The 57,671-nt window shown below is 71.2% G+C and carries 45 protein-coding genes (2 of these 45 cut by a window edge); 23 read left to right on the top strand and 22 right to left on the bottom strand.

What is annotated here, in order from left to right; genetic code table 11:
* From AVL59_RS08000 to AVL59_RS08015, 3 genes are all read left to right on the top strand, one after another.
* A protein-coding gene (locus tag AVL59_RS08000; RefSeq protein WP_237281456.1) for a pentapeptide repeat-containing protein crosses the window boundary here: on the top strand, positions 1 to 539 show its 3' portion. 349 nt of this gene lie to the left of the window's left edge; only the last 539 of its 888 coding nucleotides appear in the window; the start codon falls outside the window, past its left edge; it ends in the stop codon at positions 537 to 539.
* A gap of 191 nt (positions 540 to 730) precedes the next feature.
* A complete protein-coding gene (locus tag AVL59_RS08010) occupies positions 731 to 2,824 on the top strand; it encodes a hypothetical protein (protein ID WP_067300875.1) in 2,094 nt (697 codons plus the stop codon).
* A gap of 44 nt (positions 2,825 to 2,868) precedes the next feature.
* The gene (locus AVL59_RS08015; protein ID WP_237281457.1) at positions 2,869 to 3,702 is read left to right on the top strand and encodes an immunity 49 family protein; all 834 of its coding nucleotides are present in this window, start codon (positions 2,869 to 2,871) and stop codon (positions 3,700 to 3,702) included.
* 236 nt (positions 3,703 to 3,938) lie between these two features.
* On the opposite strand, the gene AVL59_RS08020 is transcribed toward AVL59_RS08015, so the two are convergent.
* Genes AVL59_RS08020 through AVL59_RS08030 form a run of 3 tightly spaced genes read right to left on the bottom strand, consistent with a single transcriptional unit; the run spans position 3,939 to position 5,078 of the window.
* Positions 3,939 to 4,190 (bottom strand): hypothetical protein, encoded by a 252-nt coding sequence (locus AVL59_RS08020; RefSeq protein WP_067300877.1) that lies wholly within the window; start codon positions 4,188 to 4,190, stop codon positions 3,939 to 3,941.
* Positions 4,183 to 4,536: a hypothetical protein gene (locus AVL59_RS08025; RefSeq protein ID WP_067300880.1), complete on the bottom strand. Its 354-nt coding sequence runs from the start codon at positions 4,534 to 4,536 to the stop codon at positions 4,183 to 4,185. Before AVL59_RS08025 ends, AVL59_RS08020 begins: the two co-directional genes overlap by 8 nt.
* A gap of 47 nt (positions 4,537 to 4,583) precedes the next feature.
* Entirely contained in the window at positions 4,584 to 5,078 is a 495-nt protein-coding gene (locus AVL59_RS08030; RefSeq protein ID WP_067300883.1) for an ATP-binding protein, read from the bottom strand.
* A 140-nt stretch (positions 5,079 to 5,218) separates the two neighbouring features.
* Between AVL59_RS08030 and AVL59_RS08035 the strand changes: the two genes are divergently transcribed.
* The 7 genes from AVL59_RS08035 to AVL59_RS08065 are packed head-to-tail and all read left to right on the top strand — an operon-like array spanning position 5,219 to position 14,823.
* Positions 5,219 to 6,097 (top strand): helix-turn-helix domain-containing protein, encoded by an 879-nt coding sequence (locus tag AVL59_RS08035; RefSeq protein WP_067300886.1) that lies wholly within the window; start codon positions 5,219 to 5,221, stop codon positions 6,095 to 6,097.
* 3 nt (positions 6,098 to 6,100) lie between these two features.
* The gene (locus tag AVL59_RS08040; protein ID WP_067300888.1) at positions 6,101 to 6,274 is read left to right on the top strand and encodes a DUF397 domain-containing protein; all 174 of its coding nucleotides are present in this window, start codon (positions 6,101 to 6,103) and stop codon (positions 6,272 to 6,274) included.
* A gap of 50 nt (positions 6,275 to 6,324) precedes the next feature.
* A complete protein-coding gene (locus tag AVL59_RS08045; RefSeq protein WP_067300891.1) occupies positions 6,325 to 6,618 on the top strand; it encodes a hypothetical protein in 294 nt (97 codons plus the stop codon).
* A gap of 46 nt (positions 6,619 to 6,664) precedes the next feature.
* Complete coding sequence (locus tag AVL59_RS08050; RefSeq protein ID WP_237281857.1) at positions 6,665 to 7,981, top strand: EsaB/YukD family protein; 1,317 nt, start codon at positions 6,665 to 6,667, stop codon at positions 7,979 to 7,981.
* 31 nt (positions 7,982 to 8,012) lie between these two features.
* Positions 8,013 to 9,422 (top strand): MinD/ParA family ATP-binding protein, encoded by a 1,410-nt coding sequence (locus AVL59_RS53965; RefSeq protein ID WP_237281458.1) that lies wholly within the window; start codon positions 8,013 to 8,015, stop codon positions 9,420 to 9,422.
* A complete protein-coding gene (eccCa, locus tag AVL59_RS08060; RefSeq protein ID WP_067300897.1) occupies positions 9,419 to 13,426 on the top strand; it encodes a type VII secretion protein EccCa in 4,008 nt (1,335 codons plus the stop codon). Before AVL59_RS53965 ends, eccCa begins: the two co-directional genes overlap by 4 nt.
* Positions 13,423 to 14,823, top strand: coding sequence for a DUF6177 family protein (locus tag AVL59_RS08065; RefSeq protein ID WP_067300900.1), 1,401 nt, complete (start codon positions 13,423 to 13,425; stop codon positions 14,821 to 14,823). Before eccCa ends, AVL59_RS08065 begins: the two co-directional genes overlap by 4 nt.
* Here the strand turns inward: AVL59_RS08065 and AVL59_RS08070 are convergent.
* Both AVL59_RS08070 and AVL59_RS08075 read right to left on the bottom strand, forming a co-directional pair.
* Entirely contained in the window at positions 14,801 to 15,709 is a 909-nt protein-coding gene (locus AVL59_RS08070) for an aldo/keto reductase (RefSeq protein ID WP_067300903.1), read from the bottom strand. The genes AVL59_RS08065 and AVL59_RS08070 overlap by 23 nt on opposite strands.
* A gap of 1 nt (position 15,710) precedes the next feature.
* A complete protein-coding gene (locus AVL59_RS08075) occupies positions 15,711 to 16,622 on the bottom strand; it encodes an NAD-dependent epimerase/dehydratase family protein (protein ID WP_067317018.1) in 912 nt (303 codons plus the stop codon).
* 45 nt (positions 16,623 to 16,667) lie between these two features.
* Between AVL59_RS08075 and AVL59_RS08080 the strand changes: the two genes are divergently transcribed.
* The 4 genes from AVL59_RS08080 (at position 16,668) to AVL59_RS08095 (ending at position 20,385) form a co-directional block, all read left to right on the top strand.
* A complete protein-coding gene (locus AVL59_RS08080) occupies positions 16,668 to 17,189 on the top strand; it encodes an Lrp/AsnC family transcriptional regulator (RefSeq protein ID WP_208870330.1) in 522 nt (173 codons plus the stop codon).
* 29 nt (positions 17,190 to 17,218) lie between these two features.
* Positions 17,219 to 17,644: a MerR family transcriptional regulator gene (locus AVL59_RS08085; protein WP_067317020.1), complete on the top strand. Its 426-nt coding sequence runs from the start codon at positions 17,219 to 17,221 to the stop codon at positions 17,642 to 17,644.
* Positions 17,641 to 17,973 (top strand): thioredoxin, encoded by a 333-nt coding sequence (gene trxA / locus AVL59_RS08090; protein ID WP_067300909.1) that lies wholly within the window; start codon positions 17,641 to 17,643, stop codon positions 17,971 to 17,973. Before AVL59_RS08085 ends, trxA begins: the two co-directional genes overlap by 4 nt.
* A gap of 168 nt (positions 17,974 to 18,141) precedes the next feature.
* Positions 18,142 to 20,385, top strand: a complete 2,244-nt coding sequence (locus AVL59_RS08095) for a HelD family protein (protein ID WP_208870331.1) — start codon at positions 18,142 to 18,144, stop codon at positions 20,383 to 20,385.
* A 13-nt stretch (positions 20,386 to 20,398) separates the two neighbouring features.
* On the opposite strand, the gene glgB is transcribed toward AVL59_RS08095, so the two are convergent.
* From glgB to AVL59_RS08115, 4 genes are all read right to left on the bottom strand, one after another.
* The gene (gene glgB / locus AVL59_RS08100; protein WP_079146574.1) at positions 20,399 to 22,765 is read right to left on the bottom strand and encodes a 1,4-alpha-glucan branching enzyme; all 2,367 of its coding nucleotides are present in this window, start codon (positions 22,763 to 22,765) and stop codon (positions 20,399 to 20,401) included.
* Positions 22,762 to 24,165, bottom strand: coding sequence for a maltokinase N-terminal cap-like domain-containing protein (locus tag AVL59_RS08105; protein ID WP_208870332.1), 1,404 nt, complete (start codon positions 24,163 to 24,165; stop codon positions 22,762 to 22,764). The genes glgB and AVL59_RS08105 overlap by 4 nt, the downstream gene beginning before the upstream one ends.
* A 96-nt stretch (positions 24,166 to 24,261) precedes the next feature.
* Positions 24,262 to 25,980, bottom strand: a complete 1,719-nt coding sequence (treS, locus tag AVL59_RS08110; protein ID WP_067300915.1) for a maltose alpha-D-glucosyltransferase — start codon at positions 25,978 to 25,980, stop codon at positions 24,262 to 24,264.
* Positions 25,977 to 28,103: an alpha-1,4-glucan--maltose-1-phosphate maltosyltransferase gene (locus AVL59_RS08115; protein ID WP_067300917.1), complete on the bottom strand. Its 2,127-nt coding sequence runs from the start codon at positions 28,101 to 28,103 to the stop codon at positions 25,977 to 25,979. The genes treS and AVL59_RS08115 overlap by 4 nt, the downstream gene beginning before the upstream one ends.
* Positions 28,104 to 28,460: 357 nt before the next feature.
* On the opposite strand from AVL59_RS08115, the gene glgP reads away from it, so the two are divergent.
* Positions 28,461 to 31,079 carry an alpha-glucan family phosphorylase gene (gene glgP, locus AVL59_RS08120; protein ID WP_067300920.1) on the top strand — a complete coding sequence of 873 codons (2,619 nt, stop codon included), beginning with the start codon at positions 28,461 to 28,463 and terminating at the stop codon, positions 31,077 to 31,079.
* 29 nt (positions 31,080 to 31,108) lie between these two features.
* Here the strand turns inward: glgP and AVL59_RS08125 are convergent, their stop codons facing one another.
* From AVL59_RS08125 to AVL59_RS08150, 6 genes are all read right to left on the bottom strand, one after another.
* Positions 31,109 to 31,510 carry a hypothetical protein gene (locus tag AVL59_RS08125; RefSeq protein ID WP_067300922.1) on the bottom strand — a complete coding sequence of 134 codons (402 nt, stop codon included), beginning with the start codon at positions 31,508 to 31,510 and terminating at the stop codon, positions 31,109 to 31,111.
* A complete protein-coding gene (locus AVL59_RS08130; protein ID WP_067300924.1) occupies positions 31,507 to 32,028 on the bottom strand; it encodes a DUF1990 domain-containing protein in 522 nt (173 codons plus the stop codon). The genes AVL59_RS08125 and AVL59_RS08130 overlap by 4 nt, the downstream gene beginning before the upstream one ends.
* 65 nt (positions 32,029 to 32,093) lie before the next feature.
* Positions 32,094 to 33,752 carry a M4 family metallopeptidase gene (locus AVL59_RS08135; protein WP_067300926.1) on the bottom strand — a complete coding sequence of 553 codons (1,659 nt, stop codon included), beginning with the start codon at positions 33,750 to 33,752 and terminating at the stop codon, positions 32,094 to 32,096.
* A gap of 252 nt (positions 33,753 to 34,004) precedes the next feature.
* Positions 34,005 to 36,059 (bottom strand): M4 family metallopeptidase, encoded by a 2,055-nt coding sequence (locus AVL59_RS08140; RefSeq protein WP_067300929.1) that lies wholly within the window; start codon positions 36,057 to 36,059, stop codon positions 34,005 to 34,007.
* 316 nt (positions 36,060 to 36,375) lie between these two features.
* Positions 36,376 to 38,139, bottom strand: coding sequence for an ABC transporter ATP-binding protein (locus AVL59_RS08145; protein WP_067300930.1), 1,764 nt, complete (start codon positions 38,137 to 38,139; stop codon positions 36,376 to 36,378).
* Positions 38,136 to 39,875: an ABC transporter transmembrane domain-containing protein gene (locus tag AVL59_RS08150; RefSeq protein ID WP_067300933.1), complete on the bottom strand. Its 1,740-nt coding sequence runs from the start codon at positions 39,873 to 39,875 to the stop codon at positions 38,136 to 38,138. Before AVL59_RS08150 ends, AVL59_RS08145 begins: the two co-directional genes overlap by 4 nt.
* A gap of 209 nt (positions 39,876 to 40,084) precedes the next feature.
* Between AVL59_RS08150 and AVL59_RS08155 the strand changes: the two genes are divergently transcribed.
* Complete coding sequence (locus tag AVL59_RS08155) at positions 40,085 to 41,878, top strand: ABC transporter ATP-binding protein (protein ID WP_067317026.1); 1,794 nt, start codon at positions 40,085 to 40,087, stop codon at positions 41,876 to 41,878.
* Positions 41,875 to 43,752 (top strand): ABC transporter ATP-binding protein, encoded by a 1,878-nt coding sequence (locus AVL59_RS08160; RefSeq protein WP_067300936.1) that lies wholly within the window; start codon positions 41,875 to 41,877, stop codon positions 43,750 to 43,752. Before AVL59_RS08155 ends, AVL59_RS08160 begins: the two co-directional genes overlap by 4 nt.
* Here AVL59_RS08160 and AVL59_RS08165 read toward each other — a convergent pair.
* The 6 genes from AVL59_RS08165 to glgX form a co-directional block, all read right to left on the bottom strand.
* On the bottom strand, positions 43,691 to 45,079 hold the full coding sequence (locus AVL59_RS08165) for an MFS transporter (protein ID WP_079146575.1): 1,389 nt from the start codon (positions 45,077 to 45,079) through the stop codon (positions 43,691 to 43,693). The two genes, AVL59_RS08160 and AVL59_RS08165, sit on opposite strands and share 62 nt — an antisense overlap.
* Before the next feature lie 9 nt (positions 45,080 to 45,088).
* Positions 45,089 to 46,333: a glycosyltransferase family 39 protein gene (locus AVL59_RS08170; protein WP_067300942.1), complete on the bottom strand. Its 1,245-nt coding sequence runs from the start codon at positions 46,331 to 46,333 to the stop codon at positions 45,089 to 45,091.
* Positions 46,330 to 47,145, bottom strand: coding sequence for a dolichyl-phosphate beta-glucosyltransferase (locus AVL59_RS08175; RefSeq protein ID WP_372450389.1), 816 nt, complete (start codon positions 47,143 to 47,145; stop codon positions 46,330 to 46,332). The genes AVL59_RS08170 and AVL59_RS08175 overlap by 4 nt, the downstream gene beginning before the upstream one ends.
* 76 nt (positions 47,146 to 47,221) lie before the next feature.
* Positions 47,222 to 47,767 (bottom strand): hypothetical protein, encoded by a 546-nt coding sequence (locus AVL59_RS08180; protein WP_067300945.1) that lies wholly within the window; start codon positions 47,765 to 47,767, stop codon positions 47,222 to 47,224.
* A 10-nt stretch (positions 47,768 to 47,777) separates the two neighbouring features.
* Entirely contained in the window at positions 47,778 to 48,284 is a 507-nt protein-coding gene (locus AVL59_RS08185; protein WP_067300948.1) for a SigE family RNA polymerase sigma factor, read from the bottom strand.
* Positions 48,285 to 48,409: 125 nt separating this feature from the next.
* Positions 48,410 to 50,656, bottom strand: coding sequence for a glycogen debranching protein GlgX (gene glgX / locus AVL59_RS08190; protein ID WP_208870333.1), 2,247 nt, complete (start codon positions 50,654 to 50,656; stop codon positions 48,410 to 48,412).
* A gap of 232 nt (positions 50,657 to 50,888) precedes the next feature.
* Between glgX and AVL59_RS08195 the strand changes: the two genes are divergently transcribed.
* From AVL59_RS08195 to AVL59_RS08220, 6 genes are all read left to right on the top strand, one after another.
* On the top strand, positions 50,889 to 52,112 hold the full coding sequence (locus AVL59_RS08195; RefSeq protein WP_079146576.1) for a L,D-transpeptidase: 1,224 nt from the start codon (positions 50,889 to 50,891) through the stop codon (positions 52,110 to 52,112).
* A 205-nt stretch (positions 52,113 to 52,317) separates the two neighbouring features.
* Positions 52,318 to 53,526: a L,D-transpeptidase gene (locus AVL59_RS08200; protein WP_099053022.1), complete on the top strand. Its 1,209-nt coding sequence runs from the start codon at positions 52,318 to 52,320 to the stop codon at positions 53,524 to 53,526.
* Positions 53,527 to 53,604: 78 nt separating this feature from the next.
* Positions 53,605 to 54,372: an enoyl-CoA hydratase/isomerase family protein gene (locus AVL59_RS08205; protein WP_067300953.1), complete on the top strand. Its 768-nt coding sequence runs from the start codon at positions 53,605 to 53,607 to the stop codon at positions 54,370 to 54,372.
* A 287-nt stretch (positions 54,373 to 54,659) separates the two neighbouring features.
* Complete coding sequence (locus tag AVL59_RS08210) at positions 54,660 to 55,163, top strand: ATP-binding protein (RefSeq protein WP_067300956.1); 504 nt, start codon at positions 54,660 to 54,662, stop codon at positions 55,161 to 55,163.
* Positions 55,164 to 55,338: 175 nt separating this feature from the next.
* A complete protein-coding gene (locus tag AVL59_RS08215; protein ID WP_067300959.1) occupies positions 55,339 to 56,154 on the top strand; it encodes a polysaccharide deacetylase family protein in 816 nt (271 codons plus the stop codon).
* A complete protein-coding gene (locus AVL59_RS08220; protein WP_067300961.1) occupies positions 56,154 to 57,341 on the top strand; it encodes a YncE family protein in 1,188 nt (395 codons plus the stop codon). The genes AVL59_RS08215 and AVL59_RS08220 overlap by 1 nt, the downstream gene beginning before the upstream one ends.
* Here the strand turns inward: AVL59_RS08220 and AVL59_RS08225 are convergent.
* A protein-coding gene (locus AVL59_RS08225) for a GNAT family N-acetyltransferase (protein WP_067300962.1) crosses the window boundary here: on the bottom strand, positions 57,308 to 57,671 show its 3' portion. It continues 296 nt past the right edge of the window; the window shows 364 of its 660 coding nt (coding positions 297-660); its start codon lies beyond the right edge, outside the window; the stop codon is at positions 57,308 to 57,310. The two genes, AVL59_RS08220 and AVL59_RS08225, sit on opposite strands and share 34 nt — an antisense overlap.

Below are 57,671 nucleotides of genomic sequence, written 5' to 3' on the forward strand. Positions count from 1 at the left end.
GTGCCAGTCTTTGGGCGGTCGATGCCCGGTCAGCTCGCTTCCGGGGGGCGAAGCTCGATGGCGCTTCCTTGATCGACGTAAGGCTTGGGGGCGCCGATCTCACCAACGCGTCGGTGCGAGAGACGTCCTTGAAGGCAGAGTTCGATCAGCGGACAGCTGTACAAGGGCTCAACGGCACGCTCTTCGGTCCTGCGGTGATCGACGAGTCAGGCGTACGGCGTGAGGTCAACGGACTGGAACTCGAGCGATGGCTGAACAGCCGCGGAGCGAACGTACGTGTTCTCGCCCCGCGTTCCAGTGACATCACCTACTACGCCAAGTTCAGCGAGGGCTACTCGCGCAGCAATCCTCAGGGCATCGTCAGACGTCGCATGGTGAACGGAGTGGCGCACGACGAGGCATTCACCAGGAACCTGCGCTGGGAACCAACCGAATACCTGCGGCTCTACGAGCTGGGACACAATGAGGTCGACCACGCGGAGATCAGTGAAGCTGAAGCAGTCGCATTCATTGAAATGGTCACGGGAGAGAACACGTAGTCGGCCCAGCGCACGCAAGTCATGACCGTTGGGGAGGCAGAGGGCGGGTAGCACGTAACCATGGCAGCGCGGGAGACGCTCACTGGCGCAAGGATCAGGACAAGGTCGACCACAACAACGATCTGTGGCACGACGTCAATCACACGGTCACCGCCTTCCAGGACGCCGAGCGGGCCGCCTACAACAAGATCATGGCGCTGATCGGCGGAACCAGACTGACCGTCGACGACGGCTCGCACGGCGAGAACATGTACGGCTTCCGCGCCGACGATCTCGACCACGCCAAGGAAACCCCCTGGGGCGCGCCGGCCGAGCGGGAGTACGAGGGCTGGGCCTGGCTGGCCCATCAGGGCAAGCAGGTGTGGGACGGCGTCTGGCACGACGGTGTGATCGGCACGGTCAATGGCCTGGGTACCCTGTTCGGCGCGGACGGCGGGCACGCGGCCGGCGAGGCCTGGAAGAGCCTCGCCAAGCTGAGCACGGCCTCCGGCCTCACCGGTGCCACGATGGGCGCCTGGTGGCTGGTCCCCGAGGACAAACTGCCCTCCTGGCTGCGTGATGCGCGCACGGTGCACAAGGAGGCGGCGAAAGGTTTCGTCGCCTACGACCAGTGGAAGACCAACCCGGCCCGTGCGGCGGGCGCGGCCGGCTTCAACGTCCTGACGGTGGTCGGCACCGAGGGCGCCGGCGCCGCGGTAAGGGGGGCTGGCGAGGCGGGTGCGGCGACCCGCGCTCTGTCGGTGATCGGCAAGGTCAGCCGGGCGGCCGATCCGATGACGTACGTCGGCGAGGCGGGGAAGTTCGCGTTCGTCAAGGTCGGGGATACGTTCACCAGGCTGAAGAATCTGCAGAGCGGGGCGTATCTGGATCTTCCGGAGAAGTATGGGTTGCCGGAATCTGCGCGCCGGATTCCTGAGGATGCCATTCCGGATGTCGACGCTCACGGGAACACTGTCTATCTGACGGCTGACGGCCACATCCTCAATGCGGATGGGAGTTTGCGGCAGCGCGTGGATGAAGCGGCGCACGAACTCTCTGCGAACGACCATGGTGAGTTGGATGCTGCTGCCCGCGACGATCACTCGCATGAGCTGGTCGGGGCCGGTGCACGGGCGGAACACGGCGCTGACGCCGGGGGGCAGGGGGCAGGGCAGGCAGGCAGGAGTGTCAACGGTGGGGCGCGTGCCCTTGGGAGCTCGACTGCTGGCGAACACACATCAGCAGGAGCGAGTGGTGCTTCACACGGTTCGGGACACGGGTCGGCAGTGGCCAGTGAAACCCCGAGTGGTGCCGCCCCCGAGCGTGGCCGACCGGACGACGGCCCTGCACAGTCGAGTGGTGCCGGTGATCACCACTCGGATCACACAAATGATGACGGCACCCACGGTGAGCGACGGCGGGAGTTGACTCCTGCCGAGCGTAAGGCCATCCAAGACGAGCATGTCCGAAAGGCGAACGAGGATCCCGAGTGGTTCAAAGACCACTACGACACCCTGGGACGCAGGAAGCCCAATATCGGGCTGGTGGACGGAGTGGATCTACCTCAGCTCGCCAAGGGCCCTCACGGGCGTTGGGTCGCCAAGCACGACATGCCGAGCGGCCCGTCGGAAGTCCGGTTCGGGGCAAAGCCGCTCGCGCGAGACACCGCCCCCGACGGGGTTCTGCCGACTCTCGATAAGAGAGCTGCCGACCGTCAGGCTTATCGGAACCTCCTGAATACGCAGAGAGCATTTGATGAGACGCCCTCTGCACCGAACCACAGGGCCCTTACCACTGCTCAAGCGACGTACGCAGAACAGCTTGGTGATGTGCCGGCCAATAGCAAGATCTCCGAGAGGCTTGGTGAGGACGCTTCTAAGCTCCATGCGATTCCGCACATATTCCAGGATCCGGAGGTCATCACACTCCCGAAGACGCCCAACGGGGCCAACATGTTCGACGGGGCATATCGGATCCCCGACGACGAAATCCTGATCGTCGAGGACAAGGCTCCAGGAAACGACCTTGACTGGCGGCAGGGACGTGCTGACCCTGAGGACCCTGCGAATCCGCACATTGGTGACGACGGCGGTGCAGCGGGCATGAGGGTGAAGCAAGGCACGCTTATGTACCTGCGGACCATCATGGCCGAGATGATGAAACGCGGTGGGCGTGATGCTGATCTCGCGCGGGAGTTCCGAGATGCGTTGAAAGTAGGGAAGTTGAGGTATGTCCTGGTACAGGCTGAGGAGCCTGACGGTTCCCTCTATGCTGGTGTCGTAGTGGAAGAAATGAAGATCTACTGAGAGAGTGGCACGTGGTCATCCGCATTCCCCGTCACGACTTCCCCGTGGACAACGCGGACGAAGCCATGGCGCCGATCGTCCGGAGTGCCGAAGAGACGCTCTCGGAACTCGAGACGTCAGAGTTCGACCGCTTCGACGCTCTGGATTACTCGCTGACGGTCGCTAAGTGGTCCTGCCTGGCCGATCCCATGGTAGAGGAACTCCCGACGTGGGAGGCGTGGGTCACTGCGATGCAGGTTGGTTCGGGCCTGTTCATCTCGGGAGTTGCCACGGAAGGGCCTGTCCCGTGTCGTATCGGACACAAGGGTGAGATCAAGAACCTACCTGCGACCGGCCCTCAGGAGTACCTGCACGCAGGCAATTGGCTCACCTCATACTACTTGGCGGCGATTTGCCGTGAAAACGATCGCCTCGACCAACTGGCCCGTGTGCCCGTCTCGTTCCTCCGTGCATCCGGGGTGGAGTTCGACGAGTACATCTACGCATGGGTGGAGACCCTGCAGAACGCCTGGTTCGGCCGTCAGGAGACCTGGGACACGCTGGTCACCGCCATCAACGGCACGGACCCGGCGGCCCCCCACATTGCCAGCGCTGAACTCATGCTGAAGATCCTCTACCCACCGTTGGAAGTCTTCCATCGCTACCAGCGACAAGATCCGGAACCGTTCAACGCCGCCTTGGATGAAGCCCTCACCTGGCATCGCGAATACTGGACTGGCAATGAGGCACGGGCCAAGAGCGGCGAGGGGCTGGTGGCTCTGGGGCCACTAGCTGTCGCCTGTATGGCCTTTGATGCGAATATTCCGGTCGAAATTGAGTCGGAGTACCTGCCCAAGTACCTCTTGGAACGCAGGTGGGTCGGCCAAATCCCCACCTGATGGGCTTGAGGTCCCGGAAACCGTGACAGGGTCGTCGCAGTAGCCTTCTCCGAAGGCGGCATCACCCGGTACGTCTTCACGGTCACTGGGTGCTGCCGCCTCCACGCGCGGCCAGTCCACGATCAGCACTTCTATCGCTAAACCCACCCTGCCAGAGTAGGGCCGGGAAACGGGCGTTGATCATGTGACGCTTATGTCGGGTCGGTGATCTGATGCCGTTCTCGCTTTTCCATACCTCAACCGAACCAGCTCACCTGCACCACCACGATCCGCTCGCCACGGACATCGGTCAGAAAGGTGAGCATGAGCAGCCCCCGGCTCTCGGTCCGCACGCCCGGCCCCGGTCCGGTGTAAGCGGCTCCCTCCAGGAAGACCATCGATTCGCGTACGGCGATTTCGTTGGCGAGCCGCTCGGTCTCGGCGCGTGCCGTAACCGGGAGCCCGTCCAGCAGGTCGTCCTGGAACAGCTCCCAGTGCCAGTCAGCCACCCGCGACCTCGCGGTGGGCCGCACGCACGATCTCCCCGGCCTCGCGGATGGCGCGCTCGCGCACGTCCGGGTCCGGGCTGCTGATGGCCTGTTCGGCGGCGTGCAGCCGACGCGCGGTTTCGGGGTACCGCTCGATCTCGACCACGACGGCCCACTGCCGGTAGAACATCCGGATGGGTACGACGCTGTCCTCGTCGCCGGCGCGGACGAACGCCTGCTGAAGGTCCTCGAAGAACTCGGGCAGGCGGGAGGGAGCCACCGTCGCCACAGCCTGCCGCAGGGCCGGCAGCGTCAGCTCGGGCCGGGGAATCAGCGGACCGTCCCCGTTTGTGTACGGCGTGGTCATCGGCCGCCCCTTCCGCTCGTCCAGTGCTCTTCCGGCACGGGCCCACGCTAGCGCCATTCCTGTCCCTCCCGCGTGTCCGCGAGCGGATGGCTATTGCAGAGGGTGAGGCCCAGGCTCCACCGCGCCCACACGGTCTTGCCGGCGCCCACGCGTGGCCCCACGCCCCAGCCGTCCGTCAGAACCCCGACCAGCAGTAACCCTCGTCCGAACTGGTCCTCGTCGGTCGCGCGACGCGGGCACGGCTGTCGTTCGCCGCGGGGGTCGCTGACCTCGACGCGGAGTGCGGTCGCCGTGGTGGCGAGCCGGACGACGATGAGCCGGTCGCGCAGGCTGCCGTGCAGCAGGGCGTTGGTCATCAACTCGGTGGTGACGAGGGCGGCATCTCCGGCGAGGTTCGGGTAACCCCACTCGCGGATCAGTCGGGCGGTGCGGTTGCGGGCGATGGCGACGCTGCGGGGGACGGGGGTGTAGTCGAGGCGGTCTTCGTGGAGGACGGGGCCGGGGTTGGCGTTGGGGGTAGTGGGGGGCTGGGGGTCGGGCATGGGGTGCTCCTCCGGATGGCTCCGTTGAGTGGGCGGCCGGGCACTGAACGTAGTGATGCATGCGTATTCGATGCAAGCGGATCGGATGCAATTGTCTCCATTGGGTGACGGGGTGGAGTTCTGCACGAGAGACTTGGCCCGTGACACGTACCTCGCCTCTGGGTAACCGGACGTCAACTGTGCTGGGCCGTAGGCTCGGCGGTGAGTTGCTGCGCCTGCGCGACGCCGCAGGCAAGACCCAACGTCAGGCAGCGGACGCGATCAACGCGTCCAACTCGAAGATCGTGAAGATGGAACAGGGCTGGGTGCCCATGCGGGACCCCGACATCCGTGCGCTCTGCGAGTGCTATGGCTTGTACGAGCAGAAGGCCGTGGCTCGCCTGCTGGAACTGGCCAGGCTGGACCGCGAGCGTCGTAAGGCCAGGGGATGGTGGAGCGACCGCCTCGATACCGGCGCAACGGCCGAGTTCATCGCGATGGAAGACGCGGCCAGTCGTATCCGCAACTGGCAGTCATCGCTGATCCCCGGGCTCTTCCACACCCCCGAGTACACGCGTGCCCTGGCTGTCGCCGACGGTGCTTGGGACGATCCCGACGAGATCGAGCACTGGGTTGAGATCAAGCAGCGCCGCCAGGAGCGGCTGTTCGGCGAGCGGCCGCCTCACTACCATGCGGTGATCTGGGAGGCGGCGCTCCGGCAGCAGATCGGAGGATCCGAGGTCATGCGAGCCCAACTGGAACGGCTCCTGGAGTCCGCCGAGTTGCCGAACGTACGCCTTCAAGTGCTCCCGTACCGAGCCGGCGCGCACCCTTGTATCACGGGGCCGTTCAGCATCCTCTCCTTCGCGGAGGGGGACGCGCTCGACGTGGTCCAGAGTGACGTCATCACGGGAATGATCTGGGTGGAGAACGAAACCGAGAGCGGTACCTACAGCGGCTTGTTCGACCGCACATCCCGGCTCAGTCTGGCTCCACGCGATTCCGCGACACTCATCGACAACCTGCGCAAGGAAATGTGAGTCATGCCCGAGTTCGAGTTCAGCAAGTCCAGCTACAGCCACGTTGAAAACGACTGCGTCGAAGTCGCCCGCAACATCCCCAACACTGTCGCCGTGCGAGACTCCAAGACCCCAAGAGGCCCCATACTCCGCCTCACCCCGAAGGTATGGGCACGGTTCACGGCGTCACTGGCCTGAACTTGGCCTCAGGCCCCATGCAATCCGAGGGATCACAAGGAGTTTGAGCCATGTCAGCCCACGACTACGACAGCCAGCTACTGGAGTCCGTCTCCGTCCGGCGGCGGCGCCTGCGCGACGCCGTGCTGTTCGGTGGGCTGCGGCAGCGGCGTACCGTCGACGAGCGGCTGGGCAAGGCGTTTGCGGGTGTAGTGATCGCTGCGGTGATGTGTGCCGGGTGCGTGGGGTGGTCGTTCGTTTCGCATCGGGTGGTCGGCGGGACGTCGAGTCCCTACGGGCCTTCGGCCACCGTGCCGGCCTCGCCCCCGGCCGAAACACCGACCAGCGCCTCCTCTGCCCGGTGATAGGTTCGAACACGTGATAGCTACGGGGGCATCGAGCCGTACTGGACTGGCGTTGAGCCGGGTCACACTGGTGGGGGAGCATCGGCGGGTCGACCTTGTGCTGCCGTCGCAGGAGCCGATCGGGCTGCTGCTTCCGGAAGTGATGCGGCTGCTGGGCGATCAGGTGAGTGCGCGTCCGCAAACGCGTCATCTGGTGGCCGGTGACGGCAGTGTCCTGGACCCGGACGATTCCCTGGAGTCGGCCGCCGTGGCGGATGGTGCCGTGCTGCGGCTCGTGCGCATCGAGGACGCGCCCTCCGCTCCCGTCGTACACGACGTGACCGACGAAGCCGCCGACGATCTCGATGTGCGGGCCTGGCGGTGGGGGCCCGCGGCGCGGCGCGTCGTCGCCGGGAACGCGACGGTCGGGTGGGCACTGGCCGCCTGCTTCCTCGCGCGGCAGGAGTTCGCCGCGCAGACCGTGGGCGCCGTGCTGGTCGTTGCCGCCCTCCTCGGCGCGGCCGCCGGTGCGGTGCTCGGCCGGGCCGGACTGCGTGGACTCGCCGGCACGCTCGTCGTCACCGGTGGCGTGCTGGGTGTGTTCGGGGCGTGGAGCCTCGGAGATGCCCATGGCTGGTCGGGTTCGGTGCGACTCGCCACCGTCGTCGGAGCACTCGCCGTCGCCCTGCTGCTGCTCGGATGGTGCTCGCCGCTGGGACGTGGTGGTGTCTTCGGGGCTGCCGCGCTCGTCGGGGGCGGGGCGTGCTGGGAGGCCGCGCTCGCCTTTCAGCCGGCGGGGCGGGCCGGTGCGCTGCTCGCCGTCGTTTCGGTGCTGGTCCTGGGGCTGCTGCCTCGGTTCGCGCTGATGGCGTCGGGGCTCGCGGGGCTCGACGACCGGCGCTCGGGCGGCTCGTCCGTGAGCCGCTATCAGGTGTCGACGGCGCTCGCCGCCACGCACCGCGGGCTCGCCCTCGCGACGGTCGTGACGGCGGTGTCCGCCGCCGTCGCCGCCGTGCTCGTACTGCGTACGGCGATGGTGTGGACGGTGCTGCTGGCCGTGGCCGTCGCGCTGGTGCTCGCGCTGCGGGCGCGGGCGTATCCCCTGGTCCCTGAGGTCGTCGCGTTGCTCGTGGGGGCCGGGGCGGTCGGGGTCCGGCTGGCCTGGGTGTGGATGGAGAGGTCCGGTGCGGCCGGGCCGCTCACCGCGCTTGTGGTGCTGGCGCTCGTTCCGCTGGCCGTCCTTGTGGTGCAGCCGCCCGAGCATGTGCGGGTGCGCTTGCGCCGGTTCGGCGACGTGGTCGAGTCGGTCGGGGTGATTGCGCTGTTCCCGCTGGTGATCGGCGTCTTCGGGGTGTACGGGCGGCTGCTCGGCACCTTCGCGTGACCGTGACCGTGAGGCGGCAGGGACGGTAGGGATGAATCGGGCTCAGGGCGGCTGGCAGGACGAGGTGCTGCGGGAACTGCGGGGTGGGGGCGGCGCGTCGGCGTCGTCCGCTGCGGAGCACGCGGATGCGGGTGACGTCGCGGAGCGCGCCGCTTCGGCGGAGCAGGAGGAGACGGCGCGTGCCAAGGCCCCGCTCCCGGTCCGGCACCCCGACGAACAGCGGCGCAACCCCGGGCAGCCGCAGCTCCCGGGCACGGCGACAGCAGCACCCCTCGGTGACGTACCGCTGCAGCAGCCCCGGCATCCGGCGCCGTTGCCGGAGAACGTGCCGCAGCCCCGGCTCCCCGATCCGGCCCCCACCGCTCCGGGAACACACGCGCCCGTTCCCGACCAGCGCATGAACGCCCAAGAGCAGGACGTCCCGCCCGACCGCCCCGCCGCGCCCTCCGCTGCCCGGCCGCCCAAGGGGAGTGGCACACCAGCGGTCCGCCCCCGCCCCGGCACCCCCGCCCTCCCCTTCCCCACCCCCGAGTCCGTCCCCACCGTCGACCCGAGGCTCGCCCTCGCGATGGGCAAGCCCGTGCACGGGGACTCCATGGCGCGGCGCACCGGAAAATCGATCCGGCGGCTCGCCTCCTCGGCGTCGCAGGAGGTCGCCGAGGAGACACGGATCGGGCGGGACCTGCAGCAGCCGGTCACCACCGGACGGGTCATCGCCGTCACATCCATCCGGGGCGGCGTCGGCAAGACGACGGTCGCCGCGCTGCTCGCCCGTACGTTCAACCACTACCGGCACGATCCGGTGCTCGCGCTGGAGGCGGACGCCGCGCTCGGCACGCTGCCGGTGCGGATGGGCGCGGAGTCGGTGCGGTGGTCGTGCGCCGAGCTGGCTCAGATCCTCACTCCGACGATGCAACTCACGGACATCACCGGGTACTTGGTGCCGGTGGCGGACGGTGGCTGGCTGCTGCCCGCCAGCCAGGGGCGTGTCGGTGCCCCGCTGGACATCCGCACCTACCGCAGGGTGACGCTCGCGCTGCGCCGCTATTTCGCCGTGACGGTCGTGGACTGCGAGACGCTGCCCGGGGAGGTGGCCCGTACCGCGATGGACACCGCGCACGCCCGCGTGGTGGTCGCTCCGCTCACCGCCGAGGGCGTCGGCGGTACGCGTGTCGTCCTCGACTGGCTCGGCCAGTTGCCGCACGAGGCCCTCGCGTCCACCGTCGTCGCCCTCACCTCGGGCACGCCCGATCCGAACCTCGACCTGAAGACGGCCACAGCGCATCTGCGCGAGACAGGGGTCACGATCGTGCACCTGCCCTACGACCGGCATCTCGCGGCCGGCGGGCCCATCCGTACGGAGCTGCTCGGCTCGGCCACGCGCCGCGGGGCCACACAGCTCGCGGCGGAGGCGCTGCGGCGGGCGGTGCGGGTCCGATGACGCAGCTTCTGGTCCACCGCCCGGCCCGGGCCACCCGCCCGCTGCCGCCGGCCGAGGCGCGCACCATCGAGCCGCCGCCGAACCTGCCCGAGGGCAAGACGGGCACGGCCGCCACGGCGCTGTTGCCGATGGCCGGTGTCATGTCGTCCGTGGTGATGATGACGGTCATCCGGTCCAGTCAGTTCGCGGGCCTGGGCGCCGTCGTGCTCGTCGTCGCGCTGCTCGGCGCCGTGGCGCTGTTCCTGTCGCAGCGCGGCAAGGCGCAGCGGCAGCGGCGTGTGCAACGGGAACGGTATCTGGAGTATCTGGAGGAACTGCGCGAGGAGCTGGGCGCGGACGAGCGTGAACGGCGGCGCGCAGCACGCGAGCTGAATCCTCCGCCGTCGGCTTTGTACGACCTGGTGCGCGATCCGGCGCGGCTGTGGGAACGGCGGCGTACGGACGCCGACTTCCTGCGGGTACGGGTCGGCGTCGGTGACGTGCCGGTGCAGGACATGGTGGTCGGGCAGAGCCCGGCGGGCGGGGTGCTCACGCCCCCGGACCCGTTCATGCTGAACGAGGCCCGGGCGCTGCAGGCCCGGTTCGTGACCGTCGCCGGCCATCCGCTGACGGTGCCGCTGGACCGTGCGGGCAACGTGAGCGTGGTCGGGGAGCGCGAGGGCGTGCTGCGGGTCGCGCGGGCGCTGCTGGTGCAGGCCGCCGTCACGCACGCGCCCGACGACCTGGCGCTCGCGCTCGGCGTGCCCGGGGAGCGTATGGGGGAGTGGGAGTGGGCGAAGTGGCTGCCGCACGTCCTCGATCCGGACGAGCAGGACGGGCCGGTGGCCGCCCGCCGTATCGCGCCCGGTCTCGCGCAGCTGGCGCGCGTCATCGGCGCGGACCTGAAGAAGCGTTCCTCGTACGCCGCCGAGGTGCGGCGCGGCCTCTCCGACCGTTCGGCACTGAGCCTCGGCAGCCGACTGCTCGTGGTCAGTGACGAGTACGGCGACAACGCCGCCGAGCTGCCTCGTCCGGACACGGCCGTGGACCTCGGTGACATGGGGGTGACCGTGCTGCATCTGCTCGCCGAGCAGGTGCACGAGCCCGACCAGGTGTCGGTGCGGATCACCGTCGACGGCGAGCGGGTCGTGGTCGAGGATCTGCGGGGCGAGCGTGTCGTGCAGGTCGCGGGTGTCCCTGATCCGGTGGGCGCCGGGGCGGCCGAGGGGCTCGCACGGATGCTCGCGCCGCTGCGTCTGTCTCCCGAGTCGGCCGCCGAGGGCACGCCGGTGTCCGGCCCCGTGGACTTCCCGGAACTGCTCGGCATCGATGATCCGGCCGCCCTGGACCTGGGGCGGCAGTGGGCGCGGCGCGGCGAACGTGACTTCCTGCGGGTGCCGATCGGGCTGGACGACCGGCACGAACCGGTCCTGCTCGACCTGAAGGAGTCGTCCGAACTCGGCATGGGGCCGCACGGGCTGTGCGTCGGCGCGACCGGTTCCGGCAAGAGCGAGCTGCTGCGCACCCTGGTGCTCGCGCTGGTGACGACGCATCCGCCCGAGGACCTCGCGATGGTGCTCGTCGACTACAAGGGCGGCGCCACCTTCGCCCCGTTCACGGCTCTGCCGCATGTGGCGGGTGTCATCACGAACCTGGAGAACCAGGCCGGCCTCGTCGAGCGCGTGCACACCTCGCTGGCCGGTGAGATCAAGCGCCGCCAGCAGGTCCTGAAGGACGCGGGCAACATCGCCGACATCGGGCACTACCGGGCGCTGCGCGACACCGGGCGACCGGACCTCGAACCGCTCCCGCATCTGTTCGTCGTCATCGACGAGTTCGGTGAACTCCTCACCGCCAAACCGGACTTCATCGACCTCTTCCTCTCCATCGGCCGGATCGGCCGCTCCATCGGCGTGCATCTGCTGCTGTCCAGCCAGCGCATCGAGGGCGGCAAGCTGAAGGGCCTGGAGACGTATCTGTCGTACCGGCTCGGTCTGCGCACGTTCTCGGCCGACGAGTCGCGGACGGTTCTGGAGACCGCGGACGCCTTCAACCTGCCCCCGCTCCCCGGCTTCGGCTATCTGAAAGTCGACACGTCGACGTATACGCGGTTCAAGGCGGGCTTCGTCTCCGGCGCCTGGCGGGGACCCGTGGTGCGTGATGCGGCCGCTGCCGACGAGCCGCTGGCCTGGGCGTATCAGCCGTACAACACTCTGGCGGCGCCCGATCGGGTGGCCGGGGAGGACGCCGCCGTCACACCGCGCGAGCGGGACAGCGGACCCACTGTCCTGTCCGCCGTGGTGGAGCAGCTCGTGGGCGCGGCGGAGCCGGTGCGCAGGATCTGGCTGCCGCCGCTGCCCGACGCGGTGACGCTGACCGGGGCGGCCGGGCCGGTGCAGGCATCGGCGGACGGGATACGACTCGCCGACCGGGACGGGCCGTTGCGGGTTCCGCTCGGCGTGCTCGACGAGCCCGCGCGGCAGTGGCAGGGCCGGTGGGTGCACGATCTGGACACGGCCGGCGGGCACACGGCCGTCATCGGCGGTCCCCAGTCCGGCAAGACCACGCTGCTGCGCACTCTGGCCCTGTCCCTGGCCCTCACGCACACACCGCGCGAGGTCGCGATCTACGGACTCGACCTGGTCGGTGGCGGACTGGGAGCCCTGTCCGGTCTGCCGCACGTCGGCGGGATCGCCGGGCGCGCCGATCACGAGCGTGCCGCCCGCACGGTCGCCGAGGTGCGCGGCATGCTCGCCGAGCGCGAGGCCGTCTTCCGCGAGCACGGCATCGACTCCGTCGACCAGCTGCGCCGCCTGCGCGCCGAGGGCCGCCTGCCGGGGCTCGGCTCCACGGACGTGGTGCTGCTCATCGACGGGTTCGGCGCGCTGCGCGAGGAGTTCGCCGAGCTGGACGACGCGGTGGCCGAACTCCTCAAACGCGGCAGTGGCTACGGCATCCACGTCGTTGCGGGCATGCTCCGCTGGAACGACGTGCGCATCGCCGCCCAGTCGATGTTCGGCACTCGGATCGAACTGCGGCTCAACGACCCCGCCGACTCCTCCGTCGACCGCAAGCTGTCCGAGACCCTGTCGGCCGACACCCCCGGCCGGGCCCTCACCGACGGCAGGCTGTTCGCGCACGTCGCCCTGCCGCGCCTGGACGCGCTCGCCTCGACGGCGGACCTGGGACCGGCCCTCGAAGACGCCGCGCACTCCCTGCGGGCCGCCTGGCACGGTGAACCGGCCGCTCCCGTACGCGTCCTGCCCACGCGGCTGCCCGCGGGGCGCCTGCCCTCCACCGCCGCCGTCCCGCACGCCGTGCCGGTCGGAGTCGACCAGGACTCCCTGTCCCCGGCCGTCCTCGACCTGTTCGGCGCCGACCAGCACCTCCTGGTCCTGGGCGACAACGAGTGCGGCAAGACGAACCTCCTCAAGCTGATCTCCCGCGCGCTCGTCGACCGTTACGGCGAGGACGAACTGGTCTTCGGCGTCTTCGACCCACGGCGCGGCCTTCGCGGTGCGATCCCGGAGCCGTACCGCGGCGGTTACGCGCACAACGCGAAGCTGTCCGGCGCGCTCGCCACCGGCATCGCGACCGAACTGGAGAAAAGGCTCCCGGAAACCGCCGATCCTGACGCCATGAACGACGAACCGGCCTTCACCGGGCCGCGGATCGTGATCCTCGTCGACGACTACGACATCCTCACCACGGCGGGCGGGCAGCCCCTCGCCCCGTTCCTGCCGTACATCTCCTCGGCCCAGGACATCGGACTGCACTTCGTCGTCGCGCGCCGCGTGGCGGGCGCCTCGCGCGCCCTGTACGAGCCGTTCCTGACGACCTTGCGCGAGACCGGCGCGACAGCGCTCGTGATGACGGGGGACCGCACGGAGGGTCAGCTCTTCCCGGGGCTGTACGCCAGTGCACAGCCGCCGGGCCGGGGCACTCTCGTGCGTCGCGGCCGCCGCCACCAGTTGATCCAGACGGCCCTCGCGGCTGAGACCGACCCCATGGAGACCCCGGCGTGACCAAGGACGTCATCGCGCTCACCCCGAAGATGCCCGACACCAGGTCGCTCCTGACAGGTCTGTACGCCGGCGGCCCCGAGCTGAACCTGACCGCCACCGACGACGGCGCGGTCATCCAGCTGACCACGGCGGCCGGTCTCCCGCTGGTCTCGGTCGAGGCCCCGGTGCTCGTCCACGTACCCGGCGAGGCCGAACGCCTCCTCGGCCCGCAACCGGCCGTGCCCGAGCCCCCGTTCTGGTGGACCGAGGCCCGGGCCTCCACGGCCGTCCCTGAGGCGGAATCCCTCGCCGGCTCCGTCTGCGGACGCCTGACGATGCTGCTCGGCGGAACCACCTGGCCACCCGAGGCGGCCCACACCGCACACGTCACCGTCCCCGACGACTCGGCCGAGGCGAACGTCTCGGCTCCCTCCTCGATTCTCCCCGCCGTCGACGTGCTGACCGACTCGACCGCCGTCGTCCTGGCCGACCGCCCCGTCGTCCCGCTCACCGCCTGGCTCTCGGACATCCTGCGCATCACCGCACAGGCGAACCGCGCACTCCACCTCGTCACCCCACCCCATGTGCGGCTCACCCTGCCCTTGCGCACCGCGCTCGGCGGCGCCCCCAACCGCTGGGTGATCCAGGACCCCGCGGGCGGCTACTACGACGGACTGTCGGGTGTCCGGCTCGCCTGGCGAGAGGGCACGTTCACGCCCGCTGCCGCCACCGCCTTCACCGCGACGGCCACACCCGCCGGACAGCGTCAGCTGACCGTCTCCTTCCGCACGGTGCACGAGGCCGCCGCCGACCTCGTCATCGGCCGGGGTCTGGAAGCCGCCTGGCGTCATCTCACCGGCGCACCGCCGGCCGGTTGGAGCACCGCGGAACCCGTCAATCTACCCTGGTCGACGCGCCGGTTGACCGATCTCGCCCGCGACCGGGCACCCGCTCCCACGCACCTCGTCGTCATCGGCGCGCCCCATCACCCCGCCATCGCCACGCACCGCATCACGCGCACCACCGCCGGTGTCGCCGAGGACACCGTCCTCACCCTCGGCCACGCCGACCCCGCCGACGTCCCTCTGGGCACCCTGGACTCCCTCGCCGCGCTGCTGGTCGAGGAACACGGCCTGACGACGATGCTCACCACCCTGCGCCACGCGCGCGCCGACCTCACCCTGCCCGCACACCTGGAAGCCCCGCCCCTCCCGGTCTCCTTCACCCTCGGCCCACGCGACGTACGCACGATCGGCCTCGCCCACGCCCGCCGCCCACCCCTGGCCGCAAACCCGCGCCAACTCGGCTCCCCGGCGAATCCGGCGCTCCACTACCCCCTGGGCGACGGAACCGACGCCGAAGCCTGGACAGCGCTGCGGATTCTCTCCGACCACCTCAGGAACGGCTCCGAGGCGTGATCAGCGCTCCGTCCAAGCGGGCCAGTTCCTCCCCGCTCAGCACCAGATCCGCCCCCGACGCCGAATCCCGGACGGTCTCCGGACGGCTCGCCCCCGGGATCGGGATCACCGTCGGGGACTTCGCCGACAGCCAGGCGAGGCACACCTGTTGGGGACTGACCCGGCGCTCCCTCGCCACCTCGTGGAACGCGGCGAACCGTGCCGTGCCGTCCGCCGGCCCCGACGGGCCGTCCAGCGAGCTGCGGGAGATCCCGCCCAGCGGGCTCCAGGGCAGGAACGCCAGACCCAGTTCCGCGCACAGCCGCAGCTCCGGCTCGCTGCCCCGGGCCTCGGGGGAGTAGCGGTTCTGGACCGACACCAGGCGGTCGCCGAGGATCGCGCGGGCGCGGTGGATCTGGTCCGTGGTCACGTTGGAGAGGCCCGCCAGGCGGATCGTGCCCGCGTCCAGCAGCTCGCGCAGCGCGCCGACGGAGTCCTCGAAGGGCACGTCCGGGTCGGGCTTGTGCAACTGGTACAGGCCGATCGCCTCGACGCCGAGCCGCCTGCGGGAGGCCTCGGCGGCCGCCTTGAGGTGCCGGGGCGAGCCGGTCACCGTCCAGCTGCCGTCGGCCGGGCGGCCCCGGCCGCCCTTGGTGGCCACGAGCACGTCGTCCGTGGCACCGCCGTAGGCTGCGAGGGCGCGGGCCAGCAGGAGTTCGTTGTGGCCGGGGTCCTGGCCGGGCAGATGGTAGGAGTCGGCCGTGTCCAGCAGGGTCACGCCCGCGTCCAGCGCCGCGTGCACCGTGGCCAGGGCACGCGCCTCGTCCGGGCGGCCCTCGATGGACAGCGGCATGGCACCGAGCCCGACCGCGCTCATCCGGACCCCGCCCAGCAACCGGTAGCGCATGTCAGTCGTCCTTTCCGAGGGTCTCGACGACGGCCGAAGGCAGCCACTGCCGTACGTCCCCGAAGGGGAAACCGAGCCGTGCGGCCCGGGAGTTGTCCAGGCCGTAGCGGCGGCGGAAGGCGAAGGGGGAGACCTCGGCGGACTCGGTCGTCTCGAACACCGTCCTGCCCCCGGGAAGCCGCGCCGCCACCGCCCCGCACAGCTCGTCCAGGGGCAGCAGGCCGTCGGAGGCGGCGTTCACCGGGCCCGTGAAGTCCTCGCCCGCCGCCCAGAACAGGAAGTCGGCGATCTCCTCGACGTGGATGTACGTCGCCGGGTGCGAGACAGCGGGGACAGCTATGGGGGAGCCGGTGCGGATGCGGTCGGCGTAGTGCTGGAGGCGTCCGGTGAAGTCGTCGTCGCCGCCCAGGACATGGGCCACCCGGACGGACGCGCAGGGGAACGCGGGGTCCGCCGCGAACACCGCCTCCGCCTGCCGCTTGCCCTCGCCGTAGTGGGAGTCGAGGAACTCCTGGTCGTCCCAGGGGAGTTCGAGGTCCACGGCGACCTTGACCGGGTCCACCGTGCTCTCCGGTACGAGCGCCTCGGAGTCCTCGTGCTCGTACACCTCCACCGTCGAGGTCATCACATAGCGGCCGGTGCGTCCCGCGAAGACCCGACGGGCGATCGCCGCCTGACGCGGGGTGTAGCAGACCTGGTCGAGGACGACGTCGAACGCACGGGTGCCTACGGCCTCGCGCAGGGCCTTTTCGTCGTCGCGGTCGGCCACCAGATGCGTCACACCCGGCGGCGCGGGGGAAGAGCCCCGATTCAGGACCGTGACGCGATCGCCGGCCGCCACCAGCCGGGCGATCAGCCGCTTGCCGAAATAGCGGTTGCCGCCGATGACCAGTATCTCTCGTGCCTTTCGCATGACCATAATTCTCCGGGCGTCACATCCGTTCCTGAAGGGGGAGACATGGGAGATACGGTCAGCGCACCGAAAGAACAACGGCATCTGCGCGCCGTCGCCGACGAAACACCAGTGGCCTTCGACGCGGTGGACCGGCAGCTGCTGCACCTGCTGCAGACCGACGGGCGGATCAAGCTCAGCGAGCTGGGCCGGCGGGTCAGCCTGAGCCCGGCGGCCGTCTCGGAGCGGGTGCGCCGGCTGGAGGCGGCGGGAGTGGTCGAGGGGTACGGCGCCCAGGTCGTGCCCGCCCGCCTCGGCTACGGCATCCAGGCCTTCGTCCGGGTGAACCCGCACGGCGGCTACACCCTCAAGCACCCGAGGACCCTGGAGCTGATCGAGCGCCCGGAGATCACCGAGGTGCACCACGTGGTCGGCGAGGACTGCTGGATCCTCAAGGTCGCCGTCACCGACACCGTGCACCTGGAGGAGGTTCTCGAACAGATCTCGGCCCTCGGCCGTACCACGACCTCGATCGTGCTGACCTCGCCGGTGCGCAGGAAGCCTCTTCTGCCGCCCGCCTTGCCTTGACGCCGACGTCAACACCTACGGTCGTGGACATGCGAATCGGCGAGCTGGCCGCACGGGCCGGGACCACCACCCGCGCCCTGCGCTACTACGAGGCACGGGGGCTGCTGCCCGCACGGCGCGACGGCAACGGGCACCGGGCGTACGACGAGGGCGACCTCAGGCTGCTCCAGCAGATCCGGACGCTGCAGGACTTCGGGTTCGACCTGGAGGAGACGCGGCCGTTCGTGGAGTGTCTGCGGGCCGGGCACCCGGACGGGGACTCCTGTCCGGCCTCGCTCGCGGTCTACCGGCGCAAGCTGGACGAGCTGGACGCGCTCATCGGGCAGCTCCAGGCGGTGCGGGAGACGGTCGCGGGGCAGCTGGAGCGGGCCGAGCGGGCCCGGGACGAGCTGGCCGCCGAGGCGCTGGTTCCGGGGGGTCCGGAACCCGTGTGCGAGCTGGGAGTGACGCGGTGAGTTTGGTGAGCGGGCCGGCCGAGGTGACGGACGCGGATTTCGAGGCGGAGGTGATCGGCGCGGATCTTCCGGTGCTGGTGCAGTTCACGGCCGACTGGTGCGGGCCGTGCCGGCAGCTGGCGCCGGTGCTGAAGGACATCGCCTTCGAGGAGGGCGACCGGCTGAAGATCGTCCAGATCGACGTGGACCGCAATCCGGGGACGACGGTCGCCTACGGGGTGCTGTCGACGCCGACCCTCATGGTCTTCCGGGACGGTGAGCCGGTGCGGTCGATGGTGGGGGCGAGGCCCAAGCGGCGGCTGATGGAGGAGCTGGCCGACGTGCTGTAAAGCGGAGCCGCCCACGAAAAATCCCCTGAGCAATTGCGCTCGGGGGATTTCTGTGCGTATATTCGGTGGTTCGCGACTTCATTTGAATGAAGGCGTGGAGAAGTTCACTGGGCACAGTATATCCGGGCGGGAGCGGAATTGTCAAACACCGAATTTCCAGACGATGAATTGCGCCACGAGCAGGAATTCATCGACGGACTGTACGCGCGCGTGGACGTGTTGCGCGGAGAAGCCGAAGGCTCGGTCGCGGACGCGCTCGCCCAGGGTGACAAGCCCATGCAGGCCCGGCTGGAGCGGGACATCCTGGTCGCCGAGCGCTCGGGGCTGCTCGCCGCGCTGAACGCCGTCGATGGCTCGCTCTGCTTCGGGCGGATCGACCTCGCGGACGGGGCGGTGCATCACATCGGCCGGATCGGGCTGCGTGAGGACGACGCCGAACGCACCCCGGTGCTGATCGACTGGCGCGCCGACGTCGCCCGCCCCTTCTATCTGGCCACCGGCCACACCCCGATGGGCCTGCGCCGCCGCCGGCACATCGCCGCACAGGGCCGCACGGTCACCTCCCTGCACGACGAGATCCTCGACCTCGGCGACGCCACCCGCACCGGCCACGAGGACCCCACCGGCGACGCCGTCCTGCTCGCCGCGCTCGATTCGGCGCGCACCGGCCGCATGGCCGACATCGTGCAGACGATCCAGGCCGACCAGGACCGCATCATCCGGGCGCCGCACCGAGGGGTGCTGGTCGTCGAGGGCGGCCCCGGCACCGGCAAGACCGCGGTCGCGCTGCACCGGGCCGCCTACCTCCTGTACGAACACCGGGAGCTGCTGGCCCGCCGTGCCGTGCTCATCGTCGGACCCAACCCGGCCTTCCTCGGCTACATCGGCGAGGTGCTGCCCTCGCTCGGCGAGACCGGCGTGCTGCTGGCGACGGTCGGGGAGCTGTTCCCCGGCGTGAAGGCGACGGCGTCCGACAACCGGGAGGCCGCCGCCGTCAAGGGCCGCGCCGACATGGCGGACGTCCTCGCCGACGTCGTGCGCGACTGGCAGTCGCTGCCCGATCCGGTGATCACCATCGAGCACGACCGCGAGGTCCTGATGCTCGACGACGGTCTGGTGAAGGTCGCCCGCGAGCGCACCCGCGCCGCCCGGCTGCCGCACAACGTGGCCCGGGAGTACTTCGAGGGCCACATCCTCAACACGCTCACCGAGCTGTACGCCGAGCGCGTGGGCACCGACCCGTACGACGGCAGCAGCCTGCTGGACGCCTCCGACATCACCCAGATCCGCGACGAGCTCGCCGAGAACCCCGAAGTCTGGGCCGCCGTCGACCAGTTGTGGCCGATCCTGACGCCGCAGCGCCTGGTCGCGGACTTCCTCGCCGATCCCGTCGGCTACGTGTCCGACGACGACGCGGCCGCCATCCGCCGCCCGGTGACGCGGGCCTGGACCGTGGCGGACGTGCCGCTGCTGGACGAGGCGGCCGAGCTGCTCGGCGTGGACGAGCGGGTGGCGCGGGCGCGCGCGGAGCAGGAGCGGGAGACGCAGGTGGCCTACGCCCAGGGCGTGCTCGACGTCTCCTACGCCTCCCGCACCTACGAGTTCGAGGACAAGGAGGAGGGCGACCCCGAGAGCTCCGAGGTCCTGTCCGCGCACGACATCATCGACGCCGAGCGGTTCGCCGAGCGGCACGAGGAGGCGGACCACCGCAGCGCCGCCGAGCGCGCGGCGGCCGACCGGACCTGGGCGTTCGGGCACATCATCGTCGACGAGGCGCAGGAGCTGTCGCCGATGGCGTGGCGGCTGCTCATGCGGCGCAGCCCGACCCGCTCGATGACCCTGGTCGGCGACCCGGCACAGACGGCGGAGGCGGCGGGCGTCGGCTCGTGGTCGAAGATCCTGCGGCCGTACGTCGAGGACCGCTTCGAGCACACGCGCCTCGGCGTCAACTACCGCACGCCGGCGGAGATCATGGACCTCGCGGCGGCCGTCGTCCGGGCCGAGAACCCGGACTTCGAACCGCCCAGCTCGGTCCGGTCGACAGGGGTACGGCCCTGGGCGCGCGCCACCGACGACCTGCCCGGCGCCGTCGCCGAGGCGGTGAAGGAGCTGACGCCCGACGAGGGCCGGCTCGCGGTCATCGCCCCGCGCCATCTGCACCGCAAGCTGGCCGCCCGGCTGGAGGGGGTGACGGCGGGCGCGGAGCCGGACCTGACGCGGACCGTCGTCCTCCTCGATCCCCGTCAGTCCAAGGGCCTGGAGTTCGACTCCGTCCTGGTCGTGGAACCGGCCCGCTACGGCACCAGCGACCTGTACGTGGCCCTGACCCGGGCCACCCAGCGGCTCGGGGTGCTGTACACCAAGGAGCTGCCGAAGGCGCTCGTCGGCAGGTTCGGCAGCTCCGGCGGCTGAGCCTTGCGGAGGGTCAGGCCGGCCGCAGCCACACCGTGGCCAGCGGCGGCAGTGTCAGCCGGATGCTCGCGGGGCGGCCGTGGGCGCCTCGCGGCTCCGGCTTGACCGGGTCGGGGTGGACCACGTCGCCGCCGCCGTAGCGGGCCGCGTCGGTGTTCAGCACCTCCAGCCAGGCCGGGACGTCGTCGGGCACGCCGATGCGGTAGTCGTGGCGGACCACGGGGGACAGGTGGGTGACGGCGAGCAGCGGGTTGCCGTCGGCGTCCAGGCGCAGGAACGCGAGGACGTTGTCGTCCGCCGCGTCGCCCGTGATCCACTGGAAGCCCGCCGGTTCGGTGTCCCGCTGCCACAGGGCCGGGGTCGCCCGGTACAGCCTGTTCAGGTCCCGGACCAGGTCCCTGACGCCTCGGTGGTCGGCCTCGGCGCCGTAGGACGGGTCGAGCAGCCACCAGTCGGGGCCGTGCGCCTCGGACCACTCGGCGCCCTGGGCGAACTCCTGGCCCATGAACAGCAGTTGCTTGCCCGGGTGGGCCCACATGAAGCCCAGGTAGGCGCGGTGGTCGGCCCGCCGCTGCCACCAGTCGCCCGGCATCTTCGAGACGAGGGAGCGCTTGCCGTGCACCACCTCGTCGTGGGAGATGGGCAGCACGTAGTTCTCGCTGTACGCGTACACCATCGAGAAGGTCATCTCGTGATGGTGGTATTTGCGGTGGACCGGCTCGTGGGCCATGTACTGGAGCGAGTCGTGCATCCAGCCCATGTTCCACTTCAGGCCGAAACCGAGACCGCCGAAGCCGCTCGGTCCCTTGTGGTGGGTCGGGCGCGTGACGCCGTCCCAGGCGGTGGACTCCTCGGCGATGGTCACCGCACCCGGGCAGCGCCGGTAGACGGTGGCGTTCATCTCCTGAAGGAAGGCGACCGCGTCCAGGTTCTCCCGGCCGCCGTGCTCGTTCGGCGTCCACTGGCCCGGCTCGCGCGAGTAGTCGAGGTAGAGCATGGAGGCGACGGCGTCCACGCGCAGACCGTCGATGTGGAACTCCTCGCACCAGTACACGGCGTTCGCCACCAGGAAGTTGCGCACCTCGCGACGGCCGAAGTCGAACTCCAGCGTCCCCCAGTCCGGATGGGCGGCCCGCAGCGGGTCGTGGTGCTCGTACAGCGGGCGCCCGTCGAACTCGGCCAGCGCCCAGTCGTCACGCGGGAAGTGCGCGGGGACCCAGTCCATCAGGACGCCGATGCCGGCCTGGTGCAGCCGGTCCACCAGATACTTGAAGTCGTCCGGGGTGCCGAGGCGGGCCGTCGGGGCGTAGAAGCCGGTGACCTGGTAGCCCCAGGAGCCGCCGAAGGGGTGCTCGGCGACCGGCATCAGCTCCACGTGCGTGAAGCCCAGCTCCGAGACGTATGCGGGCAGTTGGTCGGCCAGCTGCCGGTACGTCAGCCCGGGGCGCCAGGACGGCAGGTGGACCTCGTACACGGAGAACGGCGCCTCGTGCACCGGCCTGTCGCCGCGGTGGGCCAGCCACTCGGCGTCGCCCCACTCGTGGTGCGAGGCGTGCACGATCGAGGACGTGGCGGGCGGCACCTCCGTGCGGCGGGCCAGCGGGTCGGCGCGCAGGGTGCGCGAGCCGTCCGGGCGGGTGATCTCGAACTTGTACAGCTCGCCCGCGCCGATGCCCGGCACGAACAGCTCCCACACCCCCGAGGAGCCGAGCGAGCGCATGGGAGTCGCGGTCGCGTCCCAGAAGTTGAAGTTCCCCGCGATCCGCACGCCCCGCGCGTTCGGCGCCCACACCGCGAAGCGGGTGCCTCGTACGCCCTGGTGGGTCATGACGTGCGAGCCGAGCACCCGCCACAGCCGCTCGTGCCGGCCCTCGCCGATCAGGTGCAGGTCCAGCTCGCCGAGGGTGGGCAGGAAGCGGTAGGCGTCCTCGGCCTCGTGGACGGTGCCGTCGTAGGTCACGAGCAGCCGGTGGGCGGGGACGTCGGTGAGCGGGAGCAGTGCGGAGAAGAAGCCGTCGCCGTCGTCGCGCAGCTCCGCCCGCACATCGCCCAGCACCACGGTGACGGCCTGTGCGTAGGGGCGGAAGACCCGGAGGGCGACCCCGCCGGGGGCCGGGTGGGCGCCGAGGACGGAGTGCGGATCGTGGTGGGTGCCCTCGCGCAGCCGCTCACGGTCCCCGGCGGGCACGGCGGGGGAGACGGCGGCCTGCTGCCGTGGCACCTTCTTGGGCGGCGTCGCCTTCGCCCGCGTCTTTCCGGGGATCTCCTGGGCCGGCACCTTCTTGGCGGCGGCCCTCTTGCCGGTGGTCTTCTTGGCGGTGGTCTTCTTGACCGGGGCGTCCTTCTCGGCCGCTGATTCCTTCTTGGCCTTGGGGGTCACGAACGAGCCTCCTGGTCGGGCAGGGAGAGACGGCGCACCGCGCTCAGCGGCACCGGCAGCCAGTCGGGGCGGTGGCGGGCCTCGTAGACCACCTCGTAGATCGCCTTGTCGGTCTCGAAGGCGCGCAGCAGCACGGGGTCGGTACGCGGGTCGTGGCCGGTGACCTCCGCGTACCCGGAGCAGTAGGCGGCCCGGCAGGCGTGCGCCCACCGGGGCGCGGGCGGACTCGCCGTGAGGGCGGCGTAGTCGAAGGAACGCAGCATCCCCGCGATGTCCCGCAGCGCGGGCTGCGGCATGCGCCGCTCGGCCAGCGGCCGGGCCGGCTCGCCCTCGAAGTCGATCAGCGACCACTGGCCGAACGGCGAGCGCAGGCACTGGCCGAGGTGCAGATCGCCGTGGATGCGCTGGGCGGTCCAGGTGCGGCCCGCTTCCGCCAGGCGGGCCAGCGCGGTGAAGGCGGAGCGCAGCCCGCTCTCGTACGGCCGCAGCGCGGGCACCGCCCGGACGGCGGCCGCCAGCCGCTCGGTCATGCCGTCCACCAGCAGCCGCAGCTGGGCCTGGCCCAGCGTCACCGTGGGCAGGGCGCGGGCGAGGGCGGTGTGCACCTCGGCGGTGGCCCGGCCCAGCGCCCGGGCCTCGGCGACGAAGTCCTCTCCCTTGGCCAGCTCGCGCAGCGCCAGCTCCCAGCCGTCGCTCGCGCCGCTGACGAACGGCTGGAGCACGGCCAGGGTGTACGACCGGGCGTCCAGATCGGCCTGGAGCCAGGCCGTCGGCGCGGGCACCCGGGCGCAGCCCGCGCGCGCCAGGACGAGCGGTATCTCCAGGTCGGGGTTGACGCCGGGCACCACCCGGCGGAACAGCTTGAGGATGAACGTATCGCCGTAGACGACCGAGGAGTTGGACTGCTCGGCCGTCATCAGCCGGGCCATGAGTCCGTCCCGGATCTCCTGGCGCGCATCCCGCTCGAAACGGAGTCCGCCGACGCGTGCCCGGGTGCGCAGGGCTTCCAGGAGCACTTCGGCGGGCCGGGGGTCGTAGAGGGCCTCGTACACCGTGCGTCCGGCGAGCGGTCCCTCGTTCACGTGTCCGATCAGCGCGGGTGCCAGCCGGGGCGGCAGCACCTCGCGCGCTCCTATCAGCAGCTGGTAGCAGTCACCGGGGTGCGGTGGGGCGCCCGGCACGGATGGCTGGTGGACGCGCAGGAGCAGGTGGTACAGGCCCAGCCGGCCTTTGCCGGGCAGCAGTTCGGTGGTGGCCAGCGGGGTGAACCCGGTGACCGGACGTCCCTTGCCGGCGAACCAGCGCTGCCTGGGCAGCCACTCGCGCAGCAGGGGTTCGAGAGAAGCGAGAAGGTGACCTGTCGTACCGGTGGTGCCGAAGGGGGTGACCGCTTCCGCCATGAGCGTCACGTCCTTTCCCCGGGTCGTCGGGGTGTTACTGATGCGTGCCCCGGGCGGGACGGCGGAAACCGCCCACCGCCCCACCCGGCCGGAGGACTACACCGCGTCCCGGCGCAGCCGGAACCAGTAGAAGCCGTGCCCCGCCAGGGTCAGCAGGTACGGCAGTTCGCCGATCGCGGGGAACCGCACCCCGCCGAACAGCTCGATGGGATGCCGTCCGGTGAACCTTCTCAGGTCCAGCTCCGTGGGCTGAGCGAACCGTGAGAAGTTGTGCACGCACAGCACGATGTCGTCCCTTCCCTCCTCTGACAGGGGGGCCTCCCGCAGGAACGCGATCACGGCCGGGTTCGAGGACTGCAGCTCGGTGTAGGACCCCAGTCCGAAGGCAGGATTCTGCTTGCGGATCTCGATCATGCGGCGGGTCCAGTGCAGCAGGCTGGACGGCGAGGACATGGAGGCCTCGACGTTGGTGACCTGGTAGCCGTAGACCGGGTCCATGATGGTGGGCAGGAACAGCCGACCGGGGTCGGAGGAGGAGAAGCCCGCGTTGCGGTCCGGCGTCCATTGCATGGGGGTGCGGACGGCGTCGCGGTCGCCGAGCCAGATGTTGTCGCCCATGCCGATCTCGTCGCCGTAGTAGAGGATCGGCGAGCCGGGCAGGGACAGCAGCAGGGCGGTGAACAGCTCGATCTGGTTGCGGTCGTTGTCGAGCAGGGGTGCCAGGCGGCGGCGGATGCCGATGTTGGCGCGCATCCGCGGGTCCTTGGCGTATTCGGCCCACATGTAGTCGCGTTCCTCGTCGGTGACCATTTCGAGGGTCAGCTCGTCGTGGTTGCGCAGGAAGATGCCCCACTGGCAGCCCGAGGGGATGGCCGGGGTCTTGGCCAGGATCTCGGAGACGGGGTAGCGGGACTCGCGGCGTACGGCCATGAAGATGCGCGGCATGACGGGGAAGTGGAACGCCATGTGGCACTCGTCGCCGCCGGAGGCGTAGTCGCCGAAGTAGTCGACCACGTCCTCCGGCCACTGGTTCGCCTCCGCCAGCAGCACGGTGTCCGGGTACTGGGTGTCGATCTCCTTGCGCACCCGCTTCAGGAACTGGTGGGTCGCCGGCAGGTTCTCGCAGTTCGTGCCCTCCTGCTGGTACAGGTACGGCACGGCGTCCAGGCGGAACCCGTCGATGCCCAGGTCGAGCCAGAACTTCAGCGCGGAGATCATCTCCTCCTGCACCGCCGGGTTCTCGTAGTTGAGGTCCGGCTGGTGCGAGAAGAAGCGGTGCCAGTAGTACTGCTTGCGTACGGGGTCGTACGTCCAGTTGGAGGCCTCGGTGTCGACGAAGATGATCCGGGCGTCCTGGAACTGCTTGTCGTCCTCGGCCCAGACGTAGTAGTCCCCGTACGGTCCGTCCGGATCCCGCCTGGACTCCTGGAACCACGGGTGCTGGTCGCTGGTGTGGTTCATGACGAAGTCGATGATGACGCGCATGCCGCGCTGGTGGGCGGCGTCGACGAACTCCACGAAGTCGGCCAGGTCACCGAATTCGGGGAGCACGGCGGTGTAGTCGGAGACGTCGTAACCGCCGTCACGCAAGGGGGACTTGAAGAAGGGCGGCAGCCAGAGGCAGTCGACGCCGAGCCATTGCAGGTAGTCGAGCTTGGCGGTCAGACCCTTCAGGTCGCCGATGCCGTCGCCGTCGCTGTCCTGGAAGGAGCGGACGAGTACCTCGTAGAAGACGGCGCGTTTGAACCACTCCGGGTCCCGGTCCCCCGCGGGAGTGTCCTCGAAGGTGTCCGGGACGGGCTCGTTGACGATCATATTGTGGGTGACCCTCCGATCTGCGGGGTGGACGGTCGCAGAACCGAGAAGACATGCGCGGGCCTATGGCCCGGTTCGAGGCGCACATAGTTGGCCCTGCCCCAGTGATAGGTCTCGCCGGTGAGCAGATCGCGCACCGGCACCGACTCGTGCCAGTTCAGGCCGAGTTGCGGCATGTCCAACGAGACCGTGGCCTCCTGGGTGTGGTGGGGGTCGAGGTTGGCGACCACCAGAACCGTGTTCGATCCGCTCCGCTTCGAGTAGGCGATCACCGCGTCCTGGTCGGCGTGGTGGAAGTGGAGATCGCGCAGTTGGCGCAGTGCGGGGTGTTCCCGGCGGATGGTGTTGAGGGTGGTGATGAGGGGGGCGATGGTGCGGCCCTCGCGGGCCGCGGCCTGCCAGTCGCGGGATGTGAGCTGGTACTTCTCGGAGTCGAGGTATTCCTCGCCGCCCTCGCGCAGGGGGGTGTTCTCGCACAGTTCGTAGCCGCTGTAGATGCCCCAGGTGGGGGAGAGGGTGGCGGCGAGGACGGCGCGGACCTCGAAGGCGGGCCGGTGGCCGTGCTGGAGGTAGGCGTGCAGGATGTCGGGGGTGTTGGCGAAGAAGTTCGGCCGCATGTAGGAGGACGTCTCGCCCGACAGCTCGGTCAGGTACTCGGTCAGTTCCTGCTTGCCGTTGCGCCAGGTGAAGTAGGTGTAGGACTGCTGGAAGCCGATCTGGGCCAGGGTGCGCATCATGGCGGGGCGGGTGAAGGCCTCGGCCAGGAAGATCACGTCCGGGTCCTGGTGGTTGATCTCGGCGATGACCCGTTCCCAGAACATGACCGGTTTGGTGTGCGGGTTGTCGACGCGGAAGATCCGTACCCCGTGGTCCATCCAGTGCCGCAGGATCCTGACGGTCTCCGCGGTCAGGCCGTCGAGGTCGGCGTCGAAGGCGATGGGGTAGATGTCCTGGTACTTCTTCGGGGGGTTCTCGGCGTGGGCGATGGTGCCGTCGGGGCGGTGGTGGAACCACTCCGGGTGTTTGTGGACCCAGGGGTGGTCCGGTGAGCACTGCAGCGCGAAGTCCAGTGCGACCTCCAGGCCCAGTTCCCGGGCGTGGGTCACGAAGTGGTCGAAGTCCTCGAGGGTGCCGAGGCCGGGGTGGACGGCGTCGTGGCCGCCTTCGGGGGAGCCGATCGCCCAGGGCACGCCGACGTCCTCGGCGGTGGCGGTGAGGGTGTTGTTGCGGCCTTTGCGGTGGGTGGTGCCGATGGGGTGGACGGGTGGGAGGTAGACGACGTCGAAGCCCATGTCGGCGATGGCCGGCAGCCGGCGGGCGGCGGTGCGGAAGGTGCCGTGGGGTTGTTCGGGTGTGCCTTCGGAGCGGGGGAAGAACTCGTACCAGGAGCCGTACAGGGCTCGTTCGCGCTCGACGAGCAGGGGCAGCGGGTCGGAGGCGGTGACCAGCTCCCGCAGCGGGTGGCGCGAGAGCACCGCGTCCACCTCCGGGGACAACGCGGCCGCGAGCCGCCACGGGGCCGGGCGGTCCTCGTCCCGCAGCACGGCGGCGGTCTCCAGCACGATGGGCCGCTGCTCCTCGGGGACCCCGGCGGCCGCCCGCTCGTACAGCAGTGCGCCCTCCGCCAGGACCAGACCGGTGTCGATGCCCGCCGGGATCTTGATCTGCGCAAGGTGCCGCCAGGTGGCGACCGGATCCGACCAGGCCTCCACCGTGTAGGTCCACCGGCCCGTCTCGCCGGCCGTGACGGTGGCGCCCCAGCGGTCGGTGCCCGGGGCGAGTTCGCGCATCGGCGTCCAGGGGCCCGGCCGGCCCCGCGGATCCCGCAGCACGACGTTCGCGGCGACCGCGTCGTGGCCCTCCCGGAAGACGGTGGCCGACACCTCGAACGACTCGCCCGGCACGGCCTTGGCGGGCCTGCGCCCGTGCTGGACCACGGGGCGCACGTCGAGGACGGGGATACGGCCGACGCTCGTGGCTTCGGCCGGGGCGGGGCGCGGGCCGGGCGGCGCCGGATCGCGGAGGTTCTCCGCCGGCGTTCCCGTTTTCTTACCCGAACTTTTCTTTCCGGCGCTCCTGCTGGCCGCCGGTGGAGCTGACGAGTGGTGGTGCGTGGCGGGCATGACCGCTCCTGTCCGCTTCAACGTGGGTGTGGGCGGAGGGATATGGGGAGGTGGGTCCTGCGGTTGAGCTGTGGTGCTGCTGTGCGTACCGGAGGAGCCTTCCCACCCTATTCGGGTGGGCAATCCGGCACTTTGTTAACTACTCACGCGTATGTCTACGCACAAGACCGGCCCACTTTTCCAGGTGCCCGCAGACCGCGTCCGCACGCCCCGGTGCCGCCTGCGGCGTGCTCCCGCCGCGCCCCGACACCCGCCCCGGTACGTCCCCACCGACGCTCCGGTAACCACTACCGTCGACACTGACGACGAGACGTACAGCGCCGTGCGTCTCCCCCCGCGACGCGTCCGAGGTGGAATGTGAAGGCGATCCGTCGGTTCACCGTCCGTCCCGTTCTCCCCGAACCCCTCCGGCCGCTCAACGACCTGGCGCGCAATCTGCGCTGGTCCTGGCATGTGGAAACGCGCGATCTGTTCCAGTCCGTCGACCCCGAGCGCTGGGCCGCCGCCGAGGGCGACCCGGTCCGGCTCCTGGGCGGGGTGCGCCCGGCCCGGCTCGCCGAGCTGGCCGGGGACCGGCGGTTCCTGCGCCGGCTGACCGCGGCCGCCGACGATCTCGACGACTATGTGACCGGCGACCGCTGGTACCAGCACCAGGGCGACGGGCTGCCCGCCGCCGTCGCCTACTTCTCCCCGGAGTTCGGCATCACGGCCGCACTGCCCCAGTACTCCGGCGGCCTCGGCATCCTGGCCGGCGACCATCTCAAGGCGGCCAGCGACCTCGGGGTCCCGCTGATCGGCGTCGGACTGCTCTACCGGCACGGCTACTTCCGCCAGACCCTGTCCCGGGACGGCTGGCAGCAGGAGCACTATCCGGTGCTCGACCCGTACGAGCTGCCCCTCGGCCCACTGAAGGAGGCCGACGGCACCGCGGCCGGGCTCTCCCTCGCCCTGCCCGGCGGCAAGGCGCTGCACGCGCGGATCTGGCTGGCCCAGGTGGGCCGGGTGCCGCTGCTGCTGCTCGACTCGGACGTGGAGGAGAACGACCTCGGCGAACGCGGGGTGACCGACCGGCTGTACGGCGGCGGCAGCGAACACCGGCTGCTGCAGGAGATGCTGCTGGGGATAGGGGGTGTCCGGGCCGTGCGGACGTACTGCCGGCTCACCGGGCACCCCCAGCCCGAGGTGTTCCACACCAACGAGGGACACGCCGGCTTCCTCGGTCTGGAGCGGATCGCCGAACTGTGCGAGACGGGGCTGGACTTCGACTCCGCGCTGGAGGCGGTCCGGGCCGGGACCGTGTTCACCACGCACACCCCCGTCCCGGCCGGAATCGACCGCTTCGACCGGGAGCTGGTCGCCCGGCACTTCGGGGCGGACGCCGAACTGCCGCGCATCGACGTGCAGCGCATCCTGGCGCTGGGCATGGAGACCTACCCGGGCGGCGAGCCGAACCTGTTCAACATGGCCGTGATGGGGCTCAGGCTGGCCCAGCGGGCGAACGGGGTCTCGCTGCTGCACGGGCAGGTCAGCCGGGAGATGTTCGCGGGCCTGTGGCCGGGCTTCGACGCCGAGGAGGTGCCGATCACCTCGGTCACCAACGGGGTGCACGCCCCGACCTGGGTCGCCCCGGAGGTGCTCCGGCTGGGTGCCCGGGAGGTCGGCGCCCAGCGGGCCGAGGACGCGCTGAGCGTCGGCGGCCCCGAGCGCTGGGACTCGATCGCCGGCATCCCGGACCAGGAGATCTGGGAGCTGCGCCGCACCCTGCGCGAACGGCTGGTTCTCGAGGTACGGGAGCGGCTGCGTGCCTCCTGGCGGCAACGCGGGGCCGGGAACGCCGAGTTGGGCTGGATCGACGGCGTGTTCGATCCCGACGTGCTGACCATCGGCTTCGCCCGCCGTGTCCCGTCGTACAAGCGGCTCACGCTGATGCTGCGGGACCGGGACCGGCTGATGGAGCTGCTGCTGCACCCGGAGCGGCCCCTCCAGATCGTCGTCGCGGGCAAGGCGCATCCGGCCGACGACGGCGGGAAGCGGCTGGTGCAGGAACTGGTGCGGTTCGCCGACGACCCGCGGGTACGCCACCGCATCGTGTTCCTGCCCGACTACGGCATGGGGATGGCCCAGAAGCTCTACCCCGGCTGCGACGTCTGGCTGAACAACCCGCTGCGCCCGCTGGAGGCCTGCGGCACCTCCGGGATGAAGGCGGCCCTCAACGGCGGCCTCAACCTCTCCGTGCTCGACGGCTGGTGGGACGAATGGTTCAAGCCGGACTTCGGCTGGGCCATTCCCACCGCGGACGGCGCGGGCACCGACCCCGACCGTCGCGACGACATCGAGGCCGCCGCCCTCTACGACCTCCTCGTACAGCGGGTGACCCCCCGCTTCTACGAGCGCGGCCGGGCCGGGCTGCCCGACCGCTGGATCGAGATGGTCCGCCGCACGCTGACCCAGCTCGGCCCGAAGGTGCTGGCGGGCCGCATGGTCCGCGAGTACGTCGACCGGCTGTACACGCCCGCCGCCCTCTCCCACCGTGCGCTGACCCCGGAGACGGCCGGTGAACTGGCCGCCTGGAAGGCCAGGCTGCGCGCCGCCTGGTCCGGCGTGAGCGTCGACCACGTCGAGGCGACGGCCCAGGCGGCCACCGCGGAACTGGGCACGAGCGTGGGACTTCGGGTGCGGGTGGGGCTGGGCGAGCTGACCCCGGACGACGTCGAGGTGCAGGCGGTCTCGGGCCGGGTCGACGCCGAGGACCGCATCACCGACGCCACGACGGTCCCGCTGAAGCCGGCCGGCGCCCCCGACCTGGAGGGCCGCCGCCTCTACGAGGGCACCCTCTCCCTGGACCGCACGGGCCCCTACGGCTACACCGTCCGCGTCCTCCCGGCCCACCGTCTGCTCGCGAGCGGCGTGGAACCGGGGCTGGTGGCGGTGCCGTCGGAGGAGACGGCGGAGGGGGCGGGGGTGCTGCTGCGGTAGGTGTCCCGTCACGGGACGACCGCTCGGCGCTACGGCGCGACCAGCCGCGCCAGGCCCGAGCAGTCGTCCCCGCCGGCCGGGTCCGGGGCGTACAGCCAGTAGACCGTCATGAGCAGTGTCACGGCCAGCGGCAGGCACAGCAGCGCGGACCCCGCCGCGAGCCGTTCCCGCCAGGTCGTCCCCGCCGGTCCGCCGTACCTGTGCGCGGCACGGCGGACCGCGGTGTACACCAGCAGGGAGCCCAGCGCGCAGGTGAGACCGGCCCACGAGGTGACGTACATCCGGGTGGACGGGCCCAGGTACCTGCAGTTCCGGTACGTGTCGGAGCTGAAGCCCAGGTGCGCGACGAGCAGCCCCGCCGAGACGGCCGTCAGCAGCGGTACGAGCAGCGCGCGCCGGCGCCGGGCGGCGGCGGAAGCGGACCCGGTCACGCTTCCGACAACCCCGCGCACAGCCGCTTCAGCACCGCCCCGCACCTGCGGGCGTAGGCGTGCTGCAGGCCGCGCGTCGCCGGACCGCCCGCGCGGGCGTACCACTTCTGGCCACGGCTGAAGGCGGCCACCGTCAGCCAGACGGTGCCGTCTCCGGTGCGGTCGACCACGAAGGCCTCCTCGCCGCACTCGGGGTGGCCCTCCAGGGTGCCGTAGGCCCAGCCGGCACGGCGGGGTTCCTCCAGCGTCCAGATGATGCGGCAGGGGGCCTTGATCACGCCGGCCAGGGTGACCGTGACGTCCACGCCGGGCGTGGCCCGGTCCGCGGTGGCGTCGATGCCCACGCCCAGGGCGCGGTGCATCTCCCAGGTCAGGACCGCCTCGGCGGCCCGCTCGAAGAGCTTCTGGCCCTCGCCGAGGCGCGTGCGCACGAGCAGTGGGTGGAAGCCGGACGGGCAGTGGGTCAGGTCGTCGCGGGTCGCGCCGACGGGCTCGTAGGTGAAGGGCGCCGAGGACATGGGTCACAAGCGTAGGGCGGTACCCGGGACGCCTTCCGCCCGGGTACCGCCCGTCAGCCGCTTCGTCAGCCGGTGACGTTGACCGCGGTCCAGGCCGCCGCCACCGCCTTGTACTCGGTGCTGCCGGAGCCGTACAGGTCCGCCGCCGCCGACAGGGTGCCCGAGCGGGCGTCCGAGTAGTCGGTGGTGGAGGTGAAGTACGTGGTCAGCGCCTTGTACCAGATCTGCAGCGCCTTGGCGCGGCCGATGCCGGTGACCGTCGAGCCGTTCTTCGTCGGGGAGTTGTAGCTGACCCCGTTGATCGTCTTCGCACCGCTGCCCTCGGACAGCAGGTAGAAGAAGTGGTTGGCCACGCCCGACGAGTAGTGGACGTCCAGGTCGCCGACGGAGGAGGACCAGTAGTCCGCCGAGCCGCCGTCCTTGCTGGGCTTGTCCATGTAGCGCAGCGGGGTGCCGTCGCCGTTGATGTTGATCTTCTCGCCGATGAGGTAGTCACCGACGTCCTTGGAGTTGTTGGCGTAGAACTCCACGCCGGTGCCGAAGATGTCCGAGGTGGCCTCGTTCAGGCCGCCGGACTCGCCCGAGTAGTCCAGGCCCGCGGTGTTGGCGGTGACGCCGTGGCTCATCTCGTGGCCGGCCACGTCCAGCGAGGTCAGCGGGTCGGTGTTGCCCTCGCCGTCGCCGTAGGTCATGCAGAAGCAGCTGTCGTCCCAGAAGGCGTTCACGTACGCGCTGCCGTAGTGGACCCGGGAGTAGGCGCCGACACCGTCGTTCTTGATGCCGCTGCGGCCGAAGGTGGACTTGTAGAAGTCCCAGGTCTCCTGCGCGCCGTAGGCGGCGTCGGCGGCCGCGGTCTGGTCGGAGGAGGAGCTGGAGGCGGTGCCGGTGCCGAAGGAGTTGCTCGAGCTGGCCACCAGGGTGCCCTTGCCGGACGTCTTGCGCGCCAGGTTGTAGGTCTTGTGACCGCCCCGGGTGCTGTCGGTCAGGTTGTACGTCGAGCCCGACTGCGTGGAGTTGAGGCTGACGGTGCCCGAGTACAGCGTCTTGCCGGTGCCGGTGGCGTTCTCGATGCCCTGGTACTGGAAGAGCTTCTTGCCGGTGGCGGCGTCGGTGATGACGTGCAGCTGGTTCGGGGTGCCGTCGTCCTGGAGGCCGCCGACGACGGTCTCGTAGGCGAGGACGGGCTTGCCCGAGCCGGCCCAGATCACCTTGCGCGCGCCGTTCGCCGTGCTCTTGGCGGAGCCGAGGGTTCTGGCGGCGCCGACCGCCTGCTGCGCGGCCTTGGCGGCGGTGATCTGCGGTTTGAGCGAGGCAACCTTGATGGCCGCCTTCGTCGCTCTGGTGACGCCTTCGGTCTTGCCCGACTTGGCGGTGTGCACGACCAGGTCGCCGCCGAGCACCGGCAGGCCCGCGTAGGTGCGCTCGTAGCGGGTGTGGACGGTGCCGTCGGCGTCCTTGACGACGTCCTTGACGACGAGCTTCTCCTTGGCGCCGAGGCCTATGTGCTGCGCGGTCCGGGCGGCGGAGGCCTGGGCCTGCTGGACCAGGGTGGTGCGGGCAGCGGCGGACAGCGCGGTCGGGGCGGCCGACAGCTTGGCGGCGGTCCCGGTCGTGGCCTGGGCGTTGGCGCTGGCGGCCAGACCGGTGGAGAGGAGAGCTCCGGCCGCGACAGCGGTGGCGATGGCCAGAGTGGTGCGCTTGTGACGCGCGTAGAGGGGGCTCACGAAAGCTCCTTCTCGTGGGGGAGACCGGGCAGTGTGGGGTTACTGGCCGGTGAGTATGTCGTTGTGAAACTGCGGTGCTGCTGCGGCGGGTGAAGGAACTGTGACATCAGGGCCGCGTACATGTCAGGACCCTGAAGTGATGTTGGCCGAAAACCGACTGTCCGGCGAACGTTTCAACTGTGTAAACCGGCGCCGCCGGAGGTTGTTGTAACCCTCCGGCGGCATCCTGTTCCCGTGCTGGTGGGACGCGGTTTACGGGAAAGTCAACTTCCAGTCGTTGATGGTGCCGACGTCCTGTGCCGCCTGGTCCTGGACCTTCAACTTCCAGGTGCCGTTGGCCGATTCGGAGGCGGCGTTGACCGTGAAGGTCTGCTTCACGTTGTCCGCCGAGTCGGACGAGGAGAAGTTCTTCAGGCGGTAGGAGGTGCCCGAGGGACCGACCAGATCGATCACCAGGTCACCCCGCCAGGTGTGGGTGATGTCGACGCTCACCTGAAGGTTGCTCGGCGCGTTTCCGGTCCTGCCGGAGACGGTGATCGGCGAGGTCACCGCGGGCCCGTTGTCCGGAATCGACACCACGGTGTTGTTCTCGTACGACGTCCCGCCGCCGCCCCCGCCGCCCGAGCGGGATCCGACGTTGACGGCCGCCCAGGCGTCCTGGACCGCCTTGTACTCGGCGCCGGAGGTGCCGTACAGCTCGCCCGCCGCCGCGAGGGTGCCGGTGCGGGCGGCCGCGTAGTCGGTGGTGGACGTCCACTTGGTGGTCAGCGCCCGGTACCAGATCTGCAGCGCCTTGTCCCGGCCGATGCCGGTGACCGGGAGGCCGTCCGACGTCGGCGAGTTGTAGCTGACGCCGTTGATGACCTTGGCGCCGCTGCCCTCGCTGAGCAGGTAGAAGAAGTGGTTCGCCACACCCGACGAGTAGTGCACGTCGAGGTTGCCGACGCCCGAGTACCAGGAGTCGGCGGAGCCGCCGTCCTTGCTGGGCTTGTCCATGTAGCGCAGCGGGGTGCCGTCGCCGTTGATGTTGATCTTCTCGCCGATGAGGTAGTCGCCGACGTCCGTGCTGTTGTTGGCGTAGAACTCCACGCCGGTGCCCATGATGTCGCTGGTGGCCTCGTTCAGGCCGCCGGACTCGTCGCTGTACTCCAGGCCCGCGGTGTTGGAGGTGACGCCGTGGCTCATTTCGTGCCCCGCGACGTCCAGCGAGGTCAGCGGGTCGTTGTTGCCGGAGCCGTCGCCGTAGGTCATGCAGAAGCAGCTGTCGTCCCAGAAGGCGTTCACGTACGCGTTGCCGTAGTGGACGCGGGAGTAGGCGCCGACGCCGTTGTTCTTGATGCCGCTGCGGCCGAAGGTGTTCTTGTAGAAGTCCCAGGTCTCGGCCGCGCCGTAGTGGGCGTCCGCGCCCGCGGTGGCCGCGTTGGACGTGGTCCCGTTGCCCCAGGTGTCGTTGGTCTGGGAGAACAGGGTGCCGGTGCCCGAGCTGCCGTGGTTGAGGTTGTACGTTTTGTGGCCGCCGCGCGCCCCGTCGGTCAGGGTGTAGTTCGACCCCGACTGGGTCGTGGTCAGGTCCACCTTGCCGCTGTACTGGGTGTTGCCGATGCCCGTCCTGATGCCCTGGAACTCGAAGAGCTTCTTGCCGGTGGCGGCGTCGGTGATGACGTGCAGCTGGTTCGGGGTGCCGTCGTCCTGGAGGCCGTCGACGACCGTCTCGTAGGCGAGCACGGGCTTGCCGGAGCCGGCCCAGATCACCTTGCGCACGCTGTCCGCGGCCGACTTGGTGCTGCCGAGGGCCTTGGCGCGCTGCACGGCCTGCTTCTCGGCGGCCGACTTCGTCACGGCGGGGGTGAGGGCGGAGACGCTCAGCGTGGCGTTGCTGGCCTTGATGACGCTCTTGGTCGCGCCCGACTTGGCGGTGTCGACGATCAGGTCGCCGCCGAGCACCGGAAGACCCGCGTAGGTGCGCTCGTAGCGGGTGTGCACGGTCCCGTCGGCGTCCTTGACGACGTCCTTGACGGCCAGCCGCTCCTTGCTGCCGAGGCCGATCGCCTTGGCCGTGGAGGCCTTCTCGGCGTCGGCGTGGCGTATCAGCTCGGCGCGCTGCGAGGGCGAGAGCTTGAGGGCCATGTGGGCGGGGTTGACCTTGCCGGCCTGCGGCTTCGCCGGGGTGGCGGACGCGGCGCCGGACTGGAGGGCCGCGGCGATCAGGGCGGCGACGCCCGCGAGGGCGACGGTGGCGGTGCGGCGGTGCGCCGTCGGGCGCTGCACTGTGTGGGAGGTGCGTCTGCGAGAGGTGCTACTCAACACTGACTCCTTCTGCGTGACCGCGGGTCGCGCGGCCAGGGGAGACCGGACGGTGGGTGACGTCCGGGCAGAACAGGGCATTACGCGGAACCACGTGCAGGTGCGGAGCCGGCTCACGCGAAGCGTGCGCGAAATGTGGGGTTGCTCTGAGTCGGCCGTGGGAAGAGTGGCAGGGGATCACGGTGTCTGTCAGGACCGCGTCATGAAGTTGGCTGGAAATCGTTCGTTGACCGGATGTTCATGTTCGGTATGCGGACTGTTGGGTGTGCCGGAGTGCCGTGGAGCCTGCCCGGGGCGGCCTGCCGGCCCCTCGCCCCGTTCAGGATTCGGCGCCGTCCCCGTGCCATGTCCGCCACAGGGACGCGTACGCACCGGCCGCGGCCACCAGGTCCTCGTGGGTCCCCAGTTCGGTCAGGCGGCCGTCCTCTATGACCGCCACCCGGTCCGCGTCGTGGGCCGTGTGGAGGCGGTGGGCGATGGCGATGACCGTGCGGGACTCCAGGACCGCGGCCAGCGCCCGCTCGGTGTGACGGGCGGTGGTGGGGTCGAGGAGGGCGGTGGCCTCGTCGAGGATCAGGGTGTGCGGATCCGCCAGCACCACCCGGGCCAGGGCCAGTTGCTGGGCCTGGGAGCCGTCGGTGGGATGACCGTGCTGCCCGAGCGGGGCGTCCAGGGCGCCCGCGAGGCCGCGGACCCATTCGTCGGCGCCCACCGCCGTCAGCGCCGCCCACAAGTCGGCGTCCGCGGCGGCCGGTTCGGCGATGAGGAGGTTGTCGCGGACCGTGCCGAGGAAGACGTGGTGTTCCTGGGTGACCAGGACGACCTGGCGGCGCAGCCGCTCCGGCTCCAGCGCGGCGACCGGGACTCCGCCCACCGTCACCGTGCCCGCCCCGGGCCTGTCGATGCCCGCGAGGAGTCTGCTCAGCGTCGTCTTGCCCGCCCCGGACGGGCCCACCACGGCGAGCCGCTCCCCGGGCCGTACCGTCAGGTCCACCCCGCGCAGCACTTCGCCGCCGCGCTCGTAGGCGTACCGCACCCCGCGCACGTCGATCCGGTCGTCCGCCGGCTCCTGGCAGCCGCCGTCCGTCCCTCCCCGGGGCGCCTGCGCGAGCCCCTCCACCCGGGCGAACGAGGCGCTGCTGCTCTGCAGTTGCTCCACCCGCATCAGGATCTGGTCCAGCGGTTCGGTGAACTGGCGCAGGTACAGCGCCGCGGCCACCACCGCGCCGACGCCCACCGCACCGCGCTGGTGCAGCCATCCGCCGAGCAGCAGTACACCCACCACGGGCACGGTGTACGTCACCTCGACCGCCGGGAAGAACACGGTGCGCAGCCGGAGCGTGTAGAAGCGGGTCCGGCGGGACTTCTCCAGCGCGTCCCGGCTCGCCGCGGTCCGCCGCCGCTGGAGCCGGAAGGCCTCGACCGTCCTCGCCCCGGCCGCCGTGGCCGCCACGATCTCGGCGACCTCGGAGGTGGCCGCGCCCTCGGCGAGGTAGCCGTCCCGGGCCCGCCGCAGGTACCAGCGCAGCGCCAGCCAGATCGGCGTGAGACCCAGCACGCCGAACAGGCCGAGCAGCGGGTCCAGCGCGAACACCGCGCCGAGCACGAACAGCGCCTGCACACCGCTCACCAGCAGCTCCGGGCCGACGTCCCTGAGCGTCGTGCCGACGACCGCCACATCGGCCGTGCCCCGCGCGGTCAGATCGCCGGTCCCGGCCCGCTCCACCGTCGACGCGGGCAGCGCCAGCACCCGGTCGACGTACTCCTCCCGCACCCGGGCCAGCGTCCGCTCCCCGAACCGGTGCCCCACATACCGCGCCCAGCGCGCGAGCAGCAGCTGGGCCAGCGCGCAGAGCAGGATCCACAGCGCCAGCCGGTCCACCGCCCCGACCCCGTGCCCCGCCCGGACCTCGTCGACGATCCGCCCGACCAGCCACGGCCCGGCGAGCCCCGCCCCGGCCGCCAGCGCGTTGAGCACCAGGGCGGCGGCGAACGCCCGCCCGTCGGCCCGCACCAGCCGCGCGGTCGCCCGCCGCACCCGGGCCCGGTCCGCGACCGGCAGCAGCCCCCTGTCCGCCGTCACCGTACGACCCCCTCCGCGCTCGCGGCACCCTCGGTGCCCTCGTCGTCGACGTCCCGGGCCACCAGCGCCCGGTAGCCGGGCTCCTCGGCCAGCAGCCGCCGGTGCGGCCCGCTCGCCGCCACCTTGCCGTCGACCAGGAACAGCACCGTGTCCACGCGGTCCAGCACCAGCGGCGAGGTGCTCGTGACCACCGTCGTACGGCCCTTTCGCGCCTCCCGCAGCCGCTCGGCGACCGTGGCCTCGGTGTGCGCGTCCAGCGCCGACGTCGGCTCCACGGCGAGCAGCACCTCGGGGTCGGCTAGCAGCGCCCGCACCAGCCGGATCCGCTGCCGCTGCCCGCCGGAGAGGCTGCGGCCCTGCCCCGCCACCGCCGAGTCGAGACCGTCGGGCAGCCCGCGTACGACATCGTCGGCGGCGGCCGCGTGCACCGCCCGCCGCACAGCCGCCTCCCCGGCCGTGTGCTCGGCGGCGACCACCTCCCTCAGCGGTCCGGCGAACAGGTCCGCCTCGTTGTCGGCGACCAGGATCCGGGACCGTACGTCGGCCAGCGGGACCGCGTCGAGCCGTACCCCGCCCCAGGTGGCGTCGGTGGGTCCGTACCGGCCGAGGCGGTCGACGACGGCGGCGGCCTCGGCGGGGCGGGCGGCGGCCAGCGCGACCAGCAGGCCCGGCGCCGCCCGCACCCCGGAGACCGGGTCGCGCAGCTCGGCCGGCCCGTCCGGCGCGGGCAGCTCGCCCTCGTCGGGCTCCGGCATCAGCCGCAGCAGCCCCACGACCCGGCGGGCGGCCACCACGCCCCGGTTCAGCTCATAGGCCATCTGCACGATGAAGGACACCGGCCCGATCAGCACCGCCACATAGCCGTACACCGACACCAACTCGCCCACGGTGATGGACCCCTGGGCCACCAGCCGGGCCGCCAGCCAGGTCACCACGGCCAGGAACAGCGTGGGCAGGCCCACCCCGAGCGCCTGCACCCAACTGGCCACCGCGCCCACCCGGTAGCCCTGCGCGCGCAGCCGCTGCGAGTCCGCACGGAAGGCGTCCGCGAACAGCCCCTTGCCGCCGAGACCGTTGAGGACGCGCAGCCCGCCCGCGAGGTCCCCGATCCGCGCCGTCAGCACGCCCTGACGCTCCCGGTACTCGCTCTCCGCGCCCTGCAGCCGCAGCGTCAGCGGCCCGGTGAGCAGCGCGATCACCGGCACCCCGAGCAGCACCACGGCGGCCAGCGGCGCCGAGACGGCCAGCAGCAGCCCGGCCACCACCAGGTACACCACGATCGAGCCCACCCCGGGCCCGACCACGGTCAGCGCCTGGGCGAGGGTCTGCACGTCGCCGACCCCGATGGTGACGACTTCACCGGCCCCGGCCCGGCGCGGCAGCACCGCTCCCAGCCGGGCCGCGTGCCCGACGACCAGCTTGACCGTGCGGAAGTTGGCGTCCATCCGCACCCGGGTCATCGTGCGATGCCGCATGATGCTCAGCCAGGAGTTCAGCGCCCCGAGCCCGAACATCGCGACCGTCCACCAGGCCAGCACGCCCAGGTGACCCGGCACCAGCCCGTCGTCGACCGCCCGCGCCATCATGTACGGCTGCGCGGCCATGAGCACCAGCCACACACTGCCCAGCAGCGCACCGGCCACCGACCGGGCCGGCTGGCGCAGCACCAGCCACCACAAGTAGTGCCAGCCGCCACGCGTGTCGGGCGTGCCCGGGTCCTCGTACGCGTCGATCATGCCGCCCCCGATCCCACCGGCCGCGCCGGAACCGCGGGCCGGCCGGGCGACTTCGAAGGTACCGAGCGCGCGGGCGGCCGCTCCATCGAATAAGCCATGCGCCGAGCCCCTACGGCCCCTCGAACGCGCTGGTCGTAGGACCAGCGACGGAGCCTGGTCCGGCCAAAACTCGGTGGGCGTCGCCGGTGCGGATCCGTAGGCTCGCGATGATGCCCACGACACGTGCAACCATCGAGGACCGCTCCGCCGTACGCACCCTGCTGAGGCTGTGGCCGTACGTGCGTCCCGTGCGGGTACGGCTGTTCACGGCCGCGTTCGTCGCGGTCGTCGCCTCCTGTACCGGGCTGGTGATCCCGCTCGTCCTCAAGTGGATCGTGGACGGGCCGGTCGCCGACCGGGACCCGGCGGGAGTCTGGCTCGGCGCGCTGTACCTGCTCCTGCTCGGGATCGCCGAGGCGCTCCTGTTCGGGATACGGCGCTGGCTGGTGGCCCGTCCGCTGTCGCACGTCGAGGCGGAGATGCGGGCGGCCCTGTACGGCCGTCTGCAGCGGCTGCCCGTCGCCTTCCACGACCGCTGGGCCTCCGGCCAGCTGCTCTCGCGCGGCACGACCGACCTGATGCTGCTGCGTCAGTTCCTCGCCTTCCCGCTGACGTTCCTGCTGGTCAACGGGGTCACCATCCTCGTCGGCGTGGTCATCATGCTGATGCAGGACTGGGTGCTCGGGCTGGTCATCCTCGGGCCCGCCGTCCCGGTGATGTGGACCTGCGCCCTCTTCGAGCGGCGCTACGCCGAGGTGGCGCGCCGGGCGCAGGACCAGGTAGGGGACCTGACGACGGTCGTCGAGGAGAGCGTGCTCGGCATCCGCGTCATCAAGGGCTTCGGCCGGCACCGCAGCCAGGCGCGGGTGTTCGGGCAGCTGTCGGGCACCCTGCGCGGCACGGAGCTGCGCAAGGCACGGCTGCTGGCGACCATCTGGGCCGTCATCGTGACGCTCCCGGAGGCGGCGATCGGCGCGGCGCTGGTGCTGGGAGCTGTGCGGGTGGCCGACGGCGCGTTGTCCGCCGGGACGCTGGTGGCCTTCCTGAGCACGGCACTCGCGCTGCGGTGGCCGGTGGACTCGATCGGCTTCCTGCTGGCGATGAGCCAGGAGGCGGCGACGGCTACGGAGCGGTACTTCGAGGTGATGGACGAGGAGCCGGAGGACCCGGAAGACGTGGACGTGGCCGCGCCCGGCAGCACCGGGCTCGCGGACGGACTCCGCTTCGACGACGTCCGGTTCCGCTACCCCGACGCCCCACCCGACTCCCCGCCCCTCCTCAGCCGCATCGACCTCCACATACGCCCCGGCGAGTCCATGGCCCTCGTCGGAGCCACCGGCAGCGGGAAGACGACCCTCACCGCCCTCGTCCCGCGCCTGCACGAGCTCACCTCCGGCCGCATCACCCTGAACGGCGTGGACATCACCGCCATGTCCCGCGAGGAACTGCGCGCCAAGGTCGCGGTCGCCTTCGAGGAACCGACCCTCTTCTCGGCGAGCATCGGCGAGAACGTGCTGATGGGAGCCGCCGACGGCGCCGGAAAGGCGGACCTCGACCGGGCCCTGGCCATAGCGCAGGCCGAGTTCGCGCACGCACTGCCGCAGAGCACCGACACCCAGGTCGGCGAGCAGGGCCTGAGCCTGTCCGGCGGCCAGCGCCAACGCCTCGCGCTGGCCCGCGCGGTCGTCGGCCGCCCGGAGTTCCTGGTGCTGGACGACCCGCTGTCCGCCCTGGACGTGCACACGGAGGCCGCCGTGGAGGCCGCGTTGCGTCAGGTCCTCGCGGACACCACCGCGCTGATCGTGGCCCACCGCCCGTCCACGGTGCTGCTCGCCGACCGCGTCGCCCTGCTGTCGGAGGGCCGGATCACCGCCGTCGGGACGCACCAGGAACTGCTGCGCACCGACGCCGAGTACGCACACCTGATGTCCGGCGAACCAGGCGAGGAAGAGGTCAACCGATGACCACCACCACGACCGCCACCCCCGCCACGGACGACGACGACCGAATACCCCGCCCCCAGGAATCCCTCGCCGGCGGCGATACCGGCGACCCCGTCGACCAGGACGTCCTGCCCACCCCGCCCGGTGCCACGGGTGCCCTGCTGCGCTCGCTGCTCGCCCCCATGAGGGCCCGGGCCGCCTTCACCACCCTCCTCCTGCTGCTCCAGCAGGCGGCCGTGCAGACGGGCCCGCTGCTGGTGGCGTACGCCATCGACAACGCCGTACCGGCGCTCCGGGACCATCGCCACGGCCCGCTGATCGCGGTGGCCATCGGCTATCTGCTGTGCGCGCTGGTCTCCGGCGGGCTGCAGTTCGCGTTCATCGAGGCCTCCGCCCGGGTCAGCCAGGACGTGCTGCTGGACCTCAGGGGCCGCATCTTCCGGCACGCGCAGGCCCTGAGCCTCGACTTCCACGAGCGGTACACCTCGGGCCGGCTGATCTCCCGCTCCACGACCGACGTCGAGTCCCTGCGCGAACTCCTCGACGAGGGGCTGCAGGAGCTGGTGGGCGTCGTGCTGTCCTTCGTCTACATCTCGGCGATGCTGCTGTGGCTGGATCTCGGTCTCGGCGCGGTGGCGGTGGCCTCCTTCGTGCCGCTGTATCTGCTCGTGCGGCTCTACCAGCGGCGCGCGGGGCGGGTGTACCGCGTGCGGTCCACGGCGATCGCGTCGGTGATCGTGAAGTTCGTGGAGACGATGAACGGCATCCGGCCGGTGCGCGCCTTCCGCCGGGAGTCCGCGAACGACGCTGAGTTCGCCGTACTGAACCGGCGGCACGAGCGGACGAACGGCGACGCGATGCTGGAGATGGCCAGGTACGTCGTCGGCTCCCGGCTGGTGGCCAACACGGCGGTCGCGGCGATCGTGCTGTGGGGGGCCTACCGGGTGGCGTCCGGCTCGCTGGAGCTGGGTGTGCTGGCGGCGGCGGTGCTGTATCTGCGACGGCTGTACGACCCGATCGACCGGCTCGGCATCTTCCTGAACTCCTACCAGTCGGCGGCCGCCTCCCTGGAGAAGATCGCCGGTCTGCTGGCGCAGACGCCCTCCGTGCCCGAGCCGTCGGTGCCCCGCGAACTGCCGCCCCCGAAGGGCCGGTTGCCGGGGCGCGAGGTCGTCTTCGACGGGGTCCGCTTCGCCTACCGCACCGGCGGCGAGGTGCTGCCCCGCTTCGACCTGACCCTCCCGGCCGGGCAGACCGTCGCCGTCGTCGGCTCCACCGGCGCGGGCAAGTCGACCCTGGCCAAGCTGCTCGCCCGCTTCTACGACCCCTCCGGCGGCCGGGTGCTGCTGGACGGCGTCGACCTGCGTGAGCTGGCCGTGCCCGAGCTGCGGCGCGGGGTGGTCATGGTGACGCAGGAGGCGTTCCTGTTCTCCGGAACGGTCGCGGACAACATCGCGATCGGCCGGCCCGACGCCACCCGTGAGGAGATCGAGCGGGCCGCGAAGGCGATCGGCGCGCACGAGTTCATCGGTGCGCTGCCCGACGGATATGACACGGACGTACGCAAGCGAGGGGGGCGTATTTCAGCCGGCCAGCGCCAACTGGTGGCCTTCGCCCGCGCGTTGCTCGCCGACCCGGCGGTGCTGATCCTGGACGAGGCGACCAGTTCCCTGGACATACCGGGCGAACGGGCCGTGCAGCGGGCGATGTCGACCGTGCTGCGCGGCCGCACCGCCGTCGTGATCGCGCACCGGCTGTCCACCGTGGAGATCGCGGACCGGGTCCTCGTCATGGAGCACGGCCGGATCGTCGAGGACGGCCGCCCGGACGAGCTCATCGCGGGCACGGGCCGGTTCGCGGACCTGCACCGGGCCTGGCGGGAGAGTCTGGCGTAGCCCGAAAGGCGCGGGGGTACAGACGCGGGTACGCGTCGGGCAGGGCATCGTCCGGCAGGGTCAGGACCCGGCGCAGGCCGGAACTGCGAGAGCCGGTCACCGTGGCCGCGATGATGAGCGCTCCGAAGACGGTGAGCGCCATCGCCTCACCCACCCCCTGCGCGAGGACGCCTCCGAGGACGTTGCCCAGGGGGACGGCCAGACCGGAAAGGAAGGCCGCCGAGGACGTGATCCTGTTGCGCATGCCCTCTGGCGTGGCGAGCACGCGCACGGTGGACGTCGTGACCGTGATCATGATCAATCCGATACCGCCGACGAGAAAGCAGGGAACGAGGACGGCCGCCAGCAGTGCCGGGTCACGGGTCACGGCGCGGCCGGCGATCCCGCTGCACAGGATCGCACCGCCGGTGAGGCCGAACCCGCCGATGACGACGGTGAACCGGCCGAACGGCCGTGTCAGCCTGGCGACCGCGCCGAGGCTCCCGAGGAGAAGTCCGGCGCCGAAGGCGCCTTCCACGATGCCGACCAGCCAGGTGGCATGGGGGAACTCCCTTCGGGTGAGGGACGGCAACAGGACCGCGAACACCGGGTACAGGCCGAGATTGACCACCAGGGCCAGGAGCGCCAGATGGAATTCGGACTTGATCCGGTACAGCGCACCGAACCCTTCCCGGGTGCCGCGGTACCAGGTGCGAAGGCGTGACCGCTCACCGGATCCGGGACCGCGGCGCGCGGGAGTCGTGGTGCGCACCGTCCGCATCAGGACGAGACCGCAGGCGACCGCGGCCGCGTTGACGGCGAGTGTGGGGCCGGTTCCCCACAGGCCCAGCAGGACGCTCGCGACGATCGGGCCGAGGAGGGACGTGATCGAGGTGACACTGCCACGGCGGCGCATGGCCTGTTCCACCTGCCGCACCGGCACGAGAGCGCGCACCACCGTCGTCTGCAGCGGTTCCCGCACGCCGTTGCTCAAGCCGAGGAGCGCCAGACCGAGGGCCAGGACAAGGGGGTGATACAGCCCCCCGGCATACAGAGCCGCCAGTACGGCGACGGTGGCCGAGCTCAACAGGTAGCACAGGGCGATGAGACGGTCGGGCCGGTAGGTGTCGCCGAGCCGGCCCAGCAGACCGCGTGTGCCGATCTCGGCCGCGGTGCCGAGGGCGACGAACCCCGAGAAGACGGCGGGGCTTCCGGTTTCCCCCAGGGACCACCAGGCCACGGCGAGTTGCCCGCAGCGGGTGCCCACGCCGTTCAGGAAGGCCGCGGCCTGCACGGCATGGAAATCCCGGCCCAGCCGGCGGTCGGCAGTACGTTGTCCTGCGCGCATCGGGCGACCCTACGGCACCCCGAGTTCGAACAGCGCGTAGCCCGCGTACGAGCCGGAGGCCAGGGCCGCGATGCCCAGCACCGTGCACTGGACGCGCAGGCTGAGCCGGCGCATCGCCATGGCCAGGGGGACGAACAGCGGGAAGCAGGGGAGCAGATAGCGGGAGACGTTGGCGAAGATCTGCTGGCTGCCGAGGACCAGGACGAGGGTCAGCACGGTGTGCACGACCAGCACCGCCGGAGGCCGCAGGCGCAGCAGCAGGGGCAGGAGGGCGAAGGCCAGAAGGACGACTCCGACGCCGATCACGTCCGCGAAGGGCCAGGGGGACAGATAGGTGAAGTGGCCCACCGGTACGGACGTCAGCACGTCGAAGGTCTGCTTGCCGTAGTCGAAGCTGTGCGCCCAGGCGCCCGACTGGAGCTTGAAATAGCCGCCGTAGTCGCCCATGCGGTGCCCCACCCAGCCGAGGTAGCCGAGCAGCCCGAGCGGGGCCAGGGCCAGGGCGAGGAGCGGGCGCAGCACGCCGTCGCGGCGGTCGCGCAGCGCGTACAGCGCGGCGACGCCGAGCGCGGCGATCAGCGCGGCGGCGGTGGGGCGGTTGAGCCCGGCCGCGAAGGTGAGGACCCCGGCGGTGAGCCAGCGGCGGGTCATGACGGCGTGGCAGGTCCAGGCGGCCAGGGCGACGTAGAGGGAGTCGGAGTAGACCGCCCACTCCACGCCGGAGCCGGGCCAGACCGCCCACAGCCCGGCCGCGGCGAGACCGGCCCGCCGGCCGCCCAGCCGCTCGGTGACGGCGTAGATCCCGAGGGCGGCCGCGAACGAGGCGAGGACGGAGACCAGGATGCCCGCGCCGTAGGAGCCCAGGCCCGTGACCGCGGACGTCAGCCGCATCAGCGCCGGGTAGAGCGGGAAGAACGCCGCCGAGTTGCCCTCCAGCGTGATCAGGCCGGTGGCGCCGGGGACATGGACCAGCTTCGGGTCGTAGCCGTGCAGCGCGATCTGCTGGTACCACCAGCCGTCCCAGGTGGCGAGCACGTCCCAGGCGTGCGCTCCGCCGCCGAAGCGGGGGTGCTTGGTGCGGAAGTCACCGGCCGAGTCCAGCAGGTACATGAAGGAGCAGAAGCCGATGAGCTTCAGGGCCCCGTAGAAGGCGAGGACCGGGCCGTGGCGGCGGGCGGCGGCGCTCAGGCGCTGCCGGGTGCCGGGCGGGCAGGCGGGGGCCGGTGCGGGTATGCGGGGCAGGGTCGTGGTCATGCGGCGCTTGACCCGGTACGGCGGCGCTGCGCCAGTTGACGCCGCATCCGGGCGATGCCGCGCAGGTCGGCCAGCGCGGTGGAGAGGATGTCGACCCGGCTGTCCGGGTCGTCGACCCAGTCCACCGGCACTTCGTGGATCCTGAGCCCCGCCCGCTCGGCGAGCACCAGCAGCTCGGTGTCGAAGAACCACTCCCCGTCCCGCACCTGCGGCAGCAGCCGCTCGACGACATCGCGCCGCACCGCCTTGAACCCGCACTGCGCGTCCGAGAAGCCGACGGAGAGGGTGCAGCGCAGCAGGACGTTGTAGCAGCGGGAGATGACCTCCCGCTTCGGGCCGCGCACCACCCGGGCGCCGGGCGCGAGCCGGGTGCCGATGGCCAGGTCGGAGTGGCCCGAGATGAGCGGCGCGACGAGCGGCAGCAGCGCCGCGAGCCCGGTGGACAGGTCCACGTCCGTGTACGCCAGCACGGGCGCCCGCGAACCCGACCAGACGGCGCGCAGCGCCCGGCCGCGTCCCTTCTCGGGCAGCCGTGTCCACTCCACCTCGGCCAGTTCGTCCGCTAGGTGCGCGGCGATGTCCGCCGTGCCGTCCGTGCTGGCGTTGTCGGCGATGGTGATCCGGAACGGGTAGGGGAACGTCTCCCGCAGATGCGCGTGCAGCCGCCGGACGTTCGGCCCCAGGTCCTTCTCCTCGTTGTACACCGGCACGGCCAGGTCCAGGACGGGCTCCTCGTGGTGGGAGGGCAGCGGCGCGCTCCGGGGCAGCGGGGTCCTGGCCGAGGCCGTCCGGCCGGTGCGGAGATATATCACGTAAATCCCTTACGTTCTCGTGTGCTGGGCGCGCCGGAGGCACGCGCGGCGGTTCGGTGACGGGGAGGGCGGCGAGCTATCCGGTCGGGGGGGCCGCCGAGGTGGATGCGTCGGACGGGTCGGCCGGCGGGGTCGCGGACCGAGTGGGCGGTGGCGAGGTGACCGTGTCCGGGGCGGTCGCGGTCGACGTGGCCGTGTCGCCGGGCGGGGGGCCGGAGGCCGGGGCGGAGCTCCCCGACGTCGCGGGCGGCACGGACGTCTCCGTCGTTCCGCCCGGGTTCGGTGACTGCGTCGAGGTCGAACTGGGCGGGGCGCTCGGCGAGTCGTCCGGCGAGGGTGATGTGGTCGGGGTGGGCACGGGGCTGACGGCGGGCCGCGGGTGGGGCGCGCTCGGCTGGTCCGTGCCCGGTGCGTGCGGCCACAGCAACAGCCCGAGGCCGAGCCCGGCGACCGCCAGGACGGACCCGGCGGCCCGGCGCACCGCCCGCACCCGGCGCCGGGTCCGCACGCCCGCGTGCAGCCGCTCCCGGTGTCCGGGCTCGAAGGAGCCGTGCTCCCGGGTGCTGTGCATCAGCTGCGCCAGCTGCCGTTCGAAGTGATCCATGCGATCCGTCTGGTCCATGGGTTCTCCCTCACCCCACCGGCTCGATGACGTCGGCCAGCAGCCGGCGCAGCCGGGCCACCCCGCGCGCGGCATGGGACCGGGCCGTGCCCACCGGGCAGCCCAGGGTCTCGGCGACCTGCCGGTCGGGCAGGTCCTGGTAGTAGCGAAGCACCACGGCGGCCCGCTGCTGCGGGCTCAGCTGGGCGAGCGCCGCCTCCAGCCGGGAGCGCTCGGCGACGGTGGCCGACAGGTCGCCGGCCGCCGCCGTCTCGGGCAGCTGCTCGATGGGCCGTTCGCCCCACCAGCGCCGGCGGGCCGAGCGGGCCGCGGCCCGGGTCAGCACCTTGCGCACATACGCCTCCGGCGCCTCGTCGGCGACCTTCGGCCAGACGAACCACAGCTTGACCAAGGACTCCTGCAACAGGTCCTCGGCACGGTGCCGGTCGCCCCCGGTGAGCAGACGGGCCAGATGGAACAACACCGACCAGCGGGCCGCCACGAACGCGTCGTACTCACCTGCCCGAGCCTGCTCCATTCCCTGGGTCCCCGTTCTCGCCGACACTCTCCACAAGGGGAAAGGCCTTGGACCCCCTTCCGTGCTGCACTCCGTGGGCGTGATCCGCGTCACACCCGGTGCCCGCGCATCGATGTCACACGGCGTCAGCCGACCCGCAGCAGGAGCACGGCCCGCGCCGGAACCGTGATCTCCGTGCCGGCCGGGTGGAGCGTGCCCGGGGGCTCGGCCTGGTCCTCGCGGGAGGTGTCGACCAGGACTTCGTAGCGCTCCGCCCAGGGCGGTCCCGGCAGGACGAAGGCCGTCGGGCCCTCGCCCGCGTGCAGCACCGCGAGGAAGCTGTCGTCCACGACGGGCGCGCCCCGCTCGTCCCGGCCCGGGATGTCCCGACCGGACAGATACATGCCAAGCGTGGCGGCGGGTGCGTACCAGTCGCCCTCGGTCATCTCCTCGCCCCGCGAGGTGAACCAGGCCAGATCGCGCAGTCCGTCCGCCGAGTGGGCGCGCCCGGAGAAGAAGGCGCGGCGGCGCAGCACCGGGTGCCGGTGGCGCAGCTCGATCAGCCGGGAGGTCAGGTCGCACAGCGGGCGCCAGACCGGGTCGTCCAGCAGCGACCAGTCCAGCCAGCTGATCTCGTTGTCCTGGCAGTAGGCGTTGTTGTTGCCGCGCTGGGTGCGGCCGAGTTCGTCACCCGCGACCAGCATCGGCACACCGGTGGACAGCAGCAGGGTCGTCAGAAGGTTCCTGAGCTGCCCGCGCCGCAGCGCCCGTACCCGCTCATCGTCCGTCTCGCCCTCGGCGCCGCAGTTCCAGGAGCGGTTGTCGTCCGTGCCGTCCCGGTTGTTCTCGCCGTTGGCCTCGTTGTGCTTGGTCTCGTACGACACCAGGTCACGCAGGGTGAAGCCGTCGTGCGCGGTGACGAAGTTGACCGAGGCGTAGGGGCGGCGGCCGCCCCAGGCGTACAGGTCGCTGGAGCCGGACAGCCGGTAGCCCATCTCCCGTACGTCGGGCAGGGCATGGCGCCAGAAGTCGCGGACCGTGTTGCGGTAGCGGTCGTTCCACTCCGTCCACAGCGGGGGGAAGGCGCCCACCTGGTAGCCGCCCGAGCCGATGTCCCAGGGCTCGGCGATCAGCTTGACGCGGCGCAGCACGGGGTCCTGCGCGATGACCGCCAGGAACGGGGACAGCATGTCGACGTCGTGCATCGAGCGGGCGAGCGCCGCCGCCAGGTCGAACCGGAAGCCGTCCACGCCCATCTCCGTCACCCAGTAGCGCAGCGAGTCCGTGATCAGCCGCAGCACCTGGGGCTGGACCACGTGCAGGGTGTTGCCACAGCCGGTGTAGTCGGCGTAGCGGCGGGCGTCGTCCTGGAGGCGGTAGTAGCCCCGGTTGTCGATGCCCTTCAGGGAGAGGGTGGGGCCCAGTTCGCCCGCCTCGGCGGTGTGGTTGTAGACCACGTCGAGGACGACCTCGATGCCGGCCGCGTGCAGCGCGCGGACCATCCGCTTGAACTCGCCGACCTGTTGGCCCGTCGTCCCGGAGGCCGCGTAGGCCGCGTGCGGGGCGAAGTAGCCGATGGAGTTGTAGCCCCAGTAGTTCCTCAGGCCGCGGCGCAGCAGATGGTCCTCGTGCGCGAACTGGTGCACGGGGAGCAGTTCCACGGCCGTGACACCCAGCCTCACCAGGTGCTCTATCGCCGCCGGGTGCGCCAGGCCCGCGTAGGTGCCGCGCAGGTCCTCGGGGATGTCCGGGTGCAGCTTGGTGAAGCCGCGGACATGCAGCTCGTAGATGACGGAGTCGGCCCACGGCGTCTTCGGGCGGCGGTCGTCCTCCCAGTCGTCGTCATCGTCGACGACGACACCCTTGGGGACGTGCGGTGCCGAGTCCCGGTCGTCGCGCACGGTGTCGGCGACCTGCTGCTGCGGCCAGTCCCGGACGTGCCCGTAGACCTCCGGCGGCAGCCCGAACTCACCGTCCACCGCGCGCGCGTACGGGTCGAGGAGCAGCTTCGCAGGGTTCCAGCGGGCGCCGACCCAGGGGTCCCAGCGGCCGTCCACCCGGTAGCCGTACCGCTGCCCGGGCATCACGCCCGGCACGAAGCCGTGCCAGATCTCGTGCGTCAGTTCGGTCAGCGGAACCCGGGTCTCCCGGCCGTGCTCGTCGAACAGGCACAGCCGGACCGCCTCCGCGCCGGCCGCCCACAGCGCGAAGTTGGTGCCCGCGACCCCGTCGGGCCCGACCCGGAACCGGGCCCCCAGCGGAGTCGGCGCACCCGGCCACACGGGCGCCACGGGCGGCAGGGCGCGACGGGAGCCGCTCACCGCGGTGGCAGGGTGCCCGCTCCCGGCGGCCGGCTCCTCGGACCGTGCCCGCCGCTCCGCTGCGCTCGTCACCTGTCGGCCCCTCTTTCAGTGGCTCGTCCCCGGGGCGCGGTCGGCCGCGCCGAAGGGCCGGGGGTGCGCGTGGGCACGCCCGGCCGCCCGGTACGGCTGCGCCCCGACGGCTCCGACGCGGGCTGGGGTCGCCCCCTCTGGGGGAGGCTCCCCGTCGTCCTCCCCACAGTTCTGCCCACCACTGGGGTCGCACTCACGTTTCCCCGGAGCGTGCCCGGTCGTTGAGCCCCGCGTGAGGCACGTAAAAGGACGCGCACGGCGCGCGGGGGCCGCGCTGGCCGCCGTACTGACATGGGCGGGGCTGCTGGCCGGCTGTTCTGCGGCCGGCTCCGCCGGACTGGACATCGACCGGATCCTCGGCAAACCCCCGGCCCCCGAGAACGTCATCCGCGTCGCTCCGGACGACGGCAGCAAGGACGTCAGGCCCAAGGACCGGCTGCGGGTACGGGTGCCCGACGGGCGCCTGGAGAAGGTGACCGTCGTCAAGTCCCAGGACGCCCAGGACTCCCCGGTCCCCGGGCACGTCACCCCCGACGGGCTGACCTGGGAACCGGACGACGGGCAACTGTCGCTCGCCGCCAAGTACACCGTCGACGTGGTGGCGCTGGACGCCCAGGGCCGCCGCTCGGCCCGGCACACGACCTTCACCACCTACGTTCCCGGGGAACGGTTCATCGCCTACGTCACCCCCGAGAACCGCTCCACCGTCGGCACCGGCATGATCGTTTCCCTCTCCTTCAGCCGGGAGATCGCCCGCCGCGCCGCCGTCGAACGCGCCGTACAGGTCACCGCGAACCCGCCCGTGGAGATCCGGCCGCACTGGTTCGGCGGCACCCGCCTCGACTTCCGCCCCGAGCGGTACTGGAAACCCGGCACCGAGGTCACCGTGCACCTCGGCCTCAGGGACGTCGAAGGCGCGCCCGCCGTCTACGGCCTGCAGGACAAGACGTTCACCTTCACCGTCGGCCGCAGCCAGGTGTCCCTGGTGGACGCGGCCCGGCACATGATGGACGTGCGGCGCGACGGGGAACTGCTCGCCACCGTGCCGATCACCGCCGGCGCCCCGAAACACCCCACCTACAACGGGAAGATGGTGGTGATGGACATGCTGGAGGTCACCCGCATGAACAGCCGCACGGTCGGCTTCGGCGGCGAGTACGACATCCCCGACGTCCCGCACGCCATGAAGCTCACCGACTCCGGCACCTTCCTGCACGGCAACTACTGGGAACCGGAGGCCCCGGGACACGCCAACGTCAGCCACGGCTGTGTGGGCCTCCAGGACGTCAAGGGCGGCGGTTCGGACACCCCGGCGGGCTGGTTCTTCGACCGCAGCCTGGTCGGAGACGTCGTCGAGATCGTCAACAGCAAGGACAAAACAGTCGCTCCCGACAACGGCCTCGGAGGGTGGAACATGGCCTGGAAGGAGTGGAAAGCGGGCAGTGCGGTCAAGTAACCGGATGAGGGGCGGGGTTCTGGGCGGCGGGGACCGGTTGAAATTGCGACGGAACGGTGACGTACACCTGACACCTCGCTCAAAACCCTGCGGTTAACATGCGCACACCAGTGTGGTGGGGAACGGGCCTGACCTGGCCCGGCGAGGGGAGAACAACTTGAACATGCGGCCGATATCGGGGGCGTCGGTGGGGGGCCGGGGGAGTATGACCCCGGTGCGGGCGAGAGGCCGTAAGGGGCTGGCGCTCATAGCCGGCGCCCTGCTGGTGACCCTCACCGCGTGCGGCGGCGGTGACTCGGGCTCCGGATCCGGGGACGGGAAGGGCAAGGACGCCGGTGCACAGCAGGGCAAGCAGTCCGCCGCCGCCGTGACCATCTCGCCCAAGTCCGGCGCCACGGGCGTCGACACGAGCGGCGCCCTGAAGGTGAACGTCGCCAAGGGCAAGCTGACCGAAGTCACCGTCAAGGACGCGAAGGGCGCCGAGGTCGAGGGCGCCATCACCGGCGGCGGTGCCTCCTGGACCCCGTCGACCCATCTGGCCGCCGCCACCAAGTACACGGTGCACGCGGTCGCCAAGGACTCCGAGGGCCGCGAGGCCGCCGAGGACGCCAGCTTCACCACGCTCACGCCGAAGAACACCTTCATCGGCGACTTCACCCCCGAGGACGGCTCCACCGTCGGGGTGGGCATGCCGTTCTCCGTCCACTTCACCCGGGGCATCACCGACCCGCGGGCCGTCGAGAAGGCCATCAAGATCAAGACCGAGCCGGCCGTCGACGTCGAGGGCCACTGGTTCGGCAACGACCGCCTGGACTTCCGCCCCGAGAAGTACTGGAAGTCCGGCACGAAGGTCACCGTCGACCTCGACCTGGACGGCGTCGAGGGCCGCGCGGGCGTCTACGGCAAGCAGCACAAGACGCTGACGTTCACCATCGGCCGCAACCAGGTCTCCTACGTGGACGCCGGCAAGCACACGATGAAGGTCACCCAGGACGGCAAGGTCATCAAGACCATCCCGGTCACCACCGGCAAGCCCGGCTACGACACCTGGAACGGCCAGATGGTCATGCGCGAGAAGCTCGCCGTGACCCGCATGAACGGCGAGACCGTCGGCTACGGCGGCGAGTACGACATCAAGGACGTCCCGCACGCCATCCGCCTCACCGACTCCGGCACCTTCATCCACGGCAACTACTGGGGCGGCGACGCCTTCGGCAACTACAACGCCAGCCACGGCTGCGTCGGCCTGCGCGATGTGCGCGGCGGCTACGACAAGGACGTTCCGGCGGCCTGGTTCTTCAACCACTCGATGAGCGGCGACGTGGTGGTCGTCAAGAACTCCCACGACCGCACGGTGGACCCGGGCAACGGGCTCAACGGCTGGAACATGTCGTGGGCCGACTGGACGAAGTGAGCCCTCGCTGACACGGGCCCGGTGCTGTGACCCAAGGCACCGGGCCCGCAGCCGTTAGTCCCCGTTAACCTGCTCCCCATGACCGTCACTCTCGAAGTCGCCGAAGGCGTCGGAACCCTGCGCCTGGACCGTCCGCCGATGAACGCGCTCGACGTCGCCACGCAGGACCGGCTCAAGGAGCTCGCCGAAGAGGCCACGCGCCGCGAGGACGTGCGCGCCGTGGTGATCTACGGCGGCGAGCGGGTGTTCGCGGCGGGCGCGGACATCAAGGAGATGCAGGCCATGGACCACACCGCCATGGTCCTGCGCGCCCGCGTCCTGCAGGACTCCTTCACCGCCGTGGCCCGCATCCCCAAGCCCGTCGTCGCGGCCGTCACCGGGTACGCCCTGGGCGGCGGCTGCGAGCTGGCCCTGTGCGCCGACTACCGCATCGCCGCCGACAACGCCAAGCTGGGCCAGCCCGAGATCCTGCTCGGACTCATCCCCGGCGCCGGCGGCACCCAGCGCCTGTCCCGGCTGGTCGGTCCCTCCAAGGCCAAGGACCTGATCTTCACGGGGCGTCAGGTGAAGGCGGACGAGGCCCTCGCCCTCGGCCTGGTGGACCGGGTCGTCCCGGCCGCCGAGGTGTACGAGCAGGCGCACGCCTGGGCCGCCAGGCTCGCCCAGGGCCCGGCCATCGCCCTGCGCGCGGCGAAGGAGTCGATCGACACCGGCCTGGAGACCGACATCGAGACCGGGCTCGCCGTCGAACGGAACTGGTTCGCCGGTCTGTTCGCCACCGAGGACCGCGAGCGGGGCATGCGCAGCTTCGTGGAGGAGGGTCCGGGCAAGGCGAAGTTCCTGTGAACCTCACCCGGTGAACTTCCCCGGTAGTGCCCGCAATTGACATGTCGTCCGATCCGGGTCCCTCGATGGGGCGGTTTATGGGAACCTTAAGGCACCCTTAAGCCTGTCCCGTCGAGGGAGCCTGGCGATTGCCCGCGGGTGAGCCGTCGCCGCAGGTCGGTCGGGCTGTACCGGGGTCTGGCATGCCGTCGGCATATGCCGGCGGGTCGGGGTGGAGCGGGGGCGTGCGGGGGGCGTATTCCTTCGGAACGGCCACGCGGACGCCTCCGGACGGCCATCATGGGGGCATGGCGGGGCTGGAGGGGATCGAACAGCCGCGGGGTCACAGCCGTGCGGCCGCGGCGCGTTGGTCGCCCGCGGTGGAGGACGAGCGGGCGCTCCAGGCGCTCGAACTGTTCGGCAACCCGACGGAGGCGGAGGTCCCGCTGCCGTCCCGCCCGGAGTCCGCGGCCGCCGCACGCCGGCTGGCCCAGGTCGTCGTCCTGCGCCACTGGGGGCTGAGCCCCAAGATGACCGAGGACGCGGTCCTGCTCGTCTCCGAACTCGTCGGCAACGCCGTACGGCACACCGGAGCCCGGGTGTTCGGCCTGCGGATGCGCCGCCGCCGTGGCTGGATCCGGGTCGAGGTCCGCGATCCCTCCCGCGGGCTGCCCTGTCTGATGCCGGTTCAGGAGATGGACGTCAGCGGCCGCGGCCTGTTCCTGGTGGACAAGCTCTCCGACCGCTGGGGCGTCGACCTGCTGCCGCGTGGCAAGACGACATGGTTCGAGATGCGGGTCGCCGACCGCTGAACGCTCCGCGGGAAGACCGGTGCGTCGCCCGCGGGTCCGTCGCGGCCCCTCCGTGCCCGCGTGGCGGAGCCGCATGTGTCGACACGGTCCCGTGCTCCTTCGAGGTGCTGCCGTACGACCCGAAATCATCCCTCATTCGGGTCAATCGACACTTTTCTTACCCATCGCGCCTTAAATGGTGCGGGTGACCACGACCAACCGACGCGGAGTGCTGCGCACGGGCGCCGGGCTCGTCACCGGGTGCGCGCTCGCCGCCGGGTGCGGCACCGGCCAGGGCGCCCCACCCGCCTCCGCGACCTCCGCGACCCCCGGGTCCGCCCCGCCCGCCCGTGCGTCCGGCCACTCCGCGGCCACGTCCCACCCGGCGCCCGTCCCCCGCGCCTACCCCGGGCAGCCCGCCCAGATCACCCACGGCCCGCGCACCCGCCCCCAGGTCGCCCTCACCTTCCACGGCCAGGGCGACCCAGGCCTCGCCAAGTCCCTGCTCGGCACGGCCGAACAGCGCGGCGCCCGTCTCACCGTGCTCGCCGTCGGCACCTGGCTGGACGAGCACCCGGACCTCGCCCGCCGCATCCTCGACGGCGGTCACGACCTCGGTAACCACACCCAGCGGCACATCTCCATCAACGCCATGGCCGAGGCCGAGGCCCGCAAGGAGATCACCGACTGCGCGGACCGGCTGAGACGGCTCACCGGATCGATCGGCACCTGGTTCCGCCCCTCCCGCGCCCCGACCGCCTCCGCGCTGGTCGCCCGGCTGGCCCGCGCCGTGGGCTACCCGCACGTGCTGTCGTACGACGTCGACTCGCTCGACTACACCCGTCCCGGCGCCGACGCCGTCACCCGCAAGGTTCTCGCCGAAGTGCGGGGCGGATCGGTGGTGAGCCTGCACTTCGGGTACCCGGACACGGTCGCCGCCCTCCCCGCCGTACTCCACGAACTCGACCGCCGCGGACTGCGGGCGGTCACCACCTCGGAGCTGCTGAGCTGATGCGATCCACCAAAGCCGCCCGCCTCCTGGCCGCCGGAGCCGCACTGACCGTCCTGACGCTGCTGTCCGCCTGCGGAAGCGGCGGCGGGCACCACGAGAACGAGGCCCTCGGCAGCAAGGCGCCGGACCCGCCGCGGGTGAAGACCCAGCAGGCGAACGTGTTGCCCGGGATGCCCCCGGTGCAGGATCCGGCCGACCTCTACGCCGCCGACCGCCCGAACCGGCTGTCCCCCGTCGTCAAGGACTTCCCGTCCCGGGTGTACGTCCCCAACACCAACTCCGACACCGTCAACGTCATCGACCCCAGGACCTACCGGATCATCGAGACCATCCCGGTCGGCCGCCAGCCCCAGCACGTGGTGCCGTCCTGGGACCTGAAGACCCTCTGGGTCAACAACGACCTCGGCAACAGCCTCACCCCCATCGACCCGAGAACCGGCAAGGCCGGCAAGGCGGTCCCGGTGCACGACCCGTACAACCTGTACTTCACCCCCGACGGCAAGTACGCCGTCGTCATGGCCTCCAAGGACCGCCAGCTCGTCTTCCGGGACGCGCACACCATGAAGGTCGTCAAAGCCGTCCCGGTCGGCTGCGCCGGCGTCAACCACGCCGACTTCTCCGCCGACGGACGGTACTTCATCGTCTCCTGCGAGTTCAGCGGCGAGCTGCTCAAGGTCGACACCGCGAGGATGGAGGTCGTCGCACAGCGGAAACTGCCGTTCCACGGCGCCATGCCGCAGGACGTCAAGATCTCCCCGGACGGCAAGCTGTTCTACATCGCCGACATGATGGCCGACGGCGTGTGGATCGTGAACGGCGACACCTTCGCCGAGCCGGTGTTCCTCGCCACCGGCAAGGGCGCCCACGGGCTCTACATCAGCCGGGACTCGCGGGAGATGTACATCTCCAACCGGGGCGAGGGCACCATCTCGATCTTCGACTTCGCCCAGAACCGGCTCACCAAGAAGTGGTATCTGCCCGGCGGCGGCAGCCCCGACATGGGCGGGGTCTCGGCCGACGGCAAGGTGCTGTGGCTGTCCGGCCGCTACAACGCGGAGGTGTACGCCATCGACACCCGCACCGGCACCGAACTGGCCCGGATCAAGGTCGGCAGCGGCCCGCACGGCCTCGCCGTCTACCCGCAGCCCGGCCGCTACTCACTGGGGCACACCGGCATCTTCCGCTGAAGCAGCAGCTCCGAGCCCACCGGACGGTACCCGGCTGCCTGGAACGCCCGCAGACTGCGGGCGTTCCCCGCCGACACCTGGGCCCACACCGGCTCACCGGCCAGCTGCCGCGCCGCCGTCACCAGCGCCCGGCCGAGACCGCGGTGCCGTACGGCTTCGTCCACCTCGACCGCCACCTCCGGCCGGCCCGCCACCCCGCGCCCCAGCACCAGCACACCGCCGTCCACGGTCCACACCCGGACGTCGTCGCGCCGTAGGCGCGAGCTGACCACCCGCGGATGGGACGGGTCGGTGATCTCCCGCAGCGCGAGCGCGGGACGGCCCGGCAGC

It is taken from the genome of Streptomyces griseochromogenes, assembly GCF_001542625.1.
Taxonomy (GTDB): Bacteria; Actinomycetota; Actinomycetes; order Streptomycetales; family Streptomycetaceae; genus Streptomyces; species Streptomyces griseochromogenes.

Excerpts from the sequence above, each read along its gene's own strand:
- AVL59_RS08010 (WP_067300875.1), top strand. The coding sequence starts at position 731 with ATGGCGCTGATCGGCGGAACCAGACTGACCGTCGACGACGGCTCGCAC.
- AVL59_RS08025 (WP_067300880.1), bottom strand. The coding sequence starts at position 4,536 with ATGACCACGCCGTACACAAACGGGGACGGTCCGCTGATTCCCCGGCCC.
- AVL59_RS08030 (WP_067300883.1), bottom strand. The coding sequence starts at position 5,078 with ATGCCCGACCCCCAGCCCCCCACTACCCCCAACGCCAACCCCGGCCCC.
- AVL59_RS08040 (WP_067300888.1), top strand. The coding sequence starts at position 6,101 with ATGCCCGAGTTCGAGTTCAGCAAGTCCAGCTACAGCCACGTTGAAAAC.
- AVL59_RS08045 (WP_067300891.1), top strand. The coding sequence starts at position 6,325 with ATGTCAGCCCACGACTACGACAGCCAGCTACTGGAGTCCGTCTCCGTC.
- AVL59_RS53965 (WP_237281458.1), top strand. The coding sequence starts at position 8,013 with ATGAATCGGGCTCAGGGCGGCTGGCAGGACGAGGTGCTGCGGGAACTG.
- eccCa (WP_067300897.1), top strand. The coding sequence starts at position 9,419 with ATGACGCAGCTTCTGGTCCACCGCCCGGCCCGGGCCACCCGCCCGCTG.
- AVL59_RS08070 (WP_067300903.1), bottom strand. The coding sequence starts at position 15,709 with ATGCGCTACCGGTTGCTGGGCGGGGTCCGGATGAGCGCGGTCGGGCTC.
- AVL59_RS08075 (WP_067317018.1), bottom strand. The coding sequence starts at position 16,622 with ATGCGAAAGGCACGAGAGATACTGGTCATCGGCGGCAACCGCTATTTC.
- AVL59_RS08080 (WP_208870330.1), top strand. The coding sequence starts at position 16,668 with ATGGGAGATACGGTCAGCGCACCGAAAGAACAACGGCATCTGCGCGCC.
- AVL59_RS08085 (WP_067317020.1), top strand. The coding sequence starts at position 17,219 with ATGCGAATCGGCGAGCTGGCCGCACGGGCCGGGACCACCACCCGCGCC.
- AVL59_RS08105 (WP_208870332.1), bottom strand. The coding sequence starts at position 24,165 with ATGGCGGAAGCGGTCACCCCCTTCGGCACCACCGGTACGACAGGTCAC.
- treS (WP_067300915.1), bottom strand. The coding sequence starts at position 25,980 with ATGATCGTCAACGAGCCCGTCCCGGACACCTTCGAGGACACTCCCGCG.
- AVL59_RS08115 (WP_067300917.1), bottom strand. The coding sequence starts at position 28,103 with ATGCCCGCCACGCACCACCACTCGTCAGCTCCACCGGCGGCCAGCAGG.
- AVL59_RS08130 (WP_067300924.1), bottom strand. The coding sequence starts at position 32,028 with ATGTCCTCGGCGCCCTTCACCTACGAGCCCGTCGGCGCGACCCGCGAC.
- AVL59_RS08150 (WP_067300933.1), bottom strand. The coding sequence starts at position 39,875 with ATGATCGACGCGTACGAGGACCCGGGCACGCCCGACACGCGTGGCGGC.
- AVL59_RS08155 (WP_067317026.1), top strand. The coding sequence starts at position 40,085 with ATGCCCACGACACGTGCAACCATCGAGGACCGCTCCGCCGTACGCACC.
- AVL59_RS08160 (WP_067300936.1), top strand. The coding sequence starts at position 41,875 with ATGACCACCACCACGACCGCCACCCCCGCCACGGACGACGACGACCGA.
- AVL59_RS08165 (WP_079146575.1), bottom strand. The coding sequence starts at position 45,079 with ATGCGCGCAGGACAACGTACTGCCGACCGCCGGCTGGGCCGGGATTTC.
- AVL59_RS08170 (WP_067300942.1), bottom strand. The coding sequence starts at position 46,333 with ATGACCACGACCCTGCCCCGCATACCCGCACCGGCCCCCGCCTGCCCG.
- AVL59_RS08180 (WP_067300945.1), bottom strand. The coding sequence starts at position 47,767 with ATGGACCAGACGGATCGCATGGATCACTTCGAACGGCAGCTGGCGCAG.
- AVL59_RS08185 (WP_067300948.1), bottom strand. The coding sequence starts at position 48,284 with ATGGAGCAGGCTCGGGCAGGTGAGTACGACGCGTTCGTGGCGGCCCGC.
- AVL59_RS08200 (WP_099053022.1), top strand. The coding sequence starts at position 52,318 with ATGACCCCGGTGCGGGCGAGAGGCCGTAAGGGGCTGGCGCTCATAGCC.
- AVL59_RS08205 (WP_067300953.1), top strand. The coding sequence starts at position 53,605 with ATGACCGTCACTCTCGAAGTCGCCGAAGGCGTCGGAACCCTGCGCCTG.
- AVL59_RS08210 (WP_067300956.1), top strand. The coding sequence starts at position 54,660 with ATGGCGGGGCTGGAGGGGATCGAACAGCCGCGGGGTCACAGCCGTGCG.
- AVL59_RS08215 (WP_067300959.1), top strand. The coding sequence starts at position 55,339 with ATGGTGCGGGTGACCACGACCAACCGACGCGGAGTGCTGCGCACGGGC.
- AVL59_RS08220 (WP_067300961.1), top strand. The coding sequence starts at position 56,154 with ATGCGATCCACCAAAGCCGCCCGCCTCCTGGCCGCCGGAGCCGCACTG.